The sequence below is a fragment of the Curtobacterium sp. Csp2 genome (assembly GCF_013347165.1).
Map to the genome: position 1 here is coordinate 1,756,696 of NZ_CP054593.1, position 56,094 is coordinate 1,812,789.

Consider the following 56,094-nt stretch of genomic DNA (forward strand, 5'->3'; position numbering starts at 1 on the left):
CGTTCGACAGGTCGGGCTCGATCGTGACGTCGCGCGCGGCGATCGGGCCGGGGTGCACGACCCACTCACCGACGGACGGCTGGTCGACGCGGACGCCGCGGGCGCGGAGCGCGGCGACGGTCATGTCGATGTGCGGCAGGCTCGGGAGTCGGTCGCCGACGTGGGTGAGGTGCAGGCCCTCCTCGAAGCGCGGCGCCGAGAGGAGCAGGCCGGAGACGAACTGCGACGACGCGCTCGCGTCGATGGTGAGCGCGCCGCCCCTGATCGAGCCGGTCCCGGTGAACGTGAACGGCATCGCGCCGTCGCCGTCGTCGGTGACGTCCACGCCGAGGTCGACGAGCGCGCGGATGATCGCGCCCATCGGCCGCTTCCGGGCGTAGGGGTCGCCGTCGATCGTGACCGGCCCGGCGGCGAGGGCGGCGAGCGGGGGCAGGAAGCGCATCACGGTGCCGGCGAGCCCGCAGTCCACCCGGACGCCGCCGTGCATCGGGGCGGGGATGATCCGGAGGTCGGGGCCGTACGGGTTCGGCTCGGTGCCGGGCGCCGGCTCGAGTTCCTCGATGCCGACGCCGAGCTGCCGGAGCCCCGCGACCATGAGTGCGGAGTCGCGGGAGTGCAGGGGGAGCCGGATGGTCGACGGGCCGTCCGCGAGGGCGGCGAGCACGAGCTCCCGGTTCGTGAGGGACTTCGAGCCGGGGAGCGCGACGTCCCCGTGCAGGGGCCCGCGCGCACGCGGGGCGATCCACGGATCGGGCTGCTGGGAATGCGTCGTGTCGGCCATCGGTTCACCAGGGTACTGAACGCACCGGGAGGACCATTGGCGACAGCAACACTGGCGCGACCGTCGACACGGTTGCGGGACACGGTCACGACGCTCGACGACGCGGTCGTACCCGGCTCGCGCGGGGCGGCGGGCACGCTCGTGGCCGCCGGGCAGGTCGGGACCGTCCGCCTAGACTGGGACGCGATGACCTCCGACGAGCCGCAGGCAGCACCGCACGACCTGGTCGAGGAGACCGAGGAGCAGCTCGACGCGGTCTCCGAAGCGGCCGAGGCCGAGGCCGAGGCCGCGGCCGAGGAACTGGCCGAGCCCGCCGACGAGAAGACCGTGTCGGAGTCCGAGCTGCGGTCGCTGTTCGAGACCCAGGCGCTGCCCTTCATGGACCAGCTCTACGGCGCCGCGATGCGGATGACCCGCAACCCCGCCGACGCCTCGGACCTGGTGCAGGAGACCTTCGTCAAGGCGTACGCCGCGTTCCGGCAGTTCCGCCAGGGTACGAACCTGAAGGCCTGGCTGTACCGGATCCTGACGAACACGTTCATCAACACGTACCGCAAGAACCAGCGGAACCCGTACCAGGGCACCATCGACGAGCTCGAGGACTGGCAGCTCGGCGGCGCGGAGAGCGTCACCCAGTCGGTGTCCGCCCGCTCCGCCGAGGCCGACGCGATCGACCACCTGCCGTCCTCCGCCGTGAAGGACGCGCTCCAGTCGATCCCCGAGGACTTCCGGATGGCCGTGTACTTCGCGGACGTCGAGGGCTTCTCCTACCAGGAGATCGCCGACATCATGAAGACCCCCGTGGGGACGGTCATGAGCCGTCTCCACCGTGGCCGCCGGCTCCTCCGCGGGCTCCTGGCGGACCACGCACGCGAGACCGGCATCGTCCCGGACGCAGCGTCGACGGCGACGATGCGCGGACGCGGCCGGAAGACACCGGCGACCACTGGTCGCTCCGACGGGAAGGACGCACGATGAGCGGCTGCGACTGCTCGAAGGCGAAGGCCGAGCTCGAGGAGTTCCTGCACGACGAGCTCTGCCGCGAGGACGCCGCGGACATCCGCGAGCACATGGAGTCCTGCGAGGACTGCACGAGCGAGCACCGCGTCGGCGTCGTCCTCATGGAGACCGTGAAGCGCGCGTGCAAGGAGACGGCTCCGGAGCAGCTCCGCACCGAGATCCTCGCGCGCATCCGGGTGGAGCAGGCGAGCCACTGACCGTCGCTGCGGCGTGTCGTCACACGTCGCCCGTGCTCGGTAGGGTCGCCCCATGACCCTCACCGCCGAGTCGATCACCACCTGGTCCGACACGGACGTCGCCGACGTCACCGCCCTCGTCCGCCTGCTCGGACACGTCGTCGACGAGCCCGAGATGCGCGCACGGCTCGAGCGGCTCACGCCCGCAGCGGGGCACCGCACGTGGCTCGTCCGCGGCGACGACGGGCGCGCCGTCGCGGTGGCGGGTGCGCAGGTCACGTGGTCCTACGCGAGCGACGAGCCGACGGCGCAGCTCCTGCTGCTGGTGGTCGACCCCACGGCCAGGAGGCACGGGACGGGTTCCGCGCTCATCGACACCTTCGAGACGTGGGCGCGTGAGCAGGGCGCGAGGCGCCTGAGCGCCGTCTCCGCGGCGGCGACGGACAGCGCGCACCGCTTCTACCAGAAGCGCGGGTACCACGAGGCCGGGGTGCGGTACACGAAGCTCCGGTAGCACCGAGCCCGACACGAGCGCGGCCCGCCCCGGAGGACCGGGGCGGGCCGTGTCGGCTTCGCGGTGTGGTGTGGTGTGGTGCGGTGCGGTGCGGTGCGGTGTCAGTGCTGCGCCGAGCCGAGGGCCCGGCGGATCACGTCCGAGGCCTCCTGCGCGGAGCGCTTCGACGAACCGGTCGCCGGGGCGGCGCTGGCCGGACGAGCCGCGACCGAGAGCGGCCGACCGTCGAGGTGCGGCGAGAGCCCCATGCAGACGAACGGCCAGGCACCCTGGTTCTCGGGCTCCTCCTGGGCCCACACGACCTCGGCGTCCGGGTAGCCCGAGAGGACCGCGAGCAGGTCGTCGAGGGGGAGCGGTGCGAGCTGCTCGAGCCGGACCAGGGCGACGTCGGAGCGGCCCTGCTTCTCGAGCTCGGCGCGCAGGTCGTGGTGGACCTTGCCGGAGTGCAGCACGACGCGGCGCACGGTGCCCTTGTCGGCCACGCGGTCGTCGTCCAGGACCGCGTGGAACGTGCCGCTCGTGAAGGCCTCGACCGGGCTCGTCGCCTGGCGGAGTCGGAGCATCGCCTTCGGCGTGAACACGACGAGCGGCTTCTGCGGGCGCGCCCACGCCTGACGGCGGAGCAGGTGGAACCACGACGCCGGCGTCGACGGACGCGCGACGATCATGTTGTCCTCGGCGCAGAGCTGCAGGTACCGCTCGATACGTGCCGAGGAGTGGTCCGGCCCCTGGCCCTCGTAGCCGTGCGGCAGCAGCAGGACCAGGCCGGAGCGCTGCCCCCACTTCTGCTCGGCCGACGAGATGAACTCGTCGATCACGGTCTGGGCGCCGTTGGCGAAGTCGCCGAACTGGGCCTCCCAGAGCACGAGCGCCTCGGGACGCTCGACCGAGTAGCCGTACTCGAACGCCATCGCCGCGTACTCGCTGAGCAGCGAGTCGTAGATCATGAAGCGCGCCTGGTCCTCGCTGACGTTCGCGAGCGGCAGCCACTCCTGGCCGTTCGACCGGTCGTGGAAGACCGCCTGGCGCTGGACGAACGTGCCGCGGCGGGCGTCCTGGCCGACGAGTCGGACTGGCTTGCCCTCGACGAGCACGGACCCGATCGCCATGAGCTCGGCCATCGCCCAGTCGATGCCGCCGGAGCGGGTCATCTCGGTGCGCTTGGTGAGGAGCTGCTGGAGCTTCGGGTGCACCTGGAACCCGGCGGGCGGGTTGCTGTGCGCGTCGCCGATCGCCCGGACGAGGTCCTCCGAGATCGCGGTCTCGTGCACGTCCACCTCGGAGTCGTCGCGCTGTGCGGTCGGCCGCTCGAGGCCGTCCACCGCACCGGCGTCGTCGCCCGTGACAACCGGCATCGTGCCGGTCTGTGCCTCGTGCGTCTCGGCGAAGGCGCGCTCCAGGCGGTCCTGGAAGTCGCGGTGCGCCTCGTCGTACTCCTGCTGGGTGATGTCGCCGCGGCCGACGAGCGCCTCGGTGTACAGGGTGCGGACGGAGCGCTTCGCCTCGATGAGGTTGTACATCATCGGCTGTGTCATCGAGGGGTCGTCGCCCTCGTTGTGGCCGCGCCGGCGGTAGCAGACCAGGTCGATCACGACGTCGCGGTGGAACTCCTCGCGGTAGGCGAAGGCGAGCTCTGCGACGCGGGCCACGGCCTCGGGGTCGTCGCCGTTCACGTGGAAGATCGGCGCCTGGATCGTCTTCGCGACGTCGGTCGAGTAGACCGACGTGCGGGCGGACTCCGGCGGGGTGGTGAACCCGACCTGGTTGTTGATCACCAGGTGGACGGTGCCGCCGGTGCGGTAGCCGCGGAGCTGCGACATCTGCAGCGTCTCGACCACGACGCCCTGGCCGGCCATGGCCGCGTCGCCGTGCACGAGCACCGGCAGCACGCCGAAGGTGCCCGGGGGCGTGCGGTCCTGCTTCGCGCGGACGATGCCCTCGAGCACGCCGTCGACGGCCTCCAGGTGGGACGGGTTCGCCGCGATCGTCACGGGGATCGACGAGCCGTCCGACGCGCGGAACACGCCCTCGGTGCCGACGTGGTACTTCACGTCGCCGGAGCCCTGCCCGGAGACGGCGCCGGGCAGCGACGAGCCCTCGAACTCCCGGAAGATCTGGCCGTAGGTCTTGCCGGCGATGTTCGTCAGCACGTTCAGGCGGCCGCGGTGGGCCATGCCGATCGCGACCTCGGACAGGCCGGAGGTGGCGGCGTGCTGGATGAGCGTGTCGAGGAAGGCGATGGTGGACTCGCCGCCCTCGAGCGAGAAGCGCTTCTGGCCGACGTACTTCGTCTGCAGGAATGTCTCGAACGCCTCGGCCTCGTTGAGCTTGCCGAGGACGCGGAGCTGCTCGTCCTTCGACGGCTTCGAGTACGGGACCTCGATGTGGGCCTGCACCCAGCGGCGCTGCTCCGGGTCCTGGATGTGCATGTACTCGATGCCGACCGTGCGGCAGTAGGCGTCGCGGAGGATCCCGAGCACGTCGCGGAGCGGCGCGTTCGTGGTGCCGGCGAGACCGCCCGTGACGAACTCGCGGTCGAGGTCCCAGAACGTCAGCCCGTGGTTCTCGATCTCGAGGTCCGGGTGCGTGCGCTGCCGGTACTCGAGCGGGTCGATGTCCGCCATCAGGTGCCCGCGGACGCGGTAGCTGTTGATGAGCTCCTGCACGCGCGAGGTCTTGTTGACCCGGTGCGCCAGGTCGACGTTGATGTCGTTCGCCCACTGGATCGGCTTGTACGGGATCCGGAGCGCGGCGAAGATGCCCTCGTAGAACCCGTGCTCGCCGATGAGCCGCTCGTGCACCTTCTTCAGGTACTCGCCCGACCCGGCGCCCTGGATGACGCGGTGGTCGTAGGTGCTCGTCAGCGTGATGGTCTTGCCGACGCCGAGTTCGACGAGCGTCTTCGTCGCGGAGCCCTGGAACTGCGCCGGGTACTCGAGCGCGCCGGCGCCGATGATCGACCCCTGGCCCTTCGTGAGGCGGGGGACCGAGTGGACCGTGCCGATGCCGCCCGGGTTCGTCAGCGAGATCGTCGTGCCCTGGAAGTCGGCCGGGGTGAGCTTGTTGTCGCGGGCGCGCTTGACGAGGTCCTCGTAGGCGGAGAGGAACTGGCCGAACGTCAGCGTCTCGGCGCGCTTGATGCTCGGGACGAGGAGCGAGCGCGTGCCGTCCTTCTTCGGGACGTCGATCGCGATGCCCAGGCCGACGTGCGCGGGCTCGACGACGAAGGGCTTGCCGTCGCGCTCCTCGTAGAAGACGTTCTGGCTCGGGAAGTCCTTGAGCGCCTGGACCATCGCCCAGCCGATCAGGTGCGTGAAGGAGATCTTGCCGCCCCGGGCCCGGCGCAGGTGGTTGTTGATCACGATCCGGTTGTCGATCATGAGCTTCGCCGGGATCGTCCGCACGCTCGTGGCGGTCGGGACGGTGAGCGAGGCGTCCATGTTCGACGCGAGGGTCTTCGCCATGCCGCGGAGCGGGGTGGCGACGTCCTCGTGGGTCTCGTCGTGGTCGTCGGCGGCGTCGTTCGCCTCGGCCGGGATCGGCTGCGGCGACGGCTGCTTCGACGTGGTCTTCGCCTGGATCGGGCCGCCTGGCTGCTGCGCCGCGGCCGCGGGCTGCGCGGCGGACCGGGGCTGCGCGGCCGTCTCGGGCTGCGGGACCGCCTGCTGCTGCGCAGGTGCCGGGGAGTTCCCGCCGGCTGCGGCGCCCTGCGACCGGTGGTAGCTCTCGAGGACGGGCCACCAGGACTTGTCCACCGACTCCTTGTCGGCGACGAACTGCTCGTACAGCTCGTCGACGAGCCATTCGTTCGCCCCGAATTCGCCCGCGGTCTCGTCCGTACCCGTCAGATGGCTCGACACAGCCGATCGCCCACTCTCCGTCGATAGATGCTCGTGTGTGTCGTGCGGGGCAACCCTGCTCCGCACTGCCCGCCAGCCTAGCCGTTCCGTCATGACCGTCCGGTGCGATGCGGGGGTGGGTCGCGCCTCCCGGCAGCCCGCGCGTGTCGGGGCCGCGGACGCCCGCTGGACCGGGGATCCCGCGCCCCTGCGGAGCCGTACAGTGGACTCCATGAGGTTCTACGAGACGCGGCCGACCCACGACCTGACCTACTCCGACGTCTTCCTCGTCCCGAGCCGTTCCGGCGTGACGAGCCGCTTCGACGTGGACCTCTCGACGAACGACGGCACGGGAGCCACCATCCCGATCGTCAGCGCGAACATGAACTCGGTGACCGGCCCACGGCTGGCCGCCACGCTCGCCCGGCGCGGCGGGCTCGGTGTGCTGCCGCAGGACATGCACCTGCAGGACCTCGACGCCGCGATCCGGTGGGTCAAGGACCAGCCGGTCGACTTCGACACCCCCTACGACCTCGGCGCCGACACGACCGTGGCCGAGGCCCTCGAGCAGCTCCTGCCGGTCGCGGGCCGCGGGGTCGTCGTGCGGGACGCGTCGGGGGAGTACCTCGGCTGCGTGCCCGCCGGTCGCCTCGGCACCGCGGGTCCGGACGCCACGCTCGGCGACCTGCTGCACGGGGCCTCCACCGCGATCGACGCCGACGACGCCGGTTCGCCCCGCCACGTGTACGACGTGCTGTCCGCCGCCGAGGTCGACTTCGCCCCGGTCGTCCGGCACGGCCGGGTCGTCGGCACCACCAGCCGGACGAGCGCGATCCGCTCCGACATCTACGCGCCCGCCGTGGACGGCGACGGTCGCCTCCGGGTCGCAGCCGCGGTCGGCATCAACGGCGACGTCGCCGCCAAGGCGAAGGCCCTCGCGGCCGCCGGCGTCGACGTGCTCGTCCTCGACACCGCGCACGGACACCAGGAGGGCATGCTCCGCGCGCTCCGGACCGTCTCCTCGCTCGGCCTCGGCCTGCCGATCGTCGCCGGCAACGTCGTCACCGCGGACGCCGTGGCCCACTTCGTCGACGCCGGCGCGAGCATCATCAAGGTCGGTGTCGGCCCCGGCGCGATGTGCACCACGCGCATGATGACCGCCGTCGGCCGACCGCAGTTCTCCGCCGTGCTCGAGACCGCCGCGGCCGCGCGCTCGCTCGGCGCGCACGTCTGGGCCGACGGCGGCGTCCGCTACCCGCGGGACGTGGCACTGGCGCTGGCCGCCGGGGCCTCGGCCGTCATGATCGGCTCGTGGTTCGCCGGCACGCTCGAGGCACCGGGCGTGCTGCGCCGCGACGCCGCGGGCAAGGCGTACAAGGAGAGCTGGGGCATGGCGTCGGCGAAGGCCGTGCGGGAGCGGTTCGAGCGGCTCGACCCGTACGAGCGCGCACGCAAGGCGCTCTTCGCCGAGGGCATCTCGTCGTCGACGATCTACCTCGACCCCGAGCGCCCGAGCGTCGAGGACCTCCTCGACATGATCACCACGGGCATCCGCAGCTCGGCGACGTACGCGGGGGCGTCGTCCCTCGCCGAGTTCTCCGAGCGGGCACTGGTCGGGATCCAGTCCGCTGCGGGCTACGAGGAGGGCAAGCCCCTGCCCGTCAGCTGGTAGCGCGCGACGCGATCCGTGCGTAAGACGCAACGAGGGCGGTTCCTCGCAGCGGAGTACCGCTGCGAGGAACCGCCCTCGTTGCGTTTCGGGGAAGGGATCGGGTCAGCGCCGTCGGGTGGCGTCCTGGACCTCGCCGACCAGCTCCTCGAGGATGTCCTCGAGGAACAGCACGCCGAGCGTCCGCCCGTCCGCGTCGAACGCGCGCGCCACGTGCCGCCCGGCGGCCCGCATGGTCGCGAGGGCGTCCTCGAGGTCCATCTCCGTGTACAGCGAGATGAGCTGCCGGATCCGCTTCGGCGGCACCGGGTCGTCGAACTCGTCCGGACGCAGGTCGATGACGTCCTTGACGTGCACGTAGCCCGTCGGGTCGCCGTCGTCGCCGACGAGCACGTAGCGGGAGAAGCCCCGCTGCGCCACCGAGCGCTCGACGTCCGCCGGGGTGGCGTCGTCGGGGAGCGTGACGAGTTCGGACATCGGCACCGCGACGTCCTTGACCTTCTTCTCGGTGAACTCGAACGCCATCGCGAGCTTGCCGTCGTCGGTGAGCGTGCCCTCGCGGCGGGACTGCTCCACGATGGTCTGGACCTCTTCCACGGTGAAGGCGCTCACGGCCTCGTCCTTCGGCTCGACCTTGAACAGGCGCAGGACGGCGTTCGCGACCTCGTTCAGGCCGACGACGACCCAGTGCAGGGCGTGCCCGATGTACCAGAGCGTCGGGACGAGCACGAGGGCGGCCCGGTCGGGCATCGAGAACGAGATGTTCTTCGGCACCATCTCGCCGAACACCACGTGCAGGAACGAGACGAGCAGCAGCGTGAACACGAACGCGACGATGCCGATCACCTCGACGCTCCACCCGGTCAGGCCGAGCGGGACCTCGAGCAGGTGGTGGATCGCCGGTTCGGACACGTTGAGGATGAGCAGCGAGCAGACCGTGATGCCGAGCTGGGTGGTGGCGAGCATGCGGGTCGCGTGCTCCATCGCCCAGAGGGTCATCTGCGCGGCCTTCGACCCGGCCTCGGCGCGTGGTTCGATCTGCGACCGCCGCGCGGAGATCACGGCGAACTCCGCGGCGACGAAGTAGGCGTTGCCGAGCAGCAGCACGACGAGCCAGAAGATGCCCCACCAGTCGGAACTGCTCGAGGCGGACTCGCCGGCGGCCAGGACGACCCCGCTCGACACTGCGGCACTCATCGGGTGCCCTCCTTCGTGGCCGGGATGATGATGCCGGTGGCGGGGCGCTGCGTGGTCGCGGTGCTGCCGGTCGGCGTCGGGTCGGGGTGGATCGGGGTCCAGCGGATGCGGTCGATGCGGCGGCCGTCCAGGCGTTCGACGCGGAAGACGCCGTCCTCGATCGCGACCTCGTCACCGACGACCGGCAGGCGGCCGAGCGTCGACATGAGGAACCCGCCGACGGTCTCGTACGGACCGTCCTCGGGGACGCGCACGCCGGCGCGGTCCTCGAGCTCGTCCGGCCGGAGGAGCCCCGGGAAGGTCAGCCACCCGCGGGAGCGGACGACGTCGATCCTGGCGCGGTCGTGCTCGTCGGACACCTCGCCGACGATCTCCTCGACGAGGTCCTCGAGCGTGACGACCCCGGCGGTGCCGCCGTACTCGTCGACGACGATGACCATCTGGTAGCCGCGGCTCCGGACCTCGGCGAGCAGGGTGTCGCCGGGCATGGTCTCCGGGACGCGTTCGGCCTCGGTCATGAGCGCGCCGACGGGGACCTCGGCACGCTTCTCGCCCGGCACGGCGACGGCCTGCTTGACGTGCACGAGCCCGACGACGTCGTCCGCGTCCTCCTCGATCACGGGGAAGCGGCTGAAGCCGGTGCGGCGGGCCAGCGCGATGACGTCCTCGGCGGACTCCGACACCCGGATCGTGGACAGGCGCGGACGCGGGGTCATCACGTCATTCGCGCTGAGCTCGGAGAACGCGATGGTGCGCTGCAGGAGCGTTGCGGTGTCCTGTTCGAGCGAGCCCTCGGACGCGGACCGGCGGAGGAGCGAGCTGAGCTCCTCGGCGCTCCGGGCACCCGACAGCTCCTCCTGCGGTTCGATGCCCATCGACCGGAGCACGGCGTTCGCGGTGCCGTTCAGCACGGCGACCGCGGGCTTGAACACCGTCGTGAACGCGACCTGCAGGGGCACGACGAGCTTCGCGGTCTGCAGCGGCAGGGCCAGCGCGAAGTTCTTCGGGACGAGCTCGCCGAGGATCATCGACAGCAGGGTCGCGATCACCAGGGCGACGATCGACCCGACGGTCTCGACGATCGCCTCGGGCAGGTCGAGTGCGAGGAACGGCGCCTCGAGCAGGGTCGCGATCGAGGGCTCGAGCAGGTAGCCGGTCAGCAGGGTGGTCAGCGTGATGCCGAGCTGCGCGCTCGACAGGTGCGTCGAGGTGACCTTGAGCGCGCCGATGACCGGCCCGAGGCCGGACTCGCCGCGGTCCCGACGTGCCTCGACCTCGGCGCGGTCGAGGTTCACGAGGGCGAACTCGGACGCCACGAACACACCCGTGCCGAGCGTCAGCAGGATGCCGCCGATCAGCATGACGACGTCGATCGGGCTCATTCTTCACCTCCCGCAGGGCGCGAGGGAGTGCTGCTCACCGAGTGAGCGGCGGATGAGTGAGGCGAGGAGGCGTTCGGAGGATCGTCCACAGTGAGGGTCATCGTACTGCGCCGGGGCGTCGGAAGCCGAGAGGACGTACAGGTCCAGGTGGCCTACGCCGTCACCCGGGCGCGGTGGTACTGCTGCGGTTCGTAGTCGACGTGCACGCCGAGCTCGACCGCAGCGCGGAGCGGGAAGGCCGGGTCGCGGAGGAACTCGCGCCCCACCATGACCACGTCGGCCTGTCCGGTCGCGACGACCTGCTCGGCCTGGAACGCGTCGGAGATCATGCCGACCGCGATCGTCCGGACGCCCGCGTCACGCTTCAGTGCTGCCGCGAAGGGCACCTGGTAGCCGGGGCCCACCGGGATCGGGGCGCTCGCGACGTTGCCGCCGGTCGACACGTCGGCCAGGTCGGCACCGTGCTCGGCCGCCCAGCGCGCGACCTGCGTGGTCTCGTCCAGGGTCAGTCCGCCGTCGACCCAGTCGGTGGCCGAGAAGCGGACGACGACCGGGAAGCCCTCGCCGACCTCGGCGCGCACCGCGTCGAGCACCTCGAGGAGCGCACGGGCCCGGTTCTCGAGCGACCCGCCGTAGGCGTCCGTGCGGCGGTTCGACAGCGGCGAGAGGAACTGGTGGAGCAGGTAGCCGTGCGCGGCGTGCAGCTCGACGAGGTCGAAGCCCGCGTCGACGGCCCGACGGGCGGCGGCCGCGAAGGCGAGCGCGACGACCCGGATGTCCTCGGGCTCGAGCTCGCGCGGCGCGGCGTACCCGTCGAAGGCCACGGCCGAGGGCGCGACGGTGCTCCACCCGCCCTGGTCGACCGGCACCGAGCCGTGCGTGTCCTCCCACGGGCGGAACGTCGACGCCTTGCGCCCGGCGTGCGCGAGTTGGATGCCGGCCGCGGCGCCCTGCTCGTGCAGGAAGTCGACGATCGGCCGGAACGCGTCCCGCTGCTCGTCGTTCCACAGCCCGAGGTCCTGGGGGCTGATCCGACCCTCGGGGACGACGCCCGTCGCCTCGACCACGACCGCACCGGCACCGCCCTTGGCGAACCCGCCGAGGTGGACGAGGTGCCACGGGGTCGGGACGCCGTCCTGCCGCTCGACCGAGTACTGGCACATCGGGGAGACCCAGATGCGGTTGCGGACGGTCAGGTCGCGGACGGTGATCGGGTCGAACAGGGCGTGGGTCACGCGGAGGCTCCTTCGGCGGACGCCGCCAGGTCCTGCAGGAAGGCCCGCAGCCCGGCCGGCGACGTGTAGTGGTGGCCGACCGCCCCGATCGCGTCCGCGCCGGCGGCGTTCTCGGCCCTGTTGTCGACGAACACCATCTGCTCCGGCGTGATTCCCAGCCGGTCGCACGTCGTGCGGTAGACGGACGGGTCGGGCTTCAGGACGTGCTCCTCGGCGCTCACGACGACGGTCTCGAAGAGCGACCCCATCGGGGACCGGCGGTAGGGGTCGCCGAAGTCGAAGCCGGCGTTCGACAGGAGCGCGAGCCGAGTGCCGGCGTCGTGCAGCTCCTCGACGATCGCGAGGGTCTCCTGCTCGACCGCGAACCACCCGGTGAAGTCGATCGCCCAGAAGCCGTGCACCTCGGTGACGCTCCAGGACCGGCCCGTCCGGGCGCCGATCGCGCGCCAGTACTGCAGCACGGACAGGTCGCCGCGATCCAGGTCGTGCCGGAGCTCCTGGTAGACGGGCAGCAGCTCGTCCATGGGCACCCCGGTGGCCTGCACGAGGGCGTCCCACGCGCCGTGCGGCGTCCTGCTGATCACCTCGCCGTAGTCGAAGACCACCACGCGACCGGGCAGGAACAGGCTCATGCGCCCCACCGTAACGTGGGGACGATGAACGACTTCGTGCCCGTCACCCCGTCCGACGCCGCCGCCTGGACCACCGCGCCGACCGGCGAGTCGACGAAGTACCGCCGCGGTGTGCTCGGCGTCGCGACGGGGTCGGCGGCCTACCCGGGCGCCGCGGTGCTCGGTGTCGACGCAGCCGTGCACACGGGGGTCGGCATGGTCCGGTACGTCGGCCCCGACCGGGCGACCGACCACGTCCTGTCCCGCCGACCCGAGGCCGTCGCCGGCGTCGGACGCGTGCAGACGTGGCTCGTCGGTTCCGGCATCTCGGCGTCCTCGCTCGACGACCTCGACGACACGACGGCCGAGGCGTTCCGGCACGCCTCGGACGACGGCGTGCCGGTCGTCGTCGACGCCGGGGCGATCCCGCTCGTCGACCTCGGGCCGCTCGCGGTGCTCACGCCGCACGCGGGCGAACTCGCGAAGCTGCTGCGCGTCGACCGTGAGGCGGTCGACGCGGACCCGCGCGGTTCGGCCCTCCGTGCCGCCGAGCGGACCGGGAGCGTCGTCCTGCTGAAGGGCGCGGACACGCACGTCGTCACGCCCGACGGGTCGGTGCGCCTGGTCGCTTCGTCCGCCACGCCGTGGCTCGCGGCGGCCGGCGCGGGTCGCGACGAGGGCGCCGAGCACACCGCCGAGGACGTCCCCCGCGCCGGCAGCGCGGCCGTCGGACCGGAGGAGCTCGCGCACCTCGCCGCGGCCGCCGCGGTCGTGCACGGCACGGCCGCGCGCCGCGCCTCGGGGGGCGGACCGTTCCCGATGACCGCGCTCGTCGCGGCCCTCCCCGGCGTCGTCCGCGACCTCGTGACCACCGGCGACGCGACCGCCTGAGCGACGGGACCCACCGGTCCGCACAGCGGCCGTCCGTCGGACGTGTCGACCACCGGACGGGAGGCACGCCCCGCGTCCGGTGGCGCGCCTCCAGTCCGGTGTGCACCGGCACCGCGACCGGGCTGCACCGGTGCCGACAGCCCGTTCGCGGGTTGCCGCACGTGCGTCGGGAAGCCGCAGCGATCCCGCCACCGGGTCGCGGGGACGTCGAGGTGACCGTCCGGTCGGCGTAGACACGTCGCGAGGGACGTGCGCCGGACCACCCGACCCGGCGGCCGCCCCGGAAAGCGATGCTCCACCATGCTCCGAACCCGATCGACGAAGATCCTCCGAGCGGCGATCGTCCTGACCGCCGCGGCCCTCGCGGCGCTCACCGTGTCCGCGGTGTCGAGCGCCGACGCGCGGCCGCAGCCGCACCCCGACGGCACCGCCGTCGTCAGCGGTGCCACACCGACGGCCTCGGCGACACCCGCCGCGCCGCCCACCGGTGACGGCCCACCCACGTTCGCCGAGGACTTCGACACCCCGGCGGCGGCCGGCGGCGCGTTCGCGACGACGTACGCGGGGTCGTGGCAGCCGTACCCGGACGGCATGGGCGGCAAGTACTGGTCCGGACCGACCGTCAGCGCGCACGACGGGTACATGGACGTGGCGATGGACGGGAAGCGCGGTGCCGCGGGGACGTTCGGCACGCCGGACGGGGCGTGGGCGCACACCGGCGGGGTGTTCAGCGTCCGGGCGCGGGCGCTCGGCGGCGACGGCAACGGTGCGGCCTTCATGCTCTGGCCGACGTCGGACCGGTGGTCCGACGGCGAGGTCGACTTCCCGGAGGGGAACTTCGCCGGACCCGTCGGCGCGTTCGTGCACTCGACGGTCCCCGGGCAGGAGCGCCAGGCCGCCGGACTGCACACCGACGCGTCCTGGCGGGACTGGCACACGTACACGACGGTGTGGGAGCCCGGCCGGACCGTGCGGTTCTACGTGGACGCGCAGCTCGTCTTCGAGGCGCACGATCACGTGCCGACGACCCCGCATCGGTACATGTTCCAGATCGGGGACTGGGGTGCGCCCGGGCACCTCGAGATCGACTGGGTGCGGACCTGGACCGACTGAGCGGTCAGCGGGCGGGGCTCGCGTGCACCAGGAACTCGACGGCGCCGCGCGGCTCGACCCGGACGAACCCCAGGTCGGGTGCCTGCACGCCGTAGTCCGCGAACGTCACGGGCACGCTGCCGGACACCTGCACGCCGTCGCCGTCCAGGCCGATCTGCAGCGTCGCCGTGACCGAGCGCGTCACGCCGTGCAGCGTCAGCTCGCCGGGGGCGTCGACGGTCGTGGTGGCGGAGCCGCTCGGGACGGCGTCCGCGATCGGCTCCCCGAGGGTGAAGGTCGCGGTGGGGAAGGCCGCCACGTCGAGGGCGGAGTCGCGGAAGTACGAGTCGCGTTGCGCGGAGTCCGTCGCGATGTCGGCGACACGGACCGTGACGGTCGCTGCCGTGATCGCGGTCCCGGCGACCGTCGCCTCGCCGCTGACGCTGTCGGTCCGGCCGGTGACCGTGACGTCCGAACCGTTCAGCACCTCGTGCACGCGGTAGCCGGCCTCGGAGTCGCCACCGACGGTCCAGCGGCCCGCCAGGTCCGCCGGGTCCAGGGTCGACGGCGCGCGGCTCACGGCGACCGTGGGGGTCGCCGAGGCCTTGGCGTCCTCTCGCGACGAGTACGCCCTGGTGGCCGCGACGACACCGACGGCGAGGACCGAGACGACGACCACCACCAGGACGACCCAGACGACGGGGTTGCGGGTCGGACGTCGGCGGGGCGGGACTGCGGTCACGGCGCCACCGTGGCACGTCCCGCTCAGGGGAGCCTGGACGACGCCCCGCTACGCTCGACCGGTGCAGGTACGGTTCCGGTGGATCGAGGCGGCCCTGTTCGTCGCCGCGTTCGTGCTCGTGCACGCGTTCCTGTGGTGGGCGAACACGTCCCTGCCGAACCTGCCGCTCGGGGACGTCACACGCACCTACCGCGAGTGGATCGAGGCCGGCCACCGGGACCACTACTGGGTCGGTGTCGACTCGGACTGGGTCTACCCGGTGTTCGCGATCGTGCCCATGGCCGCCGCCGCGCTCGGTGGCGCCGCGTCGATCGGCACCGGGTGGCTGCTGCTCATGACCGTGCTCGACGCCGCCGCGGTCGCCGTCCTCTGGCGGTTCCGCGCGCTCGGGGTGCGGGTGGTCTGGTGGTGGCTGCTGTTCCTGCTGGCGCTCGGCCCGATCGCCCTCGGCCGCATCGACGCCGTCGCGACGGCCCTCGCCCTGGTCGGGGTGGCGTTCGTCGCGACCCGACCCGCCGTCGCCTCGGCGGTGTTCACCGTCGCCGCGTGGACCAAGGTCTGGCCGGCCGCGCTCGTCGGGGTCCTGCTGCTGCTGCGCCGCGGGCACCGGCGGGGCGTCCTCACCGGGGCGCTGGTCGTGACGGCGCTGATCGTCCTGGTCGACGTGCTGTACGGGGGAGCGGCGCACCTGCTGTCCTTCGTCTCGCAGCAGAGCGGCCGGGCGCTGCAGATCGAGGCCCCGCTCGCGACGCCGTTCATGTGGGCGGCGGCGTCCGGCGTCCCCGGGGCCGCGGTCTACTACGACACCGGGATCCTGACCTTCGAGGTGTCCGGGGCCGGGACGCACGCGGCCGCCACGCTCTCCACGCCGCTGATGGCCGTCACCGTGCTCGCCGGGGGCGTCCTCGCGCTGGTCGCGGTCCGTCGCGGTGCCCGCCGTGCCGAGGTCGCCCCGCTGCTGGCGCTCGTGCTGGTCGCTGCGCTCATCGCGACGAACAAGGTCGGCTCCCCGCAGTACGTCGGGTGGTTCGCGGTCCCCGTCGTGTGGGGGCTCGTCGCCGGGCGTGCCAGCGCCCGGCGGTTCGTGCCGGTCGCGGTCGCCCTGCTCGTGACGGCCGTGCTCACCCAGGTCTTCTACCCGACGTTCTACGACCAGGTGCTCCTGGTGCGGCCCTGGGTGCTCGTGGTGCTGACGATCCGGAACCTGCTCGAGGTCGGGGTGCTCGTCTGGGGGCTCGTCCTGCTGGCACGCTCGCCGTCCGGTCGGTCCGCGCGGTCGCGGGCGCTCGCGTCCGACGGTGGCGTGCCCGTCGGGGTCGAGCGGGGCAGGATGGACGCATGATCGTCGCGTTCTCCGTCGCCCCGTCCGGTGGTCCCGCAGCGTCCTCGGACGGCTCCGTGCACGACGCGGTCGCGGCCGCGGTGCGGATCGTCCGCGAGTCCGGCCTGCCGAACCGCACCTCGTCGATGTTCACCGAGCTCGAGGGGGAGTGGGACGAGGTGATGGACGTCGTCAAGCGGGCGACCGAGGCCGTCGCCGCGTACGGCACGCGGGTGTCGCTCGTGCTGAAGGCCGACATCCGGCCGGGCCGTACCGGTGAGATCGACGGCAAGCTCGAACGGCTCGAAGCAGCGCTCGGCGACTGAGACGAGGGGACTGCCGGCGGCTGGTCGGCCGCTACGGGTACATCCGCCCCGTGTTCTGGTCGCGCTCTGCCTGCCGGAGCGCCTCGGCGATCTCCGGATCGGAGCCGTCGAAGGCCCGTGACCGCGAGCCGAAGTCGGTAAGGTGGTGCATCCACAGCCAGAGACCGAACAGCGCGACGAGTACGACCACGGTCCCGATCCACCACCACATGACCGTCACGCTACCGCCGCGGCCGACACGCCGCCACGGTCCCCGGGATGTCGGTGGCCGGGTGTCTCATGGGTGTCGTCGAGCCGCACCCGCGGCCGGACCGACGACCACGAGGAGCGCGTGATGACCCACGACGGCTGGTGCCCTGACTGCGACCTGCAGACGGTCGTGGTCGACGCGGACGAGCAGGGCGAGAACGGCTGGGCGACCTGCGTCGAGTGCGGCGCGGGCTGGGTGCACCGGGACGAGCTGCCCGAGCCGGCGCCGTCGGCCGCGTCTCACAAGGAGCGCCGCGCGGCCTGAGGGCTCTTCCCGCGGGCGACCACTCGCTGGCCGTTCGAGTTCGGGGTCGAATCGATTCGGCCTGCTGCTTCCGCTGACCCGTTGGAGCGTTCTACACTGCTGGGACGGGCTGCATCGCAGGCCCGACTCGTTCGCCGCCGAACCCGCACCGGTCCCGCCCCAGTCGGCCGGTCCTCTGCCGGCGCCGTGCTGCGCCGGGCCGGGACCCAGACCTCGGCGGGCCTCCCACCCCACGTCACGAGAACAGGTCGCATGACGCTCACCACCCCGACGAGCCGCGCGCTCGCCCTCATCGCCCTCGCCATGGGCGGCTTCGCGATCGGTTCGACCGAGTTCGTCGCGATGGGGCTGCTGCCGAACATCGCCGAGGCGCTGCTGCCGCAGCAGTACGCCGTCTCGCCGGACGCCGGGGTCGCGCACGCCGGGTGGCTCGTCAGCGCCTACGCCCTCGGGGTCGTCGTCGGCGCCCCGACGATCGCGGCGATCTCCGCGACCTTCCCGCGCAAGGGCCTGATCCTCGTCCTGCTCGTGGGCTTCGTCGTCGCGACGGTCGCGAGTGCGGTCCTGCCGAGCTTCGGCCTGGTCCTCGTGGCACGCTTCGTCGCGGGTCTGCCGCACGGCGCGTACTTCGGCATCGCCTCCATCGTGGCCGGCGACATCATGGGACCCGGCAAGCGGGGCAAGGGCATCGCGATGGTCATGCTCGGCCTGTCCATCGCGAACGTCGTCGGTGTGCCCGCGATCACCTGGGTCGGGCAGAACGCCGGTTGGCGGATCGCGTACGGGGTCGTGTCGGTCCTGTTCGCGCTGACGTTCCTGGCGGTCGCCGCCTTCGTCCCGCGCAGCCCCCGCGACGAGCACGCGACCATCGGCCGCGAGCTGCGGGCGTTCCGTTCCCCGCAGGTGTGGATCGTGATGGGCCTCGGTGCCGTCGGGTTCGGTGGGTTCTTCGCCGTGTACTCGTACATCTCACCGCTCGTCCAGAACGTCACGGGGCTGCCCGAGTCGGCGGTGCCGCTCGTCCTGGTGGTCGTCGGCCTCGGCATGGTCGTCGGTGGTGTCCTCGGCGGGCACCTGGCGGACCGGAGCGTCAAGCGGACCATCTACTTCGGCATGCTCGCCCTCGTCGGTGCCCTGCTCGTCACGGTCTTCACGGCGCAGTGGACGTGGGGCGTGTTCCTCGGTGCGTTCCTGCTCGGCGCGACCTCGTCGGCGATCCCCCCGGCGGTGCAGTCGCGACTCATGGACGTGGCCGGTGACGCCCGCACGATCGCGGCGGCGCTCAACCACTCCGCGTTCAACATCGGCAACTCGCTCGGTGCGGCCCTCGGCGGCGCGGTGATCGCGGCCGGCTTCGGGTTCCTCGCGCCGGCGTGGCTCGGCATCGTCCTCGCCCTGCTCGGCCTGGTCGTCACCGCGGTGAGCTACGGCGTCGAGCGGCGGACCGTCCGGCGTGCGGGGCTGCGCACGACGTCCCCGTCGACGGGTCCGATCACGGCACCGGTCCCGACCGTCTGAGTCGTTCCGTCCGTCCGGCGGGCGCGGCTGCCCGGCGGTCCTGGCCGTCCGATGAGTGAGCAGAAGCCGTCGGGTCCGTCGGACGGACCCAACGGCTTCTGCTCACTCGACAGCGCCCAGGTGTCGACAGCGCACGGGTGTCGACAGCGCACGGAGGACGGACGGGAGGCACGTGGCGGCGTCGCCACGTGCCTCCCGTCCGGTTGCTCGGTGCGGCCGTCTGCCGGACCGCGAGCGGTCCCTACAGCCCGACCGGGCTGCCGTCCTGCACGATGATGCCGTCGGTGATCGCCCGCTTCCGCAGCGCGACCTTCGTGCCGACGTCGAAGCCGGCGACGCGGTACTTCTCGCGGATGCGCTTGAGGTAGCTCTTCGCGGTCTCCTCCGAGATGCCGAGCTGGTACGCGACGCTCTTGACCGGCTCGCCGCCGCCGTACAGCGCCATGACGCGACGCTCCTGGGCGCTGAGCTTCGGGACGCCGCCGACGTCGCCGCTGTTGATCGCGAGGTCGAGCTCGGCGGAGACGTACTGCTCGCCGCGCTGCGCGGCACGGATCGCCTCGACGATCATGTCGGCGTCCTCGCTCTTGACGAGGTAGCCGAGGGCGCCGGCGCCGAGGGCCTCGCGGACGACGTTCGGCTCCGAGTACGTGCTCATCACGACGGTCTTGACGCCGGCGGTCTTGAGCGTGGAGATCTTCAACGACACCGGGATGGAGTCCTTGAGGTCGAGGTCCAGCAGGACGACGTCGACGGGGAAGGCCGGGTTCGTCAGGAGCTCGGGCCAGGTCGTGACCGCAGCGACGAGGGTGATGTCGTCGGCGGCGCTGCGGATCCACTCCGTGAGTGCGCCGAGGAGCATCTTGTGGTCGTCGACGAGTGCGAGTCGGATCGGTTCCTCTGGAGTCGCCATCAGGCGTCCTTTCTCGGGGGCGTGCCTGCCGATCCTAGGGGGAGCGACCGGTCGTGGCGGGCAGGTGGGCCAGGGTGTCCGGGACTCCGGCCGCTGGGTGCGTTCGTGGGGCGGGTCGCTCGGCGCGCGGTGCGGCCGGGCTACATCGACGGGTGCCGGTCGACGACGCAGTGGGCGACGACGGTGAGCACCCCGTCGCGGACCGAGTCGGTGTACGGACCGATGCGCTGCAGGGCACTCCACGCGGTGGGGCCGAGGCGACGCCGGGGGACCCCGCGGGACTCGAAGACGATCGGCACGTCCATGCGTTCGTCGGAGACCGGGTGGCCGTCGGAACCGATCGGCCCGAGGGTCACGGAGACGACCGGGACGCCGGGCTGGCTCGTCCGGCCGTCGCCGACCATCTGCCAGAGCGCCTGCAGGAGCCCGTCGCGCTGCGCGGGGGTGAGGTGCCCCGCGAGGCCCTGCGGGTCGGCGACGCTGACCGAGCGACCGAGGTGGTCGGACTCCGTGATGGCGTGGTAGAGCCAGGTCTCGCGGCGGCCCTCGATGAGGTGCAGGCGGAGCTCGGTGGCGAGCGACGCCGCGACCGAGGCGGAAGCATCGGACAGGGGGAGCGGGTCGGACCCGTTCGCGACGGCGTCGAGGAGCTTCTCGGCGGCCAGGTCGAGCCGGGCGAGCTCGTCGGAGGCGAGCATGCCGACGGCGAACTGCGGCGCCTGCACGTTGCTCTGCACGAGCACGCGGTCGAGCTCGCGCTGCACGAGCTGGCGGAACCGGTGCACGACGAACAGGGCGATGGACGGCGGGACCACGACGATCGCGAGCATCGACACCAGGCCGGGCATGGTGTCCGGGGTGATCGGCGTCGACGTCGACGCCATCGCGACGAAGGCCGCACCGAGCACGACGATCGCGGTCCCGACCTCCTTCGCGGGGCGCAGCGAGGCGATCGGGAGCAGGGCGAACCCGGCGGCGACCGACGCGCTCGCGGTCCGGGCGAGGTCGTGCTCGGGGAAGATCCCGACGAAGTCGAGCGTCACCACGCACGCGAGCACGACGCAGATCAGCGCGAAGGCGGTGCCGGTCAGGCGTTCGCCGTAGGTCATCAGGCTCAGGCAGACGCACACGGCGGCGACGAGGTAGAGCGCCCACGCGGCGGCCGGGAGCCACGGGTTCGACAGCCCCGGAGCGTGCACGAGGAAGAGCGCGATGCCGGCGACGGCCTGGATCGCGGCGAGCACCGCGGCGCCGAGGCCGAGGTAGCCGGTGCCGAGGGACGCCCCGGGCTTCGCGGCTTGGCGGAGCGAGCGCGCGCCGGTGGAGGTGGACGGCAGCCCTCGGGCCTGTCGCCGGTCGGTCCCGCGGTAGCGCTCCCGGGCCTCGCGGCGGGTGCGCGGTGCGGCCGCCGCGGTCTCGCCGGGCAGGCCGCGGCTGATGGTGTCCTCCGGCAGGCGGCTCACCGCGGAGCCTCCAGCACGACGGTGGTCCCGGAGCCGGGCGCCGAGAAGAGCTTGGCGTCACCGCCGACCTCGCGAAGACGGTTCACGACGCTCTCCTTGAAGCCGAGTCGTTCGGCGCCGACGGCGCCGAGGTCGAACCCCACACCGGAGTCCGTCACCATCGCGCGGACGGTCTCCTGGTCGTGGACGATCGTCACGTGCGCCTCGCCGACACCCGCGTGCCGTCGGACGTTCTCCAGGCACTCGCCGAGCGCGAGCAGGAACGCGTCGAGCACGTGCGAGGGGAGCAGGACCTGGCCGGTGCCGTGCCAGCTGACCTCGAGCCCCATCCGGCCGAAGCGCTGCTTGACGGACTCGAGGGTCTGCCCGAGCGGCGACTCCTCCTGCCGGGTGAGCGAGTAGTCGCCGGACTGCTGCGGCTGCGGGGTCGCACCGAGCCGGAGGTGGCGGAGGAGGCGGGCGTCCTCGGCGGCCTGCTCGCGCATGGCCTGCTCGGAGACCCCGCGACCGGAGTGCGCCAGGAGCGTGAGGGTCGCGAGCACGGTGTCGTGCAGGAGACGGGCACCCTGTCGGCGCTGGGCCTCGGTCTCGCTCGCCTGGCGTTCGGCGCGGTGCGCGGTCCCGATGCTCTGGATGCGTCGAGCGACCCGGGGGATGCTGCGGGCGATCCACACGGTGATCACGGCGATGAGGATCCACCCGAGGGCGGTCCCGACCGCGGCGGCGGACAGCACGCTGCCGGACGCCCACACGACCGCGACGAGCGCGGCGGCGCCGCTGCCGATCGTCAGGGCGAGACCGGGGCGGGAACCCCGCTGCGCCATGAGCGGTGCGGAGAGCGAACCGGCGGCCAGGGGGACGACGGCGGCGGCGACCACGGGGCGCTGGTCGGGCGTCGTGCCGAGGAGCAGGAGGGCGAGTGCGCCGAGCCCGGAGACGGACGCGAGGGCGCTCCACCACGGGGAGCCGTTCGCACCGAAGGCCAGGAACGCGGCGATGAGCACGGCGATGCACGCGAGCGCGCCGAGGAGGGGCATGATCGGCACCGACGCCGAGCTGACGATGCCCACGACCGACACCAGGGCGCACGTGACACCCACGACACGTGTCGTCGACCGCAGCAAGCGGTCGCGTTCCTGTGCGATGAAGTCCATCGGTGTCCTGGTGGTGACGTCAGCACCGCTCCGGTGGTTCCGGGGGCGGTGCTGGTGCGGCGGTACGGGTGTGCTGGTGACCGTCCGTCCGGGAGTCCGGACGGTCGTGCGCTCGGCGGGAGACCGGGTCCGTCGTCATCATTCCACGGGCGGCACCCGTTGTGGGGTGTCCGGCACGCCGGTGACGTCAGGATGGCGACGGGATCGTTACCCCGGGCCGCGCTGCGCGGACGCAGACGGGCGTCGCTCAGTCGAGCAGGCGGCGCAGGTGGGCCCCCACGGCCTCGTGCTCGATGAGGAACCCGTCGTGCCCGAACTCGCTCTCGATCACCGCCGCCCGGTCGCCGTCGAGGGCGTCGGGCACCCCGGCCGCGATCCGGTGCTGGTCCTCGACCGGGAACAGCCGGTCGCTCGACACCCCGACCACGAGCGTCCGCGCCCGCACCGTGCCGAGCGCTGCGGCGACCCCGCCACGACCGGCCCCGACGTCGTGCGAGTCCATCGCGTGCGTCAGCGTCACGTACGAGGCCGCGTCGAACCGCCGGGTGAACTTGTTGCCGTGGAAGTCGAGGTAGCTCTCCACGCTGAAGCGGCCGTCGTCGCCGAGCGGTGAGACGTCGCTCTGCCAGGACCGGGCGAACCGGCCGTTCAGCTCGTCGGGCGCGCGGTAGGTCATGAGCGCCATCCGTCGCGCCAGGGCGAGTCCGCGGTGGGGCCCCTCGCCCGGGTCGGCATCGTGGTAGTCGCCGTCCGCGAAGGCCGGGTCCATCTGGATCGCCGTGCGCTGCAGCGAGTTCGCGGCGATCTGGTCGGCGGTGGTCTGTGCGGTCGTGGCGAGCAGCGCCAGGCGCTCGACCCGCTCCGGGTGGGCGATCGCGAACTCGAGCGCGTGCATGCCGCCCATCGACCCGCCGACGACGGCCGCGAAGCGCTCGATGCCGAGCCGGTCGGCGAGCTGCGCCTGTACGGCGACCTGGTCGCGGACGGTGACGAAGGGGAAGCGACCGCCCCACTCGCGGCCGTCCGGCGCGACCGAGGACGGCCCCGTCGTGCCCTGGCACCCGCCGAGCATGTTCGGCGCGACGACGAACCACCGGTCGGTGTCGATCGCCCGACCGGGTCCGACGACGTCACCCCACCAGCCGGCCGTGCGGTGCCCGGGTCCCGGGGGGCCGGCGACGTGCGAGTCCCCGGTCAGTGCGTGGAACACCAGCACGGCGTTGTCCCGTGCGGCGTTCGGCGTCCCCCAGGTCTCGTAGGCCACGCGCACGGCCGGCAGACGGCCACCACGCACCCACTGCTCGCCGAGCGACTCGAAGCGGCGGGCGCCGGGGTGGTCGCCCGGGCGCCAGGCCCCGGTGACGGGCGGCTTGCCGAGGGTGCCCAGTTCTGCGCCGGGCACGAGGGTGGACGGGACGGAGTCCTCGGGGGTCGTCTGCCAGTCCATCGTGGGTCCAGTCTGCCGGGAGGCGCGGCGCACCGCCGCCGTGTTACGTCACGCCCGGCGTGAGGCCGGGCCCGGCCCGCGCGCCCGGCCCGCGCGCTACGCGCGCTGGCCCTCCTGGGCGACGGCCCGCGCCGCCGCGAGCCCCGCCTCGAGGTCGGCCCGCAGGTCCTCGACGTTCTCGATGCCGACCGACAGCCGCACGAGCCCCGGGGTGACCCCGGTCGTCAGCTGCTGCTCGGGCGTGAGCTGCGAGTGCGTCGTCGAGGCCGGGTGGATCACGAGGGAGCGCACGTCCCCGATGTTCGCCAGGTGCGAGAAGAGCTGCAGGTGGTCGACGAACGCCTTCCCCGCGGGCACGCCGCCCTTCAGCTCGAAGGACAGCACCGCCCCGACGCCGCGCGGCGCGTACTTGTTCGCCGCCGCGTACCAGGGCGAGGTCGGCAGTCCCGCGTAGGACACCGACGCGACGTCCGGGTGCCGGTCGAGCCACTCGGCGATCTCCTGCGCGTTCGACACGTGCCGCTCGATGCGGAGCGACAGCGTCTCGATGCCCTGCAGCAGCGCGAACGCGGTGTCCGGGGAGTTCGACGCACCGAGGTCGCGGAGCAGCTGCACCCGGGCCTTCACGACGTACGCGAGCTCGTTGCCCACGGCCTGCGCGAACACGGCGCCGTGGTACGACGGGTCGGGGCTGTTGAACTCCGGGAAGCGCTCCGCGTGGTCCGACCAGGCGAACCGGCCACCGTCGACGATCACGCCGCCGATCACCGTGCCGTGGCCGCCGAGGAACTTCGTCGCCGAGTGCACCACGATGTCCGCGCCGTGCTCGAACGGACGGATCAGGTACGGCGTCGCGATGGTGTTGTCGACGATCAGGGGCACGCCGGCCTCGTGCGCGACGTCGGACACCTTCGTGATGTCGAGCACGTTGATGCGCGGGTTGCCGATGGTCTCCGCGAAGAACAGCTTCGTGTTCGGCCGGACCGCGCGGCGCCACTCCTCGGCGTCGTCCTGGTCCTCGACGAAGGTGGTCTCGATGCCGAGCTTCGCGAGCGTGTACTTGAACAGGTTGTACGTGCCGCCGTAGATCGACGACGACGACACGATGTGGTCGCCGGCACCCGCGATGTTGAGCACCGCGTACGTCTCCGCCGCCTGCCCCGAGGACACGAGCAGTGCCCCGGTGCCGCCCTCGAGCGCGGCGATCCGCTGCTCGACGACGTCGTTCGTCGGGTTCATGATCCGCGAGTAGATGTTGCCCGGCTGCGCGAGCGCGAACAGGTCGCGGGCGTGGTCCGAGTTCTCGAACACGTACGACGTCGTCTTGTAGATCGGCGTCGCACGGGCACCCGTGGTCGGGTCGGGCTGCGCGCCGGCGTGGACCTGCGTCGTCTCGAACCGCCAGGCGGCGGCGTCGTTCGTGCTCATCGGTGCTCCTGTCGGGTGCGGTGGTCGTCGGGTCGCCCTGCGCGTCGGACGGGAGGCCCGTGGCTGCGCTGCGTCGACCGTCACGGTACGCAGGTGGCCGGGCGGGCACCAGCAGGGCCGCCACCGGGCGTAACGGACGGGGCGGACCTAGGCCGTGCCTCCAGGCCGTCGGGGTGCCGGTCCCGGGGTCGCGACGTCCCTGCGGAACAACCAGTCCACCTTCGGCTCGAGCAGCCAGCGCATCGCGCGGCGCACGAAGGGCTGCGCCAGGAACAGACTGACCGCGCAGGCGACCGCGACCATGAGCAGCACGTACGGCCAGGCGGAGTGCTCGCCGGCCAGGACCCCGGACTCGCGGATCGGGTACAGGACGAACGTGTGGAGCAGGTAGACGGACATCGTCGCCGCGCCGAACCGGGTGATCCACACGGTCCGGCGCGGCACGAGCAGCAGGAACGACGCCGTCAGCACGCCGGCGAGCAGGACCAGACCGAGCCGGACACCGCCCGCCCACCAGGCGTCCTCACCGAGCCCGGCGTACGAGTCGTCGTAGAAGAACCAGTGGTGCAGGTCGAACTCGGCGAACTGCGGGATGAACAGCAGGCAGGCGGCCGCCCACGCCGCGAACACCACGCCGGCCGCGATGCGCACGCGCACCACGGTGCGGCGGGACGCCTCGTACCAGCGGTCGAACAGCCCCCACTGCTTGAGCTGCCAGCCGACCAGGAAGAACGGCAGCAGGCTGATCGCCCGACCGAGCGAGAACGTCGAGTCGACGTTGTCCGAGTACCCGACCCCGACGCTGAGCACCACCGCCCAGAACAGCGGCCACCGCAGGATCGCCAGGTACGGCAGCACGAGCCGGAAGATCCCGAGCGCCAGGAGGAACCAGAGCGTCCACGTGGGCTGCGTCGGGTTGAACTCCTTGCCGCCCTCGACGACCGCCTGCACCACGGTCCAGATCGTCTGCATCACGATGTACGGCACGACGATGTCGGTGAACGTCCGCCGCATCCGCTGCGCGGTCGGGGTGTCCGCCGACGAGAAGTAGCCGCTGATCACGCCGAACGCGGGCATGTGGAACGCGTAGATGAACGTGTAGAGCGCGAGGGCGTGCTCGCTGCCGGCCGTCTGACGCTGGATGGCGTGCCCGATCACCACGAGGGTCACGGCGACGAAGCGTGCGGTGTCCCACATCGGGATGCGACGAGGGGCGCGGCCGGGCTCGAGCGGGGTGGTCGGGGCGGTCGGCGCGGCGTCCTTGCTCGTGCGTGGTCCGGTGTCCCTGCTCGTGCGCGGTCCGGCGTCCCTGCTCATGCCCGGTCACGGTACCGGATCGTCGTCGGTACGGTGGTGCGGTCCGCTCCCGTCCCTTCCGTCGGAGGTCCCATGTCCCGTCTCGCCGTCGTCACCGGAGCCAGCTCGGGCATCGGTGCCGCCACCGTCCGGCTGTTCCGCTCGAGGGGCTGGGACGTCCTGGCCGTCGCCCGACGCGAGGACCGGCTCCGGGCGCTCGCCGAGGAGACCGGCACCGACTGGCTCGTCGCGGACGTCACGGACGCGGACGCGGTCGCGGCGCTCGCCGCACGGGTGGCCGAGGCCGGCGGTGCCGACGTGCTCGTGAACAACGCCGGTGGCGCCCTCGGCTCGGCGAGCGTCGAGGAGTCCGACGTCGACGACTGGCGCGTCATGTTCGAGGTGAACGTGATCGGCACGAAGCGCGTCACCGCCGCACTTCTGCCGCAGCTCCGCCGTCGGGCCGCGACCGCCGGGGTCGCTGACGTCGTCACCGTGACGAGCACGGCCGGGCACGTGGCGTACGAGAACGGTGGTGGCTACAACGCCGCGAAGTTCGCCGAGCACGCCCTGGTCGGGGCGCTCCGCCTCGAGCTGAACGGGGAGCCGCTGCGGGTGGTCGAGATCGCCCCCGGGCTCGTGAAGACCGACGAGTTCGCCCTCACGCGCTTCCGGGGCGACCGCGAGAAGGCCGACGCGGTGTACGCCGACGTGCCGGAGCCGCTCGTGGCCGAGGACGTCGCCGAGGCGATCGTGCACGCGGTCGAGCTGCCGGCGCACGTCAACCTGGACCTGGTGACCGTGCGGCCCGTCGCGCAGTCGGCGCAGCACAAGCTGGCGCGGGGGCCGCTCACCCCGCGGAGCTGACGCGGGCGGGAGCCGCGCCGGGGCCGAGCTGAGTCCGTGTCCGTGTCCGTGTCCAGGTCCGGACGCGCGCGGGTCCTGGTGACGGGTCGCGGTGGACGGGGCAGTGCCGCTACCGTGGTCGGATGCCGATCAGCAGCGAACCCGGGGCAGCCGCGCAGGCACCCTCGACCGTGACCGTCACGAGCGGGCCCGAGGTGCTCGGGTGGCTCGAGTTCGGGGACGCGGCCCGGCTGCTCGCCAAGGACGTGCTGTCCTCCGGCTTCGAGCCCGAGGTCGTCGTCGCGGTCGCCCGCGGCGGGCTGATCATCGCCGGTGCCGTCGCCTACGCGCTCGGCACCAAGGAGTGCGGCTCGATCAACGTCGAGTTCTACACCGACGTCGAGCAGCGTCTGGACGAGCCCGTCATCCTGTCGCCGGCCCTCGACGCGCCGAGCCTGTCGGGCAAGCGTGTGCTCGTGGTCGACGACGTCTCCGACTCCGGCCGCACCCTGCGCCTGGTCGTCGACATCATCCGGAACGCCGGCGCCGACGTCCGCAGCGCGTGCCTGTACTCGAAGCCCGGCACGGTGCTCGAGCCCGACCACGTCTGGCGTCGCGTCGACGGCTGGATCACGTTCCCGTGGAGCGCCCTCGCCCCGGTGACGGCCGAGTCGTGAGCATCCACCTCGTCGGCGGCGGCCCGGTCGTCGCCTCGGACGCCGTCGAGCCGTTCCTGGCCGAGGCCACCGCGCGCGCCGCTGCCGTCGGCCGGACCGTGCCGCGCATCGGGCTCCTCTCCGTCTCCCGGCAGGACGGCACATCGCCCTCGTCGGCGGCCGACATCGCCGAGGCCCTCGGGGGTGCCCGGCAGGCCGAGGTCCTGGTGACCGAGGTCGCCCCCGGCACGGTCTTCGCCACCTCGGTCCTCAGCGACGTCGACGCGCTCGTGATCGGCGGCGGTGTGACCCCGCACTACCTCGACGCGATCGCCCCGCTCGTCGAACAGATCCGGCTGCTCGTGTCCGACGGCCTGCCCTACCTCGGCTACTCGGCGGGCGCGATGGTCGCCGCCGACCGCGCACTCGTCGGCGGCTGGCGCATCGGCGGCGTCGAGGTCTGCCCGGAGGAAGCGTCCGAGGGGCTGGACGAGGTCGAGCTCCGCGAGGGACTCGGGCTCGTCGACCTGACCATCGACGTGCACGCCGTCCAGGCCGGCACGCTGGCGCGACTGATCGCCGCCGCCGAGGCGGAGTTCGTCACCGCCGGGCTCGCGATCGACGAGGACACGGCGCTCGTCGTCGGCGAGGGCGCCCTCGAGGTCCGCGGCACCGGCAGCGTCTGGCGCGTCGTCGCCGGGGACGAGTCGGTCTCCGTCGCGACCATGGGCGCCTAGGCACCGGTCGTGCAGCCGCGGCCCCTCGCCGAGCTCGTCGACCCCGGGTGGGCCGAGGCCCTCGCGCCCGTCGAGGCCGACGTGCACCGGATGGGGGACTGGCTCCGCGACGAGGTCGCCGCCGGGCGCCCCTACCTGCCCGCCGGTGACGTCGTCCTGCGTGCGTTCACGCAGCCCTTCGACGACGTGAAGGTGCTCGTCGTCGGACAGGACCCGTACCCGACGCCGGGGCACCCGATCGGGCTGTCCTTCGCGGTCGATCCGCACGTCCGGCCCGTTCCGCGGAGTCTGGCGAACGTCTACCGCGAGCTCCGCGACGACCTCGGCGTGACGCCGCCGGAGCACGGCGACCTGCGTGCGTGGTCGGTGCAGGGCGTGCTGCTGCTCAACCGCGTGCTGACGGTCGGGTCCGGCGCCGCCGGGAGCCACCGCGGCAAGGGCTGGGAGGCCGTCACCGACCAGGCCGTCCGCGCGCTCGTCGCCCGGGGGACCCCGCTCGTCGCCGTGCTCTGGGGCGCCCAGGCCGCGTCCGTCCGACCGCTCCTCGGCGACACCCCGGTCGTGGCGTCGGCGCACCCGTCACCGCTCAGCGCCTCCCGCGGGTTCTTCGGCAGCCGTCCGTTCTCGCAGGTGAACGCCCTGCTCGAGCAGCAGGGCGCGACCCCGGTCGACTGGTCCCTGCCCGCCTGACATGCCGAGCGCGCCCGCACTAGGCTCGGGACGTGCTCGAGGAGGAATACCAGCGTCGCCGCGTGCTGCCGCGCCACCTGCGCGCGCCCGTGCCCGCCGAGGCCGCGTTCACGTACACGATCCGCGCCGCCGAACCCGGGGACCTGCCCGACGTCCGCGAGATCCACACGCACTACGTCCGGAACTCCTCCGTCACGTTCGACCCGTCGGCGTTCACGTTCGCGAAGTGGAAGCAGCGGTACGACGAGGTCCGTCGCCGCGGCCTGCCGTTCCTGGTCGCCGAGAACCCGTCCGGGCAGGTGCTCGGCTACGCCCTCGTCGACCCGTGGAACCCGCGCGACCGGTCGAACCACGTCGTCGAGGACTCGATCTACCTCGGCGCCGCCGCCGGTGGGAAGGGCCTCGGCCGCGCCCTCATGGAGGCCCTGCTCGAGGAGTGCCGCTCCGCCGGCGTCCGCGAGGTCATCGCCGTCATCGCCGACCGCCAGGCCGAGGCGTCGATCCGCCTGCACGAGCGCCTGGGCTTCGAGGAGGTCGGCCGCATGGGCAAGGTCGGCTTCAAGTACGACCGCTGGCTCGGCACCGTCACGATGCGGCTGCGCCTCCGCGGTCCCCGCCTCTTCGCGCGCGGCCGGCGCTGACGCGGCCCCGGGCCGGAGGGGAGGCGCGTGGCGGGGTGCGCACGATCCTCCCGTCCGCCCTTCCCCCGGTCGCGCGCGACGGCTGGTCGTTCCGGGCGTACCCGGTGCTCCAGGAGCACCAGGGACCCCCGGTTCTGCCGAGTACCAGTGCGCCGCGCGCCGGTCAGGGGGCGCAGTGCGCCGCGCGCCGGTCAGGGGGCCGGCGCCTCGGCGATGAACTCGTCCCGCGTGACGCGCAGGAGCGCCGTCGCGGCGGAGGACGCGGCGTCCGCGTCGCCGTCGACGACCGCGCGCGCGACCGCCACGTGGCGAGCGGCGGCGTCGTGGGTCCAGCGGGTGATGGTGTCGCGTGACTCGGAGGTGCGGGTGCGGAGCAGGGCCTCGACGGTGCCGGCGAAGTGCGCGAAGACCGAGTTGCCGGACGCCGCGAGGAGGGCGCGGTGGAAGCGGACGTCGGCCTCGAGGTAGGCGCGGGAGTCGTCGCGGTCGCAGGCGGCGGCCATGTCGGTCGCGGCGGCGAGGACGGCGGCGGTGCTGTCGGTGGTGTCGGCGGTGGTGGTCGTGTTCGTGGCGGCGAGGGCGGCGGCGACGGGTTCGACGCCGAGCCGGAGCTCGAGGAGTTCCCGCTGCTGCGCGAAGTACGCAGGGGAGGCGCCGCGCCACCGGATGACGGTCGGAGCGAGGAGTTCCCAGGAGGACGCGGGGCGGACGAGCGTGCCGACCCGCTGCCGGGGCTCGACGAGCCCGAGGGACTGCAGGACGCGGAGGGCCTCGCGGACGACGGACCGCGACACGCCGTACTCCTCGGCGACGGCCTCGGGGCGGACGACCGTACCCGGACGGAGCAGCCCGTCGACGATCTGCTGCCCGAGCGTCTCGAGCACCTGGGCGTGGAGCCCGCGGGCGGTGGTCATCGTTCCTCCGTGCTGGTGGTGCTGGTGGTGCTGGTCGTGCTGGTCGTGCAGGTCCTGCCGCACGTGTCGGACGTGCGGTCGTGCTGGTCGTGCGTTGCCGGTAGCGGCCCGTCCGGCTGGGTCCGTCCTGTTCATCGAAGCGGCAGACTGCCGGGCAGGGCGCACGGCACGCGGCGCTTCGTCGTATGATCTGATTAATCAGATTATTGGACCGGACCACCGCGTGTCCGGTCGCGCCCCGCGCGGACCGCCGGCCGACGACCCGGCCGACCGGTCACGGGCGGTGCACACACGAAGGCGACGGGGCCGCGAGGCGGCGGCCCAGGAAGGGGCACAGATGCCTCACGCACCCACGTCCGGAGCGCTGCACGGACTCACCGTCCTGGCGGCCGAGGGCGGCAGCGCGCCCGCCGTCGACCCGTCGGGGCCGGTCGGCCAGCTCGTCGCGGCGGCGGTGGTCGGCATCGTCGTCATCATCGTCCTCATCACGTGGCTCAAGGTCCACCCGTTCATCGCGCTCGTGATCGGAGCGCTCGGCGTCGGGATCGGTGCCGGGCTCGCCCCGGACAAGGCCGTGACGAGCTTCGGCAACGGCTTCGGCGCGACGATGACGAGCGTCGGCATCCTCGTCGGCCTCGGGGCGATGTTCGGTCGCATGCTCGTCGACTCCGGCGCTGCCGACCGGGTCGTCGACACCCTCGTGCGACGGTCATCGAAGGCCGCGCTGCCGTGGACGATGGCCCTGATCGGGGCGCTCATCGGACTGCCGATGTTCTTCGAGGTGGGCCTCGTGCTCCTCATCCCGATCATCGTCCTCGTCGCGAAGCGCAGCGGCGTCCCGATCATGAAGATCGCGGTCCCGGCCCTCGTCGGCCTGTCGACCATGCACGCCTTCGTGCCGCCGCACCCCGGCCCGCTCGTCGCCGTGTCGACGGTCGGCGCGAACCTCGGCACCACCCTGGCCTTCGGCATCGTGCTCGCGATCCCCGTCATCGTCCTCGCCGGTCCGGTCTTCGCCCGCTTCGCGGCGCGCTGGGTCGACATCCCCGCGCCCGACATGTTCTCGTCGCGTGGTGCGGCCGCGTCGACCGGCTCCGGTCCGGCGGACCCCGCGCAGGCCGGACGGGAGGCACGGCGCGGCCCCGCCACGCAGGACACGGCGTCCCTGCCGAACGGCAAGAGCGACTTCACCCGCGTGATCAGCGAGCCGCGGAGCCCGTCCTTCACGGTCGCCCTCGTCGGCATCCTGCTGCCGGTGGTGCTCATGCTCGCCCAGGCCGTCCGCGAGGCCGTCGCCCCCGACGCCGCCGGCGGCTGGGTGTCGCTGCTCGACTTCCTCGGGTCGCCGGTGATCGCGATCGGCATCGCCGCCGTCTTCGCGATGGTGTTCTTCGCGATCGGCGGCGGCATGGACCGGGCCGCGGTCGCGAAGTCCCTCGAGGACGCGCTGCCCCCGATCGCCGGTGTGCTGCTCATCGTCGGTGCCGGCGGCGGCTTCAAGCAGGTGCTCATCGACACGGGGATCGGCGGGGTGATCGCGGACGCCGTGCAGGAGTCCGGCATCTCGGTGCTGCTCGTGGCGTGGGTGGTGTCCGCCCTCGTGCGCGTCGCCACCGGGTCGGCGACGGTCGCGACCGTGACGGCCGCCGGGATCATGGCGCCGATCGCCGAGGGGCTGTCGACGCCGGAGACGTCGCTGCTCGTCCTCGCCATCGGTGCGGGGTCGGTGTTCCTGTCGCACGTGAACGACGCCGGGTTCTGGCTCGTGAAGGGCTACCTCGGCACGACCGTGGGGCAGACGTTCAAGACGTGGACCGTGCTCGAGTGCCTCATCTCGGTACTCGGCCTGGGCGGCGTGCTCCTCGCGGGGGTGTTCCTGTGACCGCCGAGGCCGGAGTCGACGCGCGCGTCCTCGTCGTGATGGGCGTCTCCGGGTCCGGGAAGTCCACGGTCGCGGCCATGGTCGCCCGGCGACTGGGGTGGGACTTCGCCGAGGGCGACGAGATGCACCCGCAGGCGAACGTCGACAAGATGCAGGCCGGCACCCCGCTCACCGACGAGGACCGCTGGCCCTGGCTCGACGTCGTCGCCGGGTGGATCCGGACGCACCTGGACGACGGACGCCCGGGCGTCGTGACCTGCTCCGCGCTGAAGCGCTCCTACCGCGACGTGCTCCGCGCCCCCGGGGTCGTCTTCGTGCACGTCGCGGGCGACGGCGCGCTCATCGCCGACCGGATGTCCGCGCGGTCGGGGCACTTCATGCCGACGTCGCTGCTGGCGTCGCAGCTGGCCACGCTCGAGCTGCCGCAGCCGGACGAGGCGCACGTGACGATCGCCGCGGACCGGACGCCCGAGGAGGAGAGCGCCGAGGTGCTCGAGCGGCTCGGGTTGTCGCCGGTCGGCTGAGGCGTCGGCCGACGTCCGCGGTCAGGTGAACTGGATCGCGGTGCCGACCGGCAGCTGCGCGAGGGTCTTCGTCATCTCGGCGGAGATCCGGACGCAGCCGTGCGAGCTGCCGGTCGGGTCCGGGTAGTAGTGCAGCGCGGTCAGGGCCGCGTTGCCGCCGTACTGGGGGATCCGCGACGAGTGCGCCCCGGTCAGGATGATCGGGTTGCCCTGCGTGTACGTCACGCGGGCGTCGACGTACGCGGCCTCGACGTACGTCGCCGTCGCGGTGGGGGTCGGGTCGTCCGGCGTGCCGAGCCGGGCGGCCTCGGTCGCGCTGACCGCCCCGTCCCTGCCCACGACCGAGACCGTCGACGCGGCGACGTCCACCTGGATCATCCGGTCCGCGGACGTGAGCGTGAAGTCGGCGGCGCGCGCCCAGGCGAAGGTGGCGCTCGGCGCCGTCGGGTCACCGCCGTCGCCGGGGGTGCGGTTCCGCGCCGGGGTGGAGACGAGGAGCATGCCGCCGTCCTGCCCGGGGCTCCGGCCCCAGACGGCCGTGGCCGCCGGGGTGTCGATCGTCGAGACCGTGGACGCGAGCGTCGCGATCGGAGCTGCCGACGCCGACGGCTCGGCGTAGAGCGCGACGAGTGCAGCGTTCGGCACGGCGATCGTCCACTGGTTCTCGGGGTGGACGTGCGTGCCGTCGAGGAGCTGCGGGACGACCGCGTCGTGGAAGGCCAGGGGCAGGGCGGCGAGCTGCTCGGCCGACGGTGCCGCCGGGACCGCGGCCAGGGGCGTGGCGCTCGGCGTCGGCGACGGGGTCGGCGAGACCGAGCGCGGCGCTGCCGCGCGGGTGGCCGCCGGTTCGGGCGCCGACCCCGCCGCGACGACCCCGACGACGGTGCCCGCGACGGCGACCACCCCGACGGCTGCGAGTGCGATGCCCCAGGTCCTGCGCTGCATGGTGTCCTCCCCGGCACCAGTCCACCAGATCCGGGCCGGGAGGGCACGCCGCTCGGCGCGGCGCGCCCCCTCGACGGCGGGTCAGCCCTTCGAGACCATCACCCAGCTGAGCTGGATGCCGTACTTCGTCGCGGGCGAGACCCGGAGGTCGACGACGCCGTCCTTGCCGACGGTCACCTCGGCCGACAGCGTCCGGAAGGTGCCGTCGATCGGCTGCGCGGTCGCGACGGTCTTCCCGTTGACCGACACCGCGGCAGCGCGACCGGGCGCGCTCTTGGTCCACGGGTCCCAGAAGCCGACGTCGACGCGCTGCTTGCCGGACTTCAGACCGGTGAGCACGTACTCCAGGTCGGTCGCGTCGGCCTGCCAGCGGACGGTGCTCGTGATCGTCCCGCCCGAGGTGCCGTTCGTCCCGCCCGTGGTGCCGAGGTAGCCCCAGTGGTCGCCGGTCGACGGGTCGGCCCCGAAGCGCTGGTCGTCGACGGAGTTGAGCAGCCGGTCGCCGCGCTGCCGCAGGAACGCGAGGTCCGCGGTGTGGTCGGCGGTGCCCTGGCCGCCGGCGTCGACGAAGTAGGACAGCTTCGCGGGGAGCACCGTCACGGTGCGGGTGAAGGTCCGGCCGTCGTCGAGCGTGCCGGTCACGGTCCGCTCACCGGCCGTGGCGAGTGCGTCCGCTGCCCACGTGACGCGGTGCGACCGGGTCGTGGACCCCTCGCGGACCTGCACGGTGCGCGGGAGTGCCTTCGTGCTCGACGAGAGCGTGGCCTGCCCGGGGACCGCCGTGGTGACGGTCCAGGGCGTGGACGGGTGCAGGTCGTCGAGCGTCCAGCTGGTCGTGTCGCACGAGAACGACATCGCGCCGCCCTCGCCGAAGGTCACCGGGAGCCAGACCGACGGCGCGGTCCGCAGGTCGGTGGCGTTGTTCCACCGGTCGCCGAGGTACACGACCCGACCGTCGCCGAGGTTGAGCAGCGACGTGCTCTGCGAGTTGCACGTGGTGTCGGCGTTCGTGCCGGTGGCCGGGTTGCCGTGCGCCGTCCAGGTCCCGAGCAGGTCCGTCGCGGTGGCGTACGCGGCCGCGTTCGGGGCCCACCCGGTCGCGCCGGAGGTCACGAGGTAGTACGTCCCGCCGACCTTGGTGAGGGCCGGGGCCTCCCGCTGCCCGCCGATCCAGGGCTGCGGTCGGTGGAAGTCGACGCCCTCGACGGCCGTGGCAGGGTCCGCCGACAGGTTCGTGTAGTCGGCGTCGAGCTTCGAGATGTAGAGCGTCAGGTTCTCCTCGCTGGCGTAGACGATGTACGCGGTGCCGTCGTCGTCCACGAAGAGGTTCATGTCACGGGCCATGCCCGGGTCGCTCGGGTGCTGGTTGGTGGGGTCGCTCGCGGGGACCCGGTCGAGCCGGTACGAGTCGACGTAGCGGAACGGTCCCGTGGGGGAGTCGGCGACGGCGACCCCGGCGGTGGCCTTGGCGTACTGGGCGTCGGAGGTGGCCGTGGGGCCGTCGGCGTGCACCCACATGACCCACTCGCCGGTCTTCGCGTTGTGGATCACCTTCGGCCGCTCGAGGATCGCACCCGGACGGGTCGCGCTCTCCGCCGTGACGCCGAGGTCGCGGTAGACGGCGTCCTGCTGCGCCTGGTCGTACCCGCCGTACAGCGCGGCGAAGTACGGGTCGGCGAAGTCGGCGCGGCTCGTCATCGTGCGGAGGGCGAGGCCCTCGTCGTGCCAGTCGTACAGGTCGCGCGACGAGTAGACGTGCACGCCCGGGGTGTCGCTGTACCCGTTCGTGCGGTCCTCGCCGTACCAGTAGTAGATCGGCTTCCCGTCGCTGTCCTGCGCGATGACGACCTGGCCGCCGTGCCCCTGGATCGGCTGCCCCTGGTCGTCGTTCCACGGTTGTCCCGGGTGGAAGGCCGGCGCTGCTGTCGTCGCTGCCGCAGCCGGTGCTGGAGCGGCGAGGGCCGGCGCACCGCCCAGCCCGCCGACGGCCACCGCTGCCGCGATCGCCCAGGCGAATGTGCGTCGCCCGTTCCCCTGTCGTGTTGCTCGGATCCCCATCGATCCCGCCTCCTCGGCTGTCGTCGTCGACCCCTGTGTCGACCCGGTGCTGACGGCTGTGTCAACGTCAACATCCTGGAGGGGTCCACGCGGGCAGCGCAAGGGTGCCATCCCGTTGCCGCACCCGGATCAGCGCTCGGTGACCCGCCCGTCCTCGACCCGCCACTGCCGGTCGAGCCGGACCGTGTCGAGCATCCGGCGGTCGTGCGTGACGAGCAGGAGGGTGCCGTCGTAGCCCTCGAGTGCCTGCTCGAGCTGCTCGATGGCCGGCAGGTCGAGGTGGTTCGTCGGCTCGTCGAGCACGAGGACGTTCACCCCGCGGGCCTGCAGCAGCGCCAGCCCGGCGCGGGTCCGCTCCCCGGGGGAGAGCTGCGCCGCCGGTCGACCGACGTGGTCGGCCTTCAGCCCGAACTTCGCGAGCAGGGTCCGGACGTCGGCCGTGGTCATCTCCGGGACGAGGGTCTCGAACGCCACGGCGAGGGGCTCGTTGCCCGTGAAGGCCGCTCGGGCCTGGTCGACCTCGCCGACCGCGACGCTCGACCCCGTCGAGGCGTTCCCCGAGGTCGGCTCGATCCGCCCGAGCAGCGCCGCGAGGAGCGTCGACTTGCCGGCGCCGTTCGGTCCGGTGATGCCGATGCGGTCCCCGCCGGAGACCTGCAGCGAGACGGGCCCGAGGGTGAACCCGCCGCGCTCGTAACGGGCGTCGGACAGCGTCGCGACGACGGCGGACGACCGCGGGGCGCTCCCGATCGTGAACGCGAGCTGCCACTCCTTGCGCGGCTCCTCGACCTCGTCCAGGCGTGCGATCCGGGACTCCATCTGCCGGACCTTCTGCGCCTGCTTCTCGCTCGACTCGCTCGCGGCCTTCCGACGGATCTTGTCGTTGTCCGGGTTCTTCTTCATCGCGTTCCGGACGCCCTGGCTCGACCACTCCCGCTGGGTGCGGGCGCGGGACACCAGGTCGGCCTTCGTCGCCGCGTACTCGTCGTACGCGTCGCGCTTGTGCTGCCGGGCGATCTCGCGCTCCTCGAGGAACGAGTCGTACCCGCCGCCGAACAGCCGGTGCGACGACTGTGCGAGGTCGAGTTCGAGCACCGCGGTGACCGAGCGAGCGAGGAACTCGCGGTCGTGGCTGACCAGGACGGCACCGCCGCGGAGGCCCCGGACGAACTGTTCGAGCCGTTCGAGGCCGTCCAGGTCGAGGTCGTTCGTCGGCTCGTCGAGGAGCACCACGTCGAAGCGGGAGAGCAGCAGTGCTGCCAGTCCGACGCGCGCTGCCTGCCCGCCGGACAACGCGGTCATCGGGGAGTCCGGGCCGACTCCGGCGTCCTCGGCGCCCACGTCGAGCCCGAGCTCGGCGAGGACGACGGGCAGGCGCTCGTCCAGGTCCGCGGCGCCCGCGGCGAGCCAGTGCTCGAGCGCCGCGCTGTAGCGGTCCGCGGCGGCGTCGTCGGCGTCCGGCGCGCCGAGGGCCTCGGCGGCGGTGTCCATCGCCGCGGTGGCCTGGGCGCACCCGGTCCGACGGGCCACGTACGCGGCGACCGTCTCACCGGGGACGCGCTCGTGCTCCTGGGGCAGCCACCCGACGAACGCGTCGGGTGGGTTCGTCGACACGGTGCCGGCGAGTGGCTCGTCAACACCCGCGAGCAGCCGCAGGAGCGTCGACTTCCCGGCGCCGTTCACCCCGACGAGCCCGATCACGTCACCAGGGGCCACCGTGAGGTCGAGGCCCTCGAAGAGCGTGCGTGCGGCGTGGCCGCCGGCGAGGTCCTTGGCGACGAGCGTGGCGGTCATCCGGACATGGTCCCACGGACGCGCGCCGCGTCCGCGACGCACCCCCCACCGGACGGGAGGCACGGGTCGGCCCCGCCCCGCGCCTCCTGTCCGTCAGGCGGTCCCGCCCGTAGCGAGCGTTCCTGCCCATCGCGCGTGACATGGGATGCCGATCCGCGCGTGGGGTGCCGGAAGGAACGGCCTCCTACGAGCGATTCACCCTCCTACGAGCGGAACGGCCTCAGACGAGCGGATCGGCGGCAGCCCGCGCTACCCCTCGGGGACCGCCACGACCCGGTTCTGGTACGCCCAGACCACGGCCTGGAGGCGCGACCGGACCCCGAGCTTCGGGAGCATCCGCGCCAGGTGCGACTTGACGGTGGAGACCTCGACGACCAGAGCCGCCGCGATCTCCTCGTTCGACATCCCCTGCGCCAGGAGCAGCAGCACGTCGCGCTCGCGGGCGGTCAGGACCTCGCTGGCGCGGTCCCCGGTCACGGGCTGCAGGCTCCGCCGGGACACGAACTCCCGCAGGACCCGCCGGGTCAGGGACTGGTCGATGGTGCCGTTGCCCGCCGCGACCTGCCGGACGGCGCCGACGATCACGTCCGGCTCGGCGTCCTTGAGCAGGAACCCCGACGCGCCGGCCTCGAGCGCCCCGAACACCAGGTCGTCGAGGTCGAACGTCGTCAGCACCAACACCGGCACGGCGGGGTCCGCGTCCGGGGCGCAGAGCTCCCGGGCGACCTCGATCCCGTTCCGCACCGGCATCCGGATGTCGAGCACCGCCACGTCCGGCCGCGTCGACCGCGCGAGGGCGAGCGCCTCGCCGCCGTCGGCCGCGACCGCCACCACGTCGACGTCCGGCTCGGCGGCGAGCAGCGCGGACACGCCGGCGCGGACGAGTGGCTGGTCGTCCGCCACGAGCACCCGGATCACGACGCCGCCTCGGGCTGCTCGCGGCCCAGCTCGAGGGTCACGACCCAGCCGCCGCCGTCGGTCGGACCGGCCTGGAGGCGCGCCCCCACCAGGTCCGCCCGCTCACGCATGCCACGCAGTCCGTTCCCACCCGCTGCCGTGCTCCCGGACGACGGTGCGGTGGGCGCCGAGTTCTCGACACGGACGCGGAGGCGCTCGTCGTCGCGGTCGTCGACGGTCACCGTGACCATCGACCCGGCCGCGTGCACGGCCGCGTTCGACAGGGCCTCCTGCACCGTGCGGTACGCGGCGAGCTGCGCGAGCGGTCCGACGCCGTCCGCCAGGGGACGAGCGCCCGGCAGCACCTCGAGCCGGACGTCCGACCGGAGCCGCGCGCGTTCGACCAGGTCGACGACGCCGGCCACGGTCTCGACCGTGCGTTCGGCGGGGGAGTCGTCGCGCAGGAGCCCCACGAGGCGGCGCAGGTCCTCGAGCACGGCGGTGCTCTGCTCCCGCACCTGCCGCACCCCCTCGTGCGCGGCGGGCGGGTCGACGTCGATCTGCCGGTCGATGACGGCCGACATGAGAGCGATCCCGGACAGGTGGTGCGCGGCGATGTCGTGCAGCTCCCGGGCCATCGCGGCACGCTCGCGGGACACCGCGGCCTCGACCCGGGCGTCCTGCTCGCGGACCGACGCCGAGGCCTCGGCGGCACGGGCGTCCGCCTCCGCCGAGCGGGCGTCGGCCTCGGCGACCCGGGCGGCGCGGACCTCGCGGCGGGAGCGGACGACGAGCGCGACGACCAGGGGGAGCCCGACCGCGCCGAGGGCCTGCAGGACGCCCTGCCCCGACGCGTCGAGCAGCGCCCGGACGACCTGCCCGCCGCGGAACGCTCCGCTGACGATCGCCCAGTGCCACCCCGTCCCGACGGCGACGAGCAGGGCGGTGCCGACGAGCGCGGGCCAGGTCCGGACCAGGGGCGCGCGGAGAGCGACGACGACCACGGCGACCAGGACCGGGAGCGCCGTCAGCCCGAACAGGTCGACGACCGCCGGGACGGCCACGGCGATCGGCACCGGGACCGCGGCGACCGCGACGAGCACCGTCCGGGGGAGCCGACGCACGGCCAGGAGCGCGCCGGACTGCACGAGCAGCCCGAGTGCCAGGAGCGACCACGGCAGGCTGCCCACCGCGGGAGCGACGACGGGCGCAGCGAGGGTGTCCGGGTCGGCGGCGTCCAGCGGGGGGAGGCCGAACAGCAGGCCGAGCGCGACGACCGCGGTGCCGAGCGCGACCAGCACCTCGGTGCGGCCGACGCGGGACTCAGCGGGTGCCATCGTCCGATCCTACGAGGACGGCGTGCGCCGACGTCGTGACGGAGGGCGTGCCTCCCGGCCGGTCACCGTGAGCACGTGGGTAGCCGAGCCGCCCGCGGGTGGCGACCAGCAGGACGACCGCCGCGACCGTGGAGACGATCGCGAGTCCGTGCATCATCGTGCCCGCGGTCATCCCCGGGTACATGTCCGCCCACAGCGTCGAGATGGTGTTGTTCACGCCGACGTGCAGGAGCAGCGCGACCGGCAGGCTCTCGCCGGTGCGGTTGAAGACCCAGGTCATCACGACGTTGAAGGTGATCGTGAAGAGCGCGAACACGAGCGGTTCCGACCAGTGCGCGTCCGGCCACCCGCCCCAGTCGGACAGGTACAGCGGCATGTGCCAGAGCACCCACAGCGGACCGAGCACCGCGACGGCACCGAGGGGACCGAACCGCTCCTGCAGCCGGGGCAGGGCGAAGTCGCGCCAGCCGGGCTCCTCGGACAGACCGGTGGTGAACAGCTGCACGACCAGTCCCGGCACGAGCGCGACGAGCGCCAGCGCCGTGGGGGCCTGCACCTGCCCGCCGGAGAACGGCAGCCCGGTCAGGACCACCAGCAGCGGGACACCGACGAGCGCCAGCGCGTACCAGCGCCACGGGACCCGCCAGCGCCACAGCCGCCCGACCCAGCGCCGGAGACCCGTGCGCCCGTCGGCGAGGGCCGTGACGAGGAACGCGCTGCCGAGCGGACCGAGGAGCGCCCCGGGGAGGATGCCGGTGAACTGCGCCGTGCCGAGGAACTCCGGGAAGTGGACGTCCCAGACGCCGAGCCCGTGCGGGCTGAGGATGTACGGGATCCAGGCGAGCCAGCTCAGGCCGAGCGCCAGGACCGCGAAGGTCGCGATGGGGTGTCGCGCCGCGAGGTTCGTCCGGGGTGCGTGCTTCCCCGTGTTCGTGTGTGCGATCGTCTTCGTGTGTGGAGGCATGGCTTCGACGCTAGGGATCCGCCGTCCCCGCGCCGACCGGCGGAGGGACGCACCACCGGGAGTTCCTCCGAAGGGTGCAAGCCGGAGCGTCGTGGACACCCGCTCGCCGCACACCCGGCTGCGGACACCGCCGCCTAGGCTCAGGGACCGTGTTCGAACTCCACCACCTCACCGCGCAGGAACTCTGGGACTGGATCCGACGGGGCGAGACCACCGCGCTCGAGGTCACCGCGCACTACCTCGACCGCATCGCACGGCTCGACCCGGAGCTCGGCGCGTTCGTCACCGTGACCGCGGACGAGGCCAGGAGCAGTGCCGCGCAGCTCGGGACCGCCGCGCAACCCGGGACCGCCGTGCCGACCTCCCGCCCGCTCTGGGGACTCCCGCACGGGGACAAGGACCTCTACGACCGCACGGGCGTCGTCACCCGGAGCGGATCCGTCGCCCTGCCCGCCGCACCCGCAGCCGCCGACCACCCGCTCGTCGCAGCGCTCGCCGCGGCCGGCACCGTGAGCCTCGGCAAGACGACGACGCCCGAGTTCGGGATGTCGTCGTCCTCCGAGACCCGACTCGGCACCACCGTCAACCCCTGGGACACCTCCCGGGCTCCCGGCGGGTCGTCGAGCGGTGCCGCGGTCGCGGTCGCGGCGGGACTGCTCCCGGCGGCCGTGGGGACCGACGGCGGGGGATCGGTGCGCATCCCCGCGGCGGCGACCGGGCTCGTCGGACTCAAGCCGAGCCGGGGCCGGGTGCCGTCCATGCCCGGACGGTCGGGCCTCGGCGGCCTGAGCGTCGCCGGGCCGATCACCCGGAACGTCGCGGACGCCGGCATGTTCCTCGACGCCCTCGTCCGGCCGACCGGGCTCGACGAACCGAGGCCGTACGCGCTCGTCACGCCCGACGTCGGCGACGGCCCCTTCACCGCCGCGGCGGTCCGGGGCGAGGGGCGCTTCGTCGTCGGGCTGCTCGACGGCTCCCCGTGGGACGACACCGTCGACGTGGTGGTCGACCCCGCCGCCCGCGAGGCCGTGGCCACCGCCGTCCGGGTGCTCGGCGAGGTCGGGCACGGGGTCGAGGACGTCTCGTTGCCCCGGCTGCCGTACGCCGACGCCTTCCGGGTGGCCTGGGAGTCGAGCGCCGCCGGGCTGCCCCGGGTGCCCGGCATCGACCTGACGGCGCTGACCCCGCTCGTCGGGTGGCTCGTCGAGCGCGGCCGGCGACTCACCGCGACGCAGGTGCTCGACGCGATGACGGCCCTCGACGCGTTCTCCGTGGCGCTGATCCGGGCGTTCGACCGGTTCGATGCCGTGCTCACCCCGACGTTGGCGTTGCCGCCGCGGCCCCTCGGCTGGTACGGCGACGACCCGGACGAGGACTTCCGCCGCCAGTGCGCGTACTCCCCGTGGACCTCGATGGTGAACGTCGCGGGACTGCCCGCGATCACGCTGCCCGTCGGGGTCACCGGTGCGGGCCACCCGGACGGCGAGGGTCTGCCGATGGGCGTGCAGCTGATCGGCCGTCCCGGGGGTGAGCGCACGCTGCTCGCGCTCGGCGCCCAGCTCGAGCGACGTCTGCGGTGGCAGCGTCGGCACCCCGCCTGCTGGTGAGGCGCTCGCGCCCGCCCGCACCGCCTACGGCAGCGTCGGCGCCGCCGCGACCAGCGCCCGCGTGACGTCGTGCTGGGGGTCGTCCAGCAGCGCGACCGGGCCGTGCTCGACGATCCGCCCCTCGGACAGCACCGCCACCGTGTCGCACAGCCGCTGCACCACGCCGATGTCGTGCGACACGAGCACGAGCGTCAACCCGAGGTCGTCCGCGAGCGAGCGGAACAGGTCGATCACGCGCGCGCGGACCACCACGTCGAGGGCGCTCATCGGCTCGTCCCCGAACAGGATCCGCGGCTCGTGCACCACCGCACGGGCGATCGCGATCCGCTGCCGCTGCCCGCCGGAGAACTCGTGCGGGTACCGGTCCACGGCGTCCGCCGGCAGGTCGACCCGCTCGAGGACCCGCCGCACCAGCTGCCGGTGGTCGCCGGGGACCCGCAGTGCCCGGAGCGGCTCGGCGATGATCGTGCCCACGCGCATCCGCGGGTCGAGCGACGCGTAGGGGTCCTGGAACACGACGCCCGTCTCGCGACGGAACCACCGCATCGCGGCAGCGGAGGCGGACGCGACCACGGGACGACCGGAGGCGGTCACGGTGCCGGCGGAAGGCGCCTCCAGGCCGGCGAGCAGCCGCACCAGGGTGGACTTGCCGGACCCGGACTCGCCGACGATCCCGAGCCGGGCGCCGGGAGCGACCGTCAGGTCGATCCCGTCGACGGCGGTGCGGACCGGGCCGGGCTCGAACGGCCCACGGCGGGGGAGTCGGTACGTGCGGTGCAGCCCGGTCCCGGCCAGGACCGGGAGCGAGCCTGAGCCGGGCAGGAAGCCGGGCTGCGGCGCGGCGGAGGGCGTGGTCACGGGGTCCTCCTGGCGGTGGCGCGGGCGGCCTCGACGAGTGCGGTCGTGGCGGGGTGCTGCGGTGCCTCGAGCAGGGTGCGGACCGGCCCCTGCTCGACGACGCGCCCCTCGTGCAGCACGACGGCGGTGTCGGCGATGCGCGCGAGCACGGCGAGGTCGTGCGTCACGAACAGCATCCCGGTGCCGCGTGCCGAGGACAGCCGCTCGAACAGTTCGAGGATCCGGGCCTCGGTCGTGACGTCGAGCGCCGTGGTCGGCTCGTCGGCGATCAGGTAGGCGGGCGACCCGGCCATCGCCATCGCGATGCAGATGCGCTGCCGCTGCCCGCCGGACAGCTGGTGCGGGTACTGCCGCAGGAGCGACGCCGGGTCCGGCAGACCCACCGCGTCGGCCAGTGCGACGGCGGCGGTCCGCGCGGCACGACGATCCAGGCCGCGGTGCAGCCGGAGGGGCTCCGCGACCTGCGCGCCGACCCGTCGGAGCGGGTCGAGCGCCGTGCCCGGTTCCTGGAACACCATGCCCAGGTCCGCGCCGCGGTGCTTCGCCCGCTCGCGGTCGGGCAGGCCGACGAGCTGCCGCCCGTCCAGGCGGATGCTGCCGGTCACCTGCGCACCGGTGGGCTCCAGCCCCATCAGGGCGAGCGAGGTCATCGACTTCCCGGATCCGGACGCGCCGATCACGCCGACGCGACGGCCGGGAGGCACGGTGAACGACACACGGTCCAGGACCGTCCGCCTCGCGATGCGCACCGAGAGACCCGAGACCTCGAGTCCGGCGCGCGGGTCCGGCCCGCGGTCGGGTCCGGTCGGGCCCTGCTCGTGCGCGTCGGGCCCGTGCGTGTGTGCGTCGGGCAGGCGGTCGTGTGCGTCCGTCACGCGGTCACCCCCGGGGTCGTCGGCGAGGTCGTGGTCGGGTCGGACGCCCGGTCGCCCGTCGTCAGCCGCGGGTCGGTCGCGTCCCGCACCGCGTCGCCGAGCAGCGAGAGCGCGGCGACCACGAGGGCGATCGCGGCTCCCGGCCACGCGGCGCTCCACGGGTGGACGCCCACGTAGGTCTGCAGGTCGGCGAGCATGCTGCCCCACGACGCGGTGTCCGAGCCGGCGCCGTAGCCCAGGTACGACAACCCGGCCTCGGCCAGGACCGCGGTCGCCATCGCGAGCGAGAGCTGCACGGTGAACAGCGGCGCCGCGTTCGGCACGAGGTGCCGGGTGAGCACCCCGAGCGGTCCCACGCCGGACGCCCGTGCCGCCACGACGTAGTCGCTGCGCGCGATCCGGCGGATCTCGCCGCGGGCCACGCGGGCGATCGTCACGCCGAAGGACAGCCCGACGCTCACGACCACGACGCCGAGCGAACCGCCGAACACCGCGGTGAGCAGCATCGCCGTCAACAGCGTGGGGAACGCCACGAGTATGTCGAGCAGGACGGCCGTGCCCTCGCGGACCCACCGGGCGGTGAGCGAGCCGACCGCCGTGAGCACGATGCCGACGACGCTCGCGATGACCCCGGACCCCACGGCGACGAGCACCGTCGTCCGCGTGCCGGCGAGGAGGTAGCTCGCGATGTCCCGTCCGGAGGCGTCGGTGCCGAACCAGTGTGCCGCGCTCGGTCCGGACCACTGCCGGAACGGGTCGGTGCGGAAGGGGTCCTGCGGCGTCCACACGAGGGACACGGCGGCCAGGACCACGAGCAGGCCGAGGACCACGACGGCGAACACCCCGGTCGGCCGGGCGACGAGTCGGCGGATCACTCGTGCACCTCGCGTTGCCGGGGGTCGAGCACGCGGTGCAGCACGTCGACCGAGAAGCCGACGAGCAGGACGAGCCCGGTGAGCACGAGGAGCTCGGACTGCACCTTCGTGACGTCCCGCCGGCCGACGTCGGTGACGAGCATCCGGCCGACACCGGGCAGCGAGAACAGCTGCTCGACGACGACGGCGCCGACGAGCAGCCCGGCGATCTGCACACCGAGCACCGCGAGCACCGTGAGCGCCACGGACGGCAGCCCGTGCCGCACGAGCGCCTGCGTCCGGGTGAGCCCGATCGCGGCGGCGGTGCGGACGTGGTCGGCGTCGAGCACCCCGAGCGTGGCGGAGCGCGTGAAGCGCAGGATCACGGCGCCCTCGACCGCGCCGATCGTGAGCGCGGGGAGCACGAGCGCCGAGAACGCCCGCCCGGGCTCGCCCCAGCCGTCGAGCGGGAAGCCCTGCGGCGGGAGCCAGCGGAGCGTCACGGCGAACAGCGCGATGAGCAGCAGCCCCGCCCAGACGATCGGGATCGCGGCGACGGCCTGGGCGACGAACGCGATCACGGCACCGCCCGCGCGGCGCCGCAGCACCGCGGCGAGCACCCCGAGCGGCACGCCGAGCACGAGGGCCGCGGCGAGCGACATCCCGGCGAGGGGCAGCGTGACCGCGAGCTTCTGGGTCAGCTCGGGGGCGACCTGGCCCCCGGTGACGAGCGAGCGGCCGAGGTCGCCGTGCAGCAGCCCGCCGATCCAGTCGACGTACTGCACCACGACCGGCCGGTCCAGGCCGAGCTGCTGCCGGAGCTGCTCGACCTGCGCCGGGGACGCCTGCGTGCCGGCGACGACCTGCGCGACGTCGCCGGGGAGCACCCGGAGCACGGCGAACACGATGATGCTCGCCACGAGCAGACCGACGACGAGCAGCAGCAGTCGCCCGACGAGGAACCGGGTCACGAGTCCGATGCTACGGGCCCGGCAGCGGCGACCCCGGTCACCGCACCGCCAGCTGCGCGAGGTCCAGGCGGGAGTTCGTGCCGTCGAACGGCACGCCCGTCACGCCCTTGCGGACCGCGGTGATCGACGTCGCCGTGTAGAGCCACTCGCCGGCGGCGTCCTCGCTGACGATCCGGGCCGCCTGCTCGAGCGCCTTCGTCTTGTCGGCCTGGTCGGTCGCCGCGACGGACTGCGCGTACAGGGCCTGCACCTCGGGGTTGTCGTACCCGAAGTAGTAGTCCGGGTTCGCCCAGTTGCCGAAGTCCCGCGACTCGACGTGGTTGACCATCGACAGGTCGAAGTCGTGCTTCTCGAACACCTGCGACAGCCACGTGGCGAAGTCGACGCGCTGGACGCTCAGCGTGATGCCGACGTCCGCGAGCTGCGACTTCAGCACGTCGCCGATCGTCGCCGCGTAGATGTTCGGGTAGGTCAGGGTGAGCTTCAGGTCCTTCGCGCCGGCCTCGGCGAGCAGCTGCTTCGCGGCCGCGGGGTCGTACGCGTCGACGTCGGTCAGGTCCTGGTAGCCCGGGTCGAGCTCCGGGATCGGCCCGCCCTGCGGCACCCCGGTCCCACCGATCGCCTTGATGAGCGCCTTCGGGTCGATCGCCTGCCGGATCGCCTTGCGGACCTTGACGTCGGTGAAGGGCGCCTTGCGGTCGTTGAACGCGAGCGTGTACTTGTCGGTCGTCTTGCCGGTGTGCAGCGCGATGTCGGCGTTGCCCTCGAGCTGGCTCTTCAGCGTGCCGTCGACCGAGGTCTGCACGTCCAGGTCGCCCGCGGCCATCGCGTTCACGGCCGCGGACCCGTCGGTGATGTACCGGAACTCGACCTTGGCGACCTTCGCCTTCGTGCCCCAGTAGTCGGCGTTCCGGGCGAAGACGAGCGCGTCGCCCTGCTTCCAGCTCGACACCTCGTACGGGCCGGTGCCGTTCGCGGAGTCCGACAGGTCGTTCTTCGCGGCCTGTTCGAGCACGAGTCCCGCGCGGCCGGTCAGGTTCCAGAGCAGGTCGGAGTCCGGCTTCGACAGCGTCAGGACGACCTGGTCCGACGACGGCGACGCTATCGACCGGACGTTCGCGAGCTGCGCGGAGTCGACGTAGGACGCGTTGTCCTTGACCTGCTGGAGCGACCACACGACGTCGGCCGCGGTGACCGGCTTGCCGTCCTGGAACGTCGTCCCGTCGCGGAGCGTGAACGTGTAGGTGAGTCCGTCCGCCGAGACCTCGTGCTTCGACGCGAGCACGTCGTGGATCGCACCGCTGCCGTCCGCCGCCCGGCCGACGAGCCCCTGGTACACGTTGTCGATGAGCACCTGGTCGAGTGCGGCACCGGACTGCGTGCGGATGTCCAGGCTGGTCGGTTCGAGGACGAGCCCGATCCGGACGGTCGCGTCGGCGCCGCCCTGTTCGTTCGACGATCCTGAGCACCCGGTCAGGGCGAGGGCCGAGACGACCGCGACGGCCGTGCTGGCGAGGGCGACGCGTGCTGCACGTCGACCCAGGCGGGGGAGGAGCGGACTCATGGGTTGTGGGTTCCTTCCGGGCGCGTGGGAGCGACGGTCGTCGCGTCGCGCTCGCAAGAGGCTACCGACCAACCGGACCGTCGGGGGACGGTTTCTCCACGGGGTGCAACAATCCGTGGTCCTCGGCCCATGCCCGGATCGCCGTGGCCAGTTCGAGGGGTGCCTGGTTCTGCACCGCGTGCCGCGCCGTGACCGTCACGACCCGGGCGTCGGGCAGGCGCTCGCCGAACCCGGTGTGCAGTTTCGGGGAGACGTAGCCGCGGTCGCCCCGGACGAGCAGGAGCGGCACGTCCAGCGCCTCGAGGTCCGGCCACGCGTCGGCGAAGCGGCCCACCGAGGCGGTCCGGCCGGCGGGCAGGTGCGGGAAGTGGTGCCGCCGCACGAGCCGCCCGTCCGCGCCGAGCCGGGTGGTGTGCCGCGCCTCGCGGAGCAGCACCTGCCGGTCGTCGCCGACCCGGGCCTCGACGGCGCGGTCGACCACCTCGTCGAGGGACGCGAACGGCTCCTCGTCCTCGAGCGCCCGCGCGATGCGGTCGACGGCCCGCTGCGCGAAGTCCGGCGACATGTCGACGAGCACGAGACCGGTCACCTGCTCCGGTGCGAGCGACGCCAGCCGCGCGGCGAGGATCGCCCCGAGCGAGTGCCCGACGACGATCCCCGGCGGCACGTCGAGCGCGTCGAGCGCGGCGAGCACCTGCGGGGCGGTGACCGCGGCGCCGTAGTCCGCGTCGTCGCGCCAGCTCGACCGGCCGTGTCCCGGCAGGTCGAGGGCGACCGCCGGCTCGCCGACGGCGAGCGCGGTCTGGTCGAAGCTGTGCGCGTCGATGCCGAGCCCGTGCAGGTAGGTGATCCGTGCCTCCCGGCCGTCCGCCGTGTCCCACCGGATCGCGGCGGTGTCGCGTCCGTCGTCGCCGGTGACCACCTGCCTGGAGGCGCGGAGCGGCTCCGTCACGCCGCTCGCGGCGGCGAGCGCGGCCAGGTCCGAGAATTCGTCGTCGGGTTCGTGCACGGGGACGATCCTCGCACCGCCCGGGGTACCCCGTTCCACCCTGGAACGGTTAGGTGAGGCATGCCATACTTGCGTTCGTGGCTGCCCGGTACCGCGTCTTCTCCGTCCGCGTGACGGCCGTGTCCGCGCTGACCCCCTCGTTCGTCCGGGTGACGCTGTCCGGAGACGCCCTCGCGGAGTTCTCCGCGGTGGGGCTCGACCAGCGGATCAAGATCGTGCTGCCGATCCCGGGCCACGGCTTCACCGACCTGCCCGACGGCGACGACTGGTACGGCGCCTGGCGCGCGCTGCCGGACGCCGTGCGGAACCCGCTGCGCACCTACACGGTCCGCTCGTTCCGGCCGGACGCACGCGAGCTCGACATCGACTTCGTCGCGCACGGCGACACCGGCCCCGCGTCCCGCTGGGTCTCGGGCTGCCGCGTCGGCGACGAGCTCCGCATCGTCGGTCCGGCGGTCCCGTCCTCGCCGGCCGAGCTCCCGAGCGGTGCCGCCGAGTTCGCCCCGGGGCGCGCCGACCGCATCCTGCTCGCCGGCGACGAGACCGCGGCGCCGGCGATCTGCGCCATCCTCGAGGCCCTCGACGTCACGGCCGTCGGCCACGTCTTCATCGAGGTCCCGACCGACGCCGACCGCCTGCCGGTGTCCGCGCCCGCCGGGGTCGAGGTCCGCTGGATCGCCCGGAACGGCGCCTCGCACGGCGAGCGCATGACCCACCAGGTGCACGCCTGGGCGTCGGACGTCGTCGGCGGCCGACGCGCTGCCGCCGCGGGCGCGCCCACGGTCGCACTCGCCGGGGTCGACGCGGATCTCGACGCTGTTCTCGACAACGACGAGCAGGTGCTCTGGGACGTCCCCGCCGCCGCCGAGGAGCGCCCCGTCTACGCGTGGATCGCGGGCGAGGCCGGCTGCGTCAAGGAGCTCCGGCGCCACCTCGTCCGCGGCGTCGGCATCGCCCGCGAGCAGGTCGCGTTCATGGGCTACTGGCGGCACGGCAGGGCCGAGCACTGAACACCTCCGCCCCCACGGCGCCCGTCTCCGCCGCGCTCCCGACGACGGCGCTCGGTGCCCGCGGCCTGACGCTCGCGTACGAGGACCGCGTCGTGGTGGACGCCCTCGACGTCGACGTGCCCGACGGCGAGCTCACGGTCGTCGTCGGTCCGAACGCGTGCGGCAAGTCGACGCTCCTCAAGGCGTTCGCCCGGACCCTGACGCCCCGCGCGGGCACGGTGTACCTCGACGGTGCGCCGATCACGTCCTACCGCCCGAAGGCCGTCGCGCGCCGGGTCGGCATGCTCCCGCAGACGCCGATCGCCCCCGAGGGCATCACCGTCCGCGACCTCGTCTCCCGCGGCCGGTTCCCGCACCAGGACCTGCTGCACCCGTCGTCGGGCTCCGACCGCACCGCCGTCCAGGCCGCGCTCGAGCAGACCGACACCGTGACGCTCGCCGACCGCAGCGTCGGGGAGCTCTCCGGCGGGCAGCGGCAGCGCGTCTGGATCGCGATGGTCCTCGCGCAGGAGACCGACATCGTCCTGCTCGACGAGCCGACGACGTTCCTCGACATCGCGCACCAGTACGACGTGCTCGAACTGGCCTCGGCGCTGCACGCGGCCGGACGCACGGTCGTCGCGGTGCTCCACGACCTCAACCAGGCGGCGCGGTACGCCACGCACCTCGTCGCGATGCGGGCGGGGTCGATCGTCGCGCAGGGGCGTCCGGCCGACGTCCTGACCGCCGAGCTCGTCGAGGACGTCTTCGGCCTGCCGTGCGTGGTCGTCCCGGACCCCGAGACGGGCACGCCCCTGGTCGTCCCGCGCCGCCGCGCCGCCTGACGCGCGCGCTCTGTCCTCGCCCGCGCCCGGGCACCCGCGAGAGGGTACCCGCGAGTGGGCAGGACACGCCGCTCACGTCCGGTCGGAGGTCACAATCCGTCGCCCGAGCACGCCGAACGTGCCAGATCTGGCACGCTCGGCGTGCGTCGGCGTCAGCGGACGTAGCCGCCGTCCTCGAGACCGGCCTCGACCTCGAACCGGTTGCGCAGGGGATCGCGGCCCGCGAGGGCGTAGAGCAGCGGCATGAGCATGCCGTAGCGGCGCCACTGCGTGACGTGCACGCGCTCGTGCCGGAGCACGCGGTCGCCGTCATTGTCGCGCGTCAGGTACACCGATCCCACGCAGGTCCCGCCGCGGCGGAAGACCCACCGGGGCAGGCCGCTGCAGACCACCAGCCCGTCGACGACCCGGATCCTGCCGGTCGACAGCGGCACGCCGATCGCGAGGCCGACGACCGTGGCGAACAGCCAGCCGGCCCGCGACACGGGGGAGTCGAGGAGCGGGTTCCGCACCGCTACTCCGGGCGGCCGTAGGTCTCGAGCAGGCGCAGCCAGACCTCGTTCATGGTCGGGTAGGCCGGGACGGCGTGCCAGAGGCGGTCGACCGGGACCTCGCCGACGACGGCGACCGTCGCGGCGTGGAGCATCTCGGCGACGTCCTGACCGACGAAGGTCACGCCGACGACGACCCCGCGGTCCTCGTCGACGACCATCTTCGCGCGCCCGGTGTACCCGTCGGCCTGCAGCGCGGAGCCGGCGACTGCGCCCAGGTCGTACTCGACGGCGCGGACGGTGAGCCCCTGCTTCCGAGCGGCGTCCTCGGTCAGACCCACGCTCGCGACCTCCGGGTCCGTGAAGGTCACCTGCGGGACCGCGGCGTGGTCGGCCGTCGCGACGTGCGCGCCCCACGGCTCGGTGTGCACCGGACGGCCCTGGTGGCGTGCGGCGATCGCCTCGCCCGCTGCGCGCGCCTGGTACTTGCCCTGGTGGGTCAGGAGTGCGCGGTGGTTGACGTCACCGACGGCGTAGAGCCAGTCGGTGCCCTGCACGAGCATCGTGTCGTCGACCTGCAGCCAGTCGCCGGGGGTGAGCCCGACGGTCTCGAGGCCGAGTTCGGCGGTGTGCGGCGACCGGCCGGTGGCGGCGAGCACCTCGCTCGTCACCAGGGTCGTGCCGTCGTCGAGGGTCGTCGTGACCAAGCCGTGCTCGTCCCGGTCGACACGGGTCGGGTTGACGCCCGTGCGGACGTCGATGCCGAGCTCCCGCATGGCGTCCGCGACGAGCTCGCCCGCGAAGGGCTCCATGCCGCCGAGCAGGCCGTGCCGGGCGACGAGGGTGACCTTCGCGCCGAGGGACGCCCAGGCGGTCGCGAGCTCGGAGCCGGCGACCCCGCCGCCGATCACGAGCAGGCTCTCGGGGACGTGCTGGGCGCTGGTGCCCTCGCGGGTGCCCCAGGGCTTCGCCTCGGCCAGGCCGGGGACGTCGGGGAGCTGGTGCAGCGACCCGGTCACGACGGCGACGGCGGCACGGGCGGTGTGGGTCTCGCCGGCGACCTCGACGGTCTTCTCGCCGGTGATGCGCGCGTGGCCGCGGATGAGCGCGATGTCGGCGGACTCGAGCCACGCGACCTGTCCGTCGTCCTTCCAGTCCGAGGTGAACGAGTTGCGACGGGCGAGCACCTTCGCAGCGTCGAGGTCACCCGTCACGGCCTGGGCGGCGCCCTCGAGTCGCTTCGCCGCCGCGACCGCGTGCCCGCTGCGCAGGAGCGCCTTCGAGGGCATGCACGCCCAGTACGAGCACTCGCCTCCGACCAGCTCGGCCTCGACCACGGCGACCGAGAGGCCGCGCTTGTGGGCGTAGTCCGCCACGTTCTCGCCGACTGCGCCGGCGCCGATCACGATGAGGTCGTAGTCCGTCATGTGCCCGAGCGTACGCAGGCCGCCGGAGGGGCGCCCGAGTGCAATGGGTACCGGTCCGGAGGGCGCATCGGCGTGGGGCGATCGGCAGCCGACGCGCGGAACGGCCCCCTACGCGCGGGACGCCGTGGTGAGGGCGCCGACCGCGCGCAGGATCACGCCGAGGTCGTCGACGGCCCGCTCGGGGTCGACCGGAGCGAACCCCGTCAGCGCCGCACCGACGAGACGACGGCCCCGGGTCGCCGCCTGGATCTGCGCGACGAGTGCCGCTGCGTCGAGTCCGAACGGCACGGGTTCGAGCAGCCCGTCGACCTCGGACGGGTCCAGGACGTCGAGGTCGACGTGCACGAACACCGCGTCGGCTCCGGTCGCGGTGACGGCGGTGTCGAGGGCGTCCGGGGTCGCGGCGTCCACGTCGAGGTGCGTGATCCCGATCCGGTCGAGCGCGGCGAGCTCGGCGTCCTCGGCGCCGCGGATGCCCGCGACGACGACGGCCGCGGGGTCGACGACGGGCAGGTCCGGGAACAGGTCGTCCGGCCGGTCGACGAGCAGCCGGAGCACCGCGGTCTCCGCGGCGACGGGCTGGGCGCGGTTCAGTGCGCGGTACCCGCTCGACCCGGCGATCCGGACGAAGGCCGTGCCGGGACGCACGAGCACCGTTGCCCCGAGCATGCTCGAGCCGTCGCCGCCGACGACGAGCACGGGTTCGCTCGCGACCCCGACCTCCTCGGCGACGCGCTCGGCGACCGAGCGGACCGAGGTGTAGCGCGCGACGGCGGTCTCGAGTCGGTCGCCCGCGCCCGCGGGCACGTCGACGACGGTGGTGGCGGCACGGGGGAGATCGGCTGCGACGGCCTGGGCGCCGTCGCCGAGGCGCATCGCCCGCGACGACGCCGAACCCTGCCACTGCCCGACGACGAGGAACTGCATCGTCTCAGTCTGTCAGCACGGCCCGGCGCCGTCCGCACCAGCGTGTCGGGTCAGATCGTCGACGACCCGCCGTTCTTCAGTGCGGCGAGTCGCGCCTCGACCTCGGCGTCCCGACCGACGTCCTCGAGGCTCTCGAACTGCGCGTCCAGGCTCGACGACTGGAGCTCCTGCTGTCCGAGGACCTTCGCCTCCTCGCGGCGGACCTTCTCCTCGAAGCGGTTGAGGTCGCTCGTCGGGTCGGTGATGTCGATGTTGCCGATGGCGTCGTTCACCTTCGACTGTGCCTCGGCGGTCTTCTGGCGGGCGACCAGCGAGTCGCGCTTGGACTTGAGCTGCTCGAGTTTCTGCTCCATGCCGGCGAGACCGGACTTGAGCTTCTCGACCTGCTCGTTCTGGGTGGCGAGCGGGCCCTCGTTGTCCTTGACCTCTTGTTCGGCGGCGATCTGCTTGCCGATGGCGATCTTCGCGAGGTTGTCGAACTTGTCCGCCTCGGCCGTCTTGCCCTCGGCGCGGTACTTGTCCGCGGCCGACGAGGCGTTCGCGGCCTTCTGCCCCCACTCGGTGGCGGCGCGCTTGTCCTCCTCGTGGTCCTGCTCGAGCAGGCGGAGGTTGCCGATCGTCTGCGCGATCGCGGTCTTGGCGTCCGCGATGTTGTTCGTGTAGTCGCGGACGAGCTGGTCCAGCATCTTCTGCGGGTCCTCGGCGTCGTCGATGATCTGGTTCACGTTTGCGCGGATGAGCGCGGAGATCCGGCCGAAGATGGTCTGCTTTGCCATGTGCGTTGCCTTTCCTGGGAGGTCCGTCGGTGGTCTGACTGGTGATCTGGATGGGCGGTCCGGCGGTCTGCCGGGGGAGGTGTCGCTGGGCGGGCGGTGGGGAGTCCCGGAGGTCAGAAGCGGCCGCCGCCGGAGAACCCGCCGCTTCTGACCTCCGGGACTCCCCACCGCCCGCCCAGCGACACCTCCCCCGGCAGACCGCCGGACCGCCCATCCAGATCACCAGTCAGACCACCGACGGACCTCCCAGGAAAGGCAACGCACATGGCAAAGCAGACCATCTTCGGCCGGATCTCCGCGCTCATCCGCGCAAACGTGAACCAGATCATCGACGACGCCGAGGACCCGCAGAAGATGCTGGACCAGCTCGTCCGCGACTACACGAACAACATCGCGGACGCCAAGACCGCGATCGCGCAGACGATCGGCAACCTCCGCCTGCTCGAGCAGGACCACGAGGAGGACAAGCGCGCCGCCACCGAGTGGGGGCAGAAGGCCGCGAACGCCTCGTCGGCCGCGGACAAGTACCGCGCCGAGGGCAAGACGGCCGAGGCGGACAAGTTCGACAACCTCGCGAAGATCGCCATCGGCAAGCAGATCGCCGCCGAACAAGAGGTCAAGGACAACGAGGGCCCGCTCGCCACCCAGAACGAGCAGGTCGAGAAGCTCAAGTCCGGTCTCGCCGGCATGGAGCAGAAACTCGAGCAGCTCAAGTCCAAGCGCGACTCGCTGGTCGCCCGCCAGAAGACCGCCGAGGCACAGTCGAAGGTGAACGACGCCATCGGCAACATCGACATCACCGACCCGACGAGCGACCTCAACCGCTTCGAGGAGAAGGTCCGCCGCGAGGAGGCGAAGGTCCTCGGACAGCAGGAGCTCCAGTCGTCGAGCCTGGACGCGCAGTTCGAGAGCCTCGAGGACGTCGGTCGGGACGCCGAGGTCGAGGCGCGACTCGCCGCACTGAAGAACGGCGGGTCGTCGACGATCTGACCCGACACGCTGGTGCGGACGGCGCCGGGCCGTGCTGACAGACTGAGACGATGCAGTTCCTCGTCGTCGGGCAGTGGCAGGGTTCGGCGTCGTCGCGGGCGATGCGCCTCGGCGACGGCGCCCAGGCCGTCGCAGCCGATCTCCCCCGTGCCGCCACCACCGTCGTCGACGTGCCCGCGGGCGCGGGCGACCGACTCGAGACCGCCGTCGCGCGCTACACCTCGGTCCGCTCGGTCGCCGAGCGCGTCGCCGAGGAGGTCGGGGTCGCGAGCGAACCCGTGCTCGTCGTCGGCGGCGACGGCTCGAGCATGCTCGGGGCAACGGTGCTCGTGCGTCCCGGCACGGCCTTCGTCCGGATCGCCGGGTCGAGCGGGTACCGCGCACTGAACCGCGCCCAGCCCGTCGCCGCGGAGACCGCGACGACGACGGCCGCGGGGTCGACGACGGGCAGGTCCGGGAACAGGTCGTCCGGCCGGTCGACGAGCAGCCGGAGCACC

At 73.1% G+C, this 56,094-nt stretch carries 53 protein-coding genes and 1 pseudogene; 23 read left to right on the plus strand and 31 right to left on the minus strand.

The genetic code is table 11. From position 1 onward, the window contains the following. On the minus strand, positions 1–781 hold a 781-nt coding region (locus HUN59_RS08630; RefSeq protein ID WP_368076216.1), incomplete at its 3' end, for a 3-phosphoshikimate 1-carboxyvinyltransferase. A 186-nt stretch (positions 782–967) separates the two neighbouring features. On the opposite strand from HUN59_RS08630, the gene HUN59_RS08635 reads away from it, so the two are divergent. From HUN59_RS08635 to HUN59_RS08645, 3 genes are read left to right on the plus strand one after another with little or no spacing between them, the layout of a single operon-like run. Next, positions 968–1,759, plus strand: a complete 792-nt coding sequence (locus tag HUN59_RS08635; RefSeq protein WP_174779430.1) for a sigma-70 family RNA polymerase sigma factor — start codon at positions 968–970, stop codon at positions 1,757–1,759. Further along, positions 1,756–1,998, plus strand: a complete 243-nt coding sequence (locus tag HUN59_RS08640) for a zf-HC2 domain-containing protein (protein ID WP_174778114.1) — start codon at positions 1,756–1,758, stop codon at positions 1,996–1,998. Before HUN59_RS08635 ends, HUN59_RS08640 begins: the two co-directional genes overlap by 4 nt. 52 nt (positions 1,999–2,050) lie before the next feature. Continuing rightward, positions 2,051–2,491, plus strand: coding sequence for a GNAT family N-acetyltransferase (locus tag HUN59_RS08645; RefSeq protein WP_144800937.1), 441 nt, complete (start codon positions 2,051–2,053; stop codon positions 2,489–2,491). Positions 2,492–2,592: 101 nt separating this feature from the next. Here HUN59_RS08645 and HUN59_RS08650 read toward each other — a convergent pair whose 3' ends face one another. Next, a complete protein-coding gene (locus HUN59_RS08650) occupies positions 2,593–6,351 on the minus strand; it encodes a multifunctional oxoglutarate decarboxylase/oxoglutarate dehydrogenase thiamine pyrophosphate-binding subunit/dihydrolipoyllysine-residue succinyltransferase subunit (RefSeq protein ID WP_174778115.1) in 3,759 nt (1,252 codons plus the stop codon). A gap of 211 nt (positions 6,352–6,562) precedes the next feature. Between HUN59_RS08650 and HUN59_RS08655 the strand changes: the two genes are divergently transcribed. Next, the gene (locus HUN59_RS08655; protein ID WP_174778116.1) at positions 6,563–8,002 is read left to right on the plus strand and encodes a GuaB1 family IMP dehydrogenase-related protein; all 1,440 of its coding nucleotides are present in this window, start codon (positions 6,563–6,565) and stop codon (positions 8,000–8,002) included. A gap of 102 nt (positions 8,003–8,104) precedes the next feature. Here the strand turns inward: HUN59_RS08655 and HUN59_RS08660 are convergent, their stop codons facing one another. The 4 genes from HUN59_RS08660 to HUN59_RS08675 form a co-directional block, all read right to left on the minus strand. After that, positions 8,105–9,196: a hemolysin family protein gene (locus HUN59_RS08660; protein WP_231048990.1), complete on the minus strand. Its 1,092-nt coding sequence runs from the start codon at positions 9,194–9,196 to the stop codon at positions 8,105–8,107. Beyond that, positions 9,193–10,578: a hemolysin family protein gene (locus HUN59_RS08665; protein ID WP_174778117.1), complete on the minus strand. Its 1,386-nt coding sequence runs from the start codon at positions 10,576–10,578 to the stop codon at positions 9,193–9,195. The genes HUN59_RS08660 and HUN59_RS08665 overlap by 4 nt, the downstream gene beginning before the upstream one ends. A gap of 152 nt (positions 10,579–10,730) precedes the next feature. Beyond that, a complete protein-coding gene (locus HUN59_RS08670) occupies positions 10,731–11,813 on the minus strand; it encodes an NADH:flavin oxidoreductase/NADH oxidase (protein WP_174778118.1) in 1,083 nt (360 codons plus the stop codon). Next, positions 11,810–12,445 carry an HAD family hydrolase gene (locus HUN59_RS08675; RefSeq protein ID WP_174778119.1) on the minus strand — a complete coding sequence of 212 codons (636 nt, stop codon included), beginning with the start codon at positions 12,443–12,445 and terminating at the stop codon, positions 11,810–11,812. Before HUN59_RS08675 ends, HUN59_RS08670 begins: the two co-directional genes overlap by 4 nt. A 24-nt stretch (positions 12,446–12,469) precedes the next feature. Here HUN59_RS08675 and HUN59_RS08680 point away from each other — a divergent pair, with 24 nt between their 5' ends. Together HUN59_RS08680 and HUN59_RS08685 are read left to right on the plus strand one after the other, a co-directional pair. Further along, entirely contained in the window at positions 12,470–13,315 is an 846-nt protein-coding gene (locus HUN59_RS08680) for an ADP-dependent NAD(P)H-hydrate dehydratase (RefSeq protein ID WP_174778120.1), read from the plus strand. Positions 13,316–13,615: 300 nt separating this feature from the next. Then, positions 13,616–14,428 (plus strand): glycoside hydrolase family 16 protein, encoded by an 813-nt coding sequence (locus tag HUN59_RS08685; protein WP_174778121.1) that lies wholly within the window; start codon positions 13,616–13,618, stop codon positions 14,426–14,428. A gap of 4 nt (positions 14,429–14,432) precedes the next feature. Here HUN59_RS08685 and HUN59_RS08690 read toward each other — a convergent pair whose 3' ends face one another. Next, entirely contained in the window at positions 14,433–15,149 is a 717-nt protein-coding gene (locus tag HUN59_RS08690; protein ID WP_174778122.1) for a YceI family protein, read from the minus strand. 61 nt (positions 15,150–15,210) lie between these two features. On the opposite strand from HUN59_RS08690, the gene HUN59_RS08695 reads away from it, so the two are divergent. Together HUN59_RS08695 and HUN59_RS08700 are read left to right on the plus strand one after the other, a co-directional pair. Then, positions 15,211–16,491 (plus strand): glycosyltransferase 87 family protein, encoded by a 1,281-nt coding sequence (locus tag HUN59_RS08695; protein WP_174778123.1) that lies wholly within the window; start codon positions 15,211–15,213, stop codon positions 16,489–16,491. Continuing rightward, on the plus strand, positions 16,488–16,796 hold the full coding sequence (locus tag HUN59_RS08700) for a thiamine-binding protein (RefSeq protein ID WP_058740675.1): 309 nt from the start codon (positions 16,488–16,490) through the stop codon (positions 16,794–16,796). The genes HUN59_RS08695 and HUN59_RS08700 overlap by 4 nt, the downstream gene beginning before the upstream one ends. Positions 16,797–16,827: 31 nt before the next feature. Here the strand turns inward: HUN59_RS08700 and HUN59_RS08705 are convergent, their stop codons facing one another. Then, positions 16,828–17,007 carry a hypothetical protein gene (locus tag HUN59_RS08705; RefSeq protein WP_152999383.1) on the minus strand — a complete coding sequence of 60 codons (180 nt, stop codon included), beginning with the start codon at positions 17,005–17,007 and terminating at the stop codon, positions 16,828–16,830. A gap of 123 nt (positions 17,008–17,130) precedes the next feature. Between HUN59_RS08705 and HUN59_RS08710 the strand changes: the two genes are divergently transcribed. Together HUN59_RS08710 and HUN59_RS08715 are read left to right on the plus strand one after the other, a co-directional pair. Further along, positions 17,131–17,310, plus strand: a complete 180-nt coding sequence (locus HUN59_RS08710; protein WP_174778124.1) for a hypothetical protein — start codon at positions 17,131–17,133, stop codon at positions 17,308–17,310. A gap of 252 nt (positions 17,311–17,562) precedes the next feature. Then, positions 17,563–18,828 carry an MFS transporter gene (locus HUN59_RS08715; RefSeq protein ID WP_174778125.1) on the plus strand — a complete coding sequence of 422 codons (1,266 nt, stop codon included), beginning with the start codon at positions 17,563–17,565 and terminating at the stop codon, positions 18,826–18,828. 241 nt (positions 18,829–19,069) lie between these two features. On the opposite strand, the gene HUN59_RS08720 is transcribed toward HUN59_RS08715, so the two are convergent. The 6 genes from HUN59_RS08720 to HUN59_RS08745 form a co-directional block, all read right to left on the minus strand. Next, positions 19,070–19,741, minus strand: coding sequence for a response regulator transcription factor (locus HUN59_RS08720; protein ID WP_058740671.1), 672 nt, complete (start codon positions 19,739–19,741; stop codon positions 19,070–19,072). 140 nt (positions 19,742–19,881) lie between these two features. Continuing rightward, complete coding sequence (locus HUN59_RS08725; RefSeq protein WP_174778126.1) at positions 19,882–21,204, minus strand: hypothetical protein; 1,323 nt, start codon at positions 21,202–21,204, stop codon at positions 19,882–19,884. Continuing rightward, the gene (locus HUN59_RS08730) at positions 21,201–22,358 is read right to left on the minus strand and encodes a sensor histidine kinase (RefSeq protein ID WP_174778127.1); all 1,158 of its coding nucleotides are present in this window, start codon (positions 22,356–22,358) and stop codon (positions 21,201–21,203) included. Before HUN59_RS08730 ends, HUN59_RS08725 begins: the two co-directional genes overlap by 4 nt. 247 nt (positions 22,359–22,605) lie before the next feature. Beyond that, entirely contained in the window at positions 22,606–23,805 is a 1,200-nt protein-coding gene (metX, locus tag HUN59_RS08735) for a homoserine O-acetyltransferase MetX (RefSeq protein ID WP_174778128.1), read from the minus strand. Positions 23,806–23,901: 96 nt separating this feature from the next. Next, complete coding sequence (locus HUN59_RS08740; RefSeq protein WP_058740667.1) at positions 23,902–25,233, minus strand: bifunctional o-acetylhomoserine/o-acetylserine sulfhydrylase; 1,332 nt, start codon at positions 25,231–25,233, stop codon at positions 23,902–23,904. A gap of 147 nt (positions 25,234–25,380) precedes the next feature. Beyond that, positions 25,381–26,550 carry an acyltransferase family protein gene (locus tag HUN59_RS08745; RefSeq protein WP_174778129.1) on the minus strand — a complete coding sequence of 390 codons (1,170 nt, stop codon included), beginning with the start codon at positions 26,548–26,550 and terminating at the stop codon, positions 25,381–25,383. A gap of 72 nt (positions 26,551–26,622) precedes the next feature. Between HUN59_RS08745 and HUN59_RS08750 the strand changes: the two genes are divergently transcribed. The 5 genes from HUN59_RS08750 to HUN59_RS08770 all read left to right on the plus strand — a co-directional run bounded on the left by HUN59_RS08750 (position 26,623) and on the right by HUN59_RS08770 (position 30,099). Then, on the plus strand, positions 26,623–27,396 hold the full coding sequence (locus tag HUN59_RS08750) for an SDR family oxidoreductase (RefSeq protein WP_058740666.1): 774 nt from the start codon (positions 26,623–26,625) through the stop codon (positions 27,394–27,396). A gap of 122 nt (positions 27,397–27,518) precedes the next feature. Further along, the gene (locus HUN59_RS08755) at positions 27,519–28,052 is read left to right on the plus strand and encodes a phosphoribosyltransferase (RefSeq protein ID WP_174778130.1); all 534 of its coding nucleotides are present in this window, start codon (positions 27,519–27,521) and stop codon (positions 28,050–28,052) included. After that, positions 28,049–28,768 (plus strand): Type 1 glutamine amidotransferase-like domain-containing protein, encoded by a 720-nt coding sequence (locus tag HUN59_RS08760; protein ID WP_174778131.1) that lies wholly within the window; start codon positions 28,049–28,051, stop codon positions 28,766–28,768. The genes HUN59_RS08755 and HUN59_RS08760 overlap by 4 nt, the downstream gene beginning before the upstream one ends. A gap of 9 nt (positions 28,769–28,777) precedes the next feature. Beyond that, positions 28,778–29,458 carry a uracil-DNA glycosylase gene (locus HUN59_RS08765; RefSeq protein WP_174778132.1) on the plus strand — a complete coding sequence of 227 codons (681 nt, stop codon included), beginning with the start codon at positions 28,778–28,780 and terminating at the stop codon, positions 29,456–29,458. A 32-nt stretch (positions 29,459–29,490) separates the two neighbouring features. Further along, positions 29,491–30,099 (plus strand): GNAT family N-acetyltransferase, encoded by a 609-nt coding sequence (locus HUN59_RS08770; RefSeq protein ID WP_058740663.1) that lies wholly within the window; start codon positions 29,491–29,493, stop codon positions 30,097–30,099. A gap of 191 nt (positions 30,100–30,290) precedes the next feature. Here HUN59_RS08770 and HUN59_RS08775 read toward each other — a convergent pair whose 3' ends face one another. Next, complete coding sequence (locus HUN59_RS08775) at positions 30,291–31,013, minus strand: FadR/GntR family transcriptional regulator (RefSeq protein ID WP_174778133.1); 723 nt, start codon at positions 31,011–31,013, stop codon at positions 30,291–30,293. A gap of 9 nt (positions 31,014–31,022) precedes the next feature. On the opposite strand from HUN59_RS08775, the gene HUN59_RS08780 reads away from it, so the two are divergent. From HUN59_RS08780 to HUN59_RS08790, 3 genes are all read left to right on the plus strand, one after another. Beyond that, positions 31,023–31,202 (plus strand): hypothetical protein, encoded by a 180-nt coding sequence (locus HUN59_RS08780; protein WP_174778134.1) that lies wholly within the window; start codon positions 31,023–31,025, stop codon positions 31,200–31,202. Positions 31,203–31,350: 148 nt separating this feature from the next. Further along, positions 31,351–32,895 (plus strand): GntP family permease, encoded by a 1,545-nt coding sequence (locus tag HUN59_RS08785; RefSeq protein WP_254630027.1) that lies wholly within the window; start codon positions 31,351–31,353, stop codon positions 32,893–32,895. A gap of 38 nt (positions 32,896–32,933) precedes the next feature. After that, on the plus strand, positions 32,934–33,419 hold the full coding sequence (locus HUN59_RS08790) for a gluconokinase (RefSeq protein ID WP_174779431.1): 486 nt from the start codon (positions 32,934–32,936) through the stop codon (positions 33,417–33,419). Positions 33,420–33,440: 21 nt separating this feature from the next. On the opposite strand, the gene HUN59_RS08795 is transcribed toward HUN59_RS08790, so the two are convergent. The 6 genes from HUN59_RS08795 to HUN59_RS08820 form a co-directional block, all read right to left on the minus strand. Then, entirely contained in the window at positions 33,441–34,364 is a 924-nt protein-coding gene (locus HUN59_RS08795) for a L,D-transpeptidase (RefSeq protein WP_174778135.1), read from the minus strand. A gap of 81 nt (positions 34,365–34,445) precedes the next feature. Further along, on the minus strand, positions 34,446–36,422 hold the full coding sequence (locus HUN59_RS08800; protein ID WP_174778136.1) for a glycoside hydrolase family 43 protein: 1,977 nt from the start codon (positions 36,420–36,422) through the stop codon (positions 34,446–34,448). Positions 36,423–36,551: 129 nt separating this feature from the next. Beyond that, positions 36,552–38,216, minus strand: a complete 1,665-nt coding sequence (locus tag HUN59_RS08805; protein WP_174778137.1) for an ABC-F family ATP-binding cassette domain-containing protein — start codon at positions 38,214–38,216, stop codon at positions 36,552–36,554. Positions 38,217–38,465: 249 nt separating this feature from the next. Beyond that, positions 38,466–39,134, minus strand: a complete 669-nt coding sequence (locus HUN59_RS08810; RefSeq protein ID WP_058740656.1) for a response regulator — start codon at positions 39,132–39,134, stop codon at positions 38,466–38,468. Next, entirely contained in the window at positions 39,131–40,450 is a 1,320-nt protein-coding gene (locus tag HUN59_RS08815; RefSeq protein WP_174778138.1) for a sensor histidine kinase, read from the minus strand. Before HUN59_RS08815 ends, HUN59_RS08810 begins: the two co-directional genes overlap by 4 nt. After that, positions 40,437–41,414, minus strand: a complete 978-nt coding sequence (locus HUN59_RS08820; protein ID WP_174778139.1) for a type II CAAX endopeptidase family protein — start codon at positions 41,412–41,414, stop codon at positions 40,437–40,439. Before HUN59_RS08820 ends, HUN59_RS08815 begins: the two co-directional genes overlap by 14 nt. Positions 41,415–41,563: 149 nt before the next feature. Between HUN59_RS08820 and HUN59_RS08825 the strand changes: the two genes are divergently transcribed. After that, complete coding sequence (locus HUN59_RS08825; RefSeq protein WP_174778140.1) at positions 41,564–43,021, plus strand: amidase; 1,458 nt, start codon at positions 41,564–41,566, stop codon at positions 43,019–43,021. A gap of 24 nt (positions 43,022–43,045) precedes the next feature. On the opposite strand, the gene HUN59_RS08830 is transcribed toward HUN59_RS08825, so the two are convergent. The 6 genes from HUN59_RS08830 to HUN59_RS08855 form a co-directional block, all read right to left on the minus strand. Then, the gene (locus tag HUN59_RS08830) at positions 43,046–43,879 is read right to left on the minus strand and encodes an ABC transporter ATP-binding protein (protein WP_441307031.1); all 834 of its coding nucleotides are present in this window, start codon (positions 43,877–43,879) and stop codon (positions 43,046–43,048) included. After that, entirely contained in the window at positions 43,876–44,754 is an 879-nt protein-coding gene (locus HUN59_RS08835) for an ABC transporter ATP-binding protein (RefSeq protein WP_368076217.1), read from the minus strand. Before HUN59_RS08835 ends, HUN59_RS08830 begins: the two co-directional genes overlap by 4 nt. Continuing rightward, positions 44,751–45,629, minus strand: a complete 879-nt coding sequence (locus HUN59_RS08840) for an ABC transporter permease (protein ID WP_058740652.1) — start codon at positions 45,627–45,629, stop codon at positions 44,751–44,753. Before HUN59_RS08840 ends, HUN59_RS08835 begins: the two co-directional genes overlap by 4 nt. Beyond that, entirely contained in the window at positions 45,626–46,579 is a 954-nt protein-coding gene (locus HUN59_RS08845; RefSeq protein WP_174778141.1) for an ABC transporter permease, read from the minus strand. Before HUN59_RS08845 ends, HUN59_RS08840 begins: the two co-directional genes overlap by 4 nt. A 37-nt stretch (positions 46,580–46,616) precedes the next feature. After that, a complete protein-coding gene (locus HUN59_RS08850) occupies positions 46,617–48,143 on the minus strand; it encodes an ABC transporter substrate-binding protein (protein WP_174778142.1) in 1,527 nt (508 codons plus the stop codon). Between the two features lie 61 nt (positions 48,144–48,204). Then, positions 48,205–49,152 carry an alpha/beta fold hydrolase gene (locus tag HUN59_RS08855; protein WP_174778143.1) on the minus strand — a complete coding sequence of 316 codons (948 nt, stop codon included), beginning with the start codon at positions 49,150–49,152 and terminating at the stop codon, positions 48,205–48,207. Between the two features lie 77 nt (positions 49,153–49,229). Here HUN59_RS08855 and HUN59_RS08860 point away from each other — a divergent pair, with 77 nt between their 5' ends. Beyond that, entirely contained in the window at positions 49,230–50,162 is a 933-nt protein-coding gene (locus tag HUN59_RS08860; RefSeq protein WP_254630028.1) for a siderophore-interacting protein, read from the plus strand. After that, the gene (locus tag HUN59_RS08865; RefSeq protein ID WP_144800976.1) at positions 50,159–50,986 is read left to right on the plus strand and encodes an ABC transporter ATP-binding protein; all 828 of its coding nucleotides are present in this window, start codon (positions 50,159–50,161) and stop codon (positions 50,984–50,986) included. The genes HUN59_RS08860 and HUN59_RS08865 overlap by 4 nt, the downstream gene beginning before the upstream one ends. A gap of 152 nt (positions 50,987–51,138) precedes the next feature. Here the strand turns inward: HUN59_RS08865 and HUN59_RS08870 are convergent, their stop codons facing one another. The 4 genes from HUN59_RS08870 to HUN59_RS08885 all read right to left on the minus strand — a co-directional run bounded on the left by HUN59_RS08870 (position 51,139) and on the right by HUN59_RS08885 (position 54,607). After that, positions 51,139–51,498, minus strand: coding sequence for a Fe-S oxidoreductase (locus HUN59_RS08870; protein ID WP_174778144.1), 360 nt, complete (start codon positions 51,496–51,498; stop codon positions 51,139–51,141). Positions 51,499–51,500: 2 nt separating this feature from the next. Then, positions 51,501–52,904 (minus strand): dihydrolipoyl dehydrogenase family protein, encoded by a 1,404-nt coding sequence (locus tag HUN59_RS08875; protein WP_114850018.1) that lies wholly within the window; start codon positions 52,902–52,904, stop codon positions 51,501–51,503. A gap of 108 nt (positions 52,905–53,012) precedes the next feature. Next, on the minus strand, positions 53,013–53,831 hold the full coding sequence (locus HUN59_RS08880) for an arginase family protein (RefSeq protein ID WP_174778145.1): 819 nt from the start codon (positions 53,829–53,831) through the stop codon (positions 53,013–53,015). Between the two features lie 50 nt (positions 53,832–53,881). Beyond that, positions 53,882–54,607: a PspA/IM30 family protein gene (locus HUN59_RS08885; RefSeq protein ID WP_058740646.1), complete on the minus strand. Its 726-nt coding sequence runs from the start codon at positions 54,605–54,607 to the stop codon at positions 53,882–53,884. Between the two features lie 264 nt (positions 54,608–54,871). Here HUN59_RS08885 and HUN59_RS08890 point away from each other — a divergent pair, with 264 nt between their 5' ends. Together HUN59_RS08890 and HUN59_RS19395 are read left to right on the plus strand one after the other, a co-directional pair. Next, positions 54,872–55,597 carry a PspA/IM30 family protein gene (locus HUN59_RS08890; RefSeq protein ID WP_058740646.1) on the plus strand — a complete coding sequence of 242 codons (726 nt, stop codon included), beginning with the start codon at positions 54,872–54,874 and terminating at the stop codon, positions 55,595–55,597. A gap of 50 nt (positions 55,598–55,647) precedes the next feature. Further along, a pseudogene (locus HUN59_RS19395) lies at positions 55,648–56,094 on the plus strand (hypothetical protein); the annotation flags it as partial.

Bases quoted from the DNA above. Each gene is read 5' to 3' on its own strand.
- HUN59_RS08750 (WP_058740666.1), top strand. From the start codon at position 26,623: ATGTCCCGTCTCGCCGTCGTCACCGGAGCCAGCTCGGGCATCGGTGCC.
- HUN59_RS08645 (WP_144800937.1), top strand. From the start codon at position 2,051: ATGACCCTCACCGCCGAGTCGATCACCACCTGGTCCGACACGGACGTC.
- HUN59_RS08815 (WP_174778138.1), bottom strand. From the start codon at position 40,450: ATGGCACCCGCTGAGTCCCGCGTCGGCCGCACCGAGGTGCTGGTCGCG.
- HUN59_RS08800 (WP_174778136.1), bottom strand. From the start codon at position 36,422: ATGGGGATCCGAGCAACACGACAGGGGAACGGGCGACGCACATTCGCC.
- HUN59_RS08715 (WP_174778125.1), top strand. From the start codon at position 17,563: ATGACGCTCACCACCCCGACGAGCCGCGCGCTCGCCCTCATCGCCCTC.
- HUN59_RS08740 (WP_058740667.1), bottom strand. From the start codon at position 25,233: ATGAGCACGAACGACGCCGCCGCCTGGCGGTTCGAGACGACGCAGGTC.
- HUN59_RS08775 (WP_174778133.1), bottom strand. From the start codon at position 31,013: ATGACCACCGCCCGCGGGCTCCACGCCCAGGTGCTCGAGACGCTCGGG.
- HUN59_RS08795 (WP_174778135.1), bottom strand. From the start codon at position 34,364: ATGCAGCGCAGGACCTGGGGCATCGCACTCGCAGCCGTCGGGGTGGTC.
- HUN59_RS08880 (WP_174778145.1), bottom strand. From the start codon at position 53,831: ATGCAGTTCCTCGTCGTCGGGCAGTGGCAGGGTTCGGCGTCGTCGCGG.
- HUN59_RS08640 (WP_174778114.1), top strand. From the start codon at position 1,756: ATGAGCGGCTGCGACTGCTCGAAGGCGAAGGCCGAGCTCGAGGAGTTC.
- HUN59_RS08790 (WP_174779431.1), top strand. From the start codon at position 32,934: ATGGGCGTCTCCGGGTCCGGGAAGTCCACGGTCGCGGCCATGGTCGCC.
- HUN59_RS08655 (WP_174778116.1), top strand. From the start codon at position 6,563: ATGAGGTTCTACGAGACGCGGCCGACCCACGACCTGACCTACTCCGAC.
- HUN59_RS08720 (WP_058740671.1), bottom strand. From the start codon at position 19,741: ATGGCGACTCCAGAGGAACCGATCCGACTCGCACTCGTCGACGACCAC.
- HUN59_RS08890 (WP_058740646.1), top strand. From the start codon at position 54,872: ATGGCAAAGCAGACCATCTTCGGCCGGATCTCCGCGCTCATCCGCGCA.
- HUN59_RS08635 (WP_174779430.1), top strand. From the start codon at position 968: ATGACCTCCGACGAGCCGCAGGCAGCACCGCACGACCTGGTCGAGGAG.
- HUN59_RS08755 (WP_174778130.1), top strand. From the start codon at position 27,519: ATGCCGATCAGCAGCGAACCCGGGGCAGCCGCGCAGGCACCCTCGACC.
- HUN59_RS08675 (WP_174778119.1), bottom strand. From the start codon at position 12,445: ATGAGCCTGTTCCTGCCCGGTCGCGTGGTGGTCTTCGACTACGGCGAG.
- HUN59_RS08660 (WP_231048990.1), bottom strand. From the start codon at position 9,196: ATGAGTGCCGCAGTGTCGAGCGGGGTCGTCCTGGCCGCCGGCGAGTCC.
- HUN59_RS08785 (WP_254630027.1), top strand. From the start codon at position 31,351: ATGCCTCACGCACCCACGTCCGGAGCGCTGCACGGACTCACCGTCCTG.
- HUN59_RS08685 (WP_174778121.1), top strand. From the start codon at position 13,616: ATGCTCCGAACCCGATCGACGAAGATCCTCCGAGCGGCGATCGTCCTG.
- HUN59_RS08805 (WP_174778137.1), bottom strand. From the start codon at position 38,216: ATGACCGCCACGCTCGTCGCCAAGGACCTCGCCGGCGGCCACGCCGCA.
- HUN59_RS08820 (WP_174778139.1), bottom strand. From the start codon at position 41,414: ATGCCTCCACACACGAAGACGATCGCACACACGAACACGGGGAAGCAC.
- HUN59_RS08885 (WP_058740646.1), bottom strand. From the start codon at position 54,607: ATGGCAAAGCAGACCATCTTCGGCCGGATCTCCGCGCTCATCCGCGCA.
- metX (WP_174778128.1), bottom strand. From the start codon at position 23,805: ATGGACTGGCAGACGACCCCCGAGGACTCCGTCCCGTCCACCCTCGTG.
- HUN59_RS08665 (WP_174778117.1), bottom strand. From the start codon at position 10,578: ATGAGCCCGATCGACGTCGTCATGCTGATCGGCGGCATCCTGCTGACG.
- HUN59_RS08700 (WP_058740675.1), top strand. From the start codon at position 16,488: ATGATCGTCGCGTTCTCCGTCGCCCCGTCCGGTGGTCCCGCAGCGTCC.
- HUN59_RS08710 (WP_174778124.1), top strand. From the start codon at position 17,131: ATGACCCACGACGGCTGGTGCCCTGACTGCGACCTGCAGACGGTCGTG.
- HUN59_RS08730 (WP_174778127.1), bottom strand. From the start codon at position 22,358: ATGGACTTCATCGCACAGGAACGCGACCGCTTGCTGCGGTCGACGACA.
- HUN59_RS08850 (WP_174778142.1), bottom strand. From the start codon at position 48,143: ATGAGTCCGCTCCTCCCCCGCCTGGGTCGACGTGCAGCACGCGTCGCC.
- HUN59_RS08875 (WP_114850018.1), bottom strand. From the start codon at position 52,904: ATGACGGACTACGACCTCATCGTGATCGGCGCCGGCGCAGTCGGCGAG.
- HUN59_RS08745 (WP_174778129.1), bottom strand. From the start codon at position 26,550: ATGAGCAGGGACGCCGGACCGCGCACGAGCAGGGACACCGGACCACGC.
- HUN59_RS08705 (WP_152999383.1), bottom strand. From the start codon at position 17,007: ATGTGGTGGTGGATCGGGACCGTGGTCGTACTCGTCGCGCTGTTCGGT.
- HUN59_RS08680 (WP_174778120.1), top strand. From the start codon at position 12,470: ATGAACGACTTCGTGCCCGTCACCCCGTCCGACGCCGCCGCCTGGACC.